General features: G+C 39.8%; 44 protein-coding genes (1 of these 44 running past the window's edge). 15 read left to right on the top strand and 29 right to left on the bottom strand.

Annotation, left to right across the window (positions count from 1 at the left end):
- Together QNI24_RS15485 and QNI24_RS12625 are read left to right on the top strand one after the other, a co-directional pair.
- The coding region (locus QNI24_RS15485; RefSeq protein WP_430539204.1) for an integrase core domain-containing protein at window positions 1-90 on the top strand (90 nt) is incomplete at its 5' end.
- A gap of 935 nt (window positions 91-1,025) precedes the next feature.
- Window positions 1,026-4,028: a Tn3 family transposase gene (locus QNI24_RS12625; RefSeq protein WP_267176686.1), complete on the top strand. Its 3,003-nt coding sequence runs from the start codon at window positions 1,026-1,028 to the stop codon at window positions 4,026-4,028.
- 2 nt (window positions 4,029-4,030) lie between these two features.
- Here the strand turns inward: QNI24_RS12625 and QNI24_RS12630 are convergent, their stop codons facing one another.
- The 3 genes from QNI24_RS12630 to QNI24_RS12640 form a co-directional block, all read right to left on the bottom strand.
- The gene (locus QNI24_RS12630) at window positions 4,031-5,233 is read right to left on the bottom strand and encodes a hypothetical protein (RefSeq protein WP_267176685.1); all 1,203 of its coding nucleotides are present in this window, start codon (window positions 5,231-5,233) and stop codon (window positions 4,031-4,033) included.
- Between the two features lies 1 nt (window position 5,234).
- Complete coding sequence (locus QNI24_RS12635) at window positions 5,235-5,813, bottom strand: recombinase family protein (RefSeq protein ID WP_267176684.1); 579 nt, start codon at window positions 5,811-5,813, stop codon at window positions 5,235-5,237.
- 171 nt (window positions 5,814-5,984) lie between these two features.
- Complete coding sequence (locus tag QNI24_RS12640; protein ID WP_267176683.1) at window positions 5,985-6,383, bottom strand: Cd(II)/Pb(II)-responsive transcriptional regulator; 399 nt, start codon at window positions 6,381-6,383, stop codon at window positions 5,985-5,987.
- A gap of 69 nt (window positions 6,384-6,452) precedes the next feature.
- On the opposite strand from QNI24_RS12640, the gene QNI24_RS12645 reads away from it, so the two are divergent.
- From QNI24_RS12645 to QNI24_RS12680, 8 genes are all read left to right on the top strand, one after another.
- The gene (locus QNI24_RS12645; protein ID WP_267176682.1) at window positions 6,453-7,340 is read left to right on the top strand and encodes a cation efflux transmembrane domain-containing protein; all 888 of its coding nucleotides are present in this window, start codon (window positions 6,453-6,455) and stop codon (window positions 7,338-7,340) included.
- Window positions 7,341-7,419: 79 nt separating this feature from the next.
- Complete coding sequence (locus QNI24_RS12650) at window positions 7,420-7,752, top strand: hypothetical protein (RefSeq protein ID WP_267176681.1); 333 nt, start codon at window positions 7,420-7,422, stop codon at window positions 7,750-7,752.
- Window positions 7,753-7,841: 89 nt separating this feature from the next.
- Window positions 7,842-9,149, top strand: a complete 1,308-nt coding sequence (locus QNI24_RS12655) for a TolC family protein (protein WP_267176680.1) — start codon at window positions 7,842-7,844, stop codon at window positions 9,147-9,149.
- Window positions 9,146-10,060: an efflux RND transporter periplasmic adaptor subunit gene (locus QNI24_RS12660; RefSeq protein ID WP_267176679.1), complete on the top strand. Its 915-nt coding sequence runs from the start codon at window positions 9,146-9,148 to the stop codon at window positions 10,058-10,060. The genes QNI24_RS12655 and QNI24_RS12660 overlap by 4 nt, the downstream gene beginning before the upstream one ends.
- Window positions 10,061-10,071: 11 nt before the next feature.
- Window positions 10,072-13,194, top strand: a complete 3,123-nt coding sequence (locus QNI24_RS12665) for an efflux RND transporter permease subunit (RefSeq protein WP_267176678.1) — start codon at window positions 10,072-10,074, stop codon at window positions 13,192-13,194.
- Window positions 13,191-15,098, top strand: a complete 1,908-nt coding sequence (locus tag QNI24_RS12670) for a heavy metal translocating P-type ATPase (RefSeq protein WP_267176677.1) — start codon at window positions 13,191-13,193, stop codon at window positions 15,096-15,098. Before QNI24_RS12665 ends, QNI24_RS12670 begins: the two co-directional genes overlap by 4 nt.
- A gap of 135 nt (window positions 15,099-15,233) precedes the next feature.
- On the top strand, window positions 15,234-15,986 hold the full coding sequence (locus QNI24_RS12675) for a transglutaminase-like domain-containing protein (RefSeq protein WP_267176676.1): 753 nt from the start codon (window positions 15,234-15,236) through the stop codon (window positions 15,984-15,986).
- A gap of 445 nt (window positions 15,987-16,431) precedes the next feature.
- Complete coding sequence (locus tag QNI24_RS12680; protein WP_267176675.1) at window positions 16,432-17,364, top strand: sodium:calcium antiporter; 933 nt, start codon at window positions 16,432-16,434, stop codon at window positions 17,362-17,364.
- A 368-nt stretch (window positions 17,365-17,732) separates the two neighbouring features.
- Here QNI24_RS12680 and QNI24_RS12685 read toward each other — a convergent pair whose 3' ends face one another.
- Genes QNI24_RS12685 through QNI24_RS12705 form a run of 5 tightly spaced genes read right to left on the bottom strand, consistent with a single transcriptional unit; the run spans window position 17,733 to window position 21,776 of the window.
- The gene (locus QNI24_RS12685) at window positions 17,733-18,383 is read right to left on the bottom strand and encodes a tetratricopeptide repeat protein (protein ID WP_267176674.1); all 651 of its coding nucleotides are present in this window, start codon (window positions 18,381-18,383) and stop codon (window positions 17,733-17,735) included.
- Window positions 18,380-19,192: an SDR family oxidoreductase gene (locus QNI24_RS12690; RefSeq protein WP_267176673.1), complete on the bottom strand. Its 813-nt coding sequence runs from the start codon at window positions 19,190-19,192 to the stop codon at window positions 18,380-18,382. The genes QNI24_RS12685 and QNI24_RS12690 overlap by 4 nt, the downstream gene beginning before the upstream one ends.
- Window positions 19,189-19,854 (bottom strand): iron-containing redox enzyme family protein, encoded by a 666-nt coding sequence (locus QNI24_RS12695; RefSeq protein ID WP_267176672.1) that lies wholly within the window; start codon window positions 19,852-19,854, stop codon window positions 19,189-19,191. Before QNI24_RS12695 ends, QNI24_RS12690 begins: the two co-directional genes overlap by 4 nt.
- Window positions 19,817-21,229: an AMP-binding protein gene (locus tag QNI24_RS12700; RefSeq protein WP_267176671.1), complete on the bottom strand. Its 1,413-nt coding sequence runs from the start codon at window positions 21,227-21,229 to the stop codon at window positions 19,817-19,819. The genes QNI24_RS12695 and QNI24_RS12700 overlap by 38 nt, the downstream gene beginning before the upstream one ends.
- A 10-nt stretch (window positions 21,230-21,239) precedes the next feature.
- A complete protein-coding gene (locus tag QNI24_RS12705; protein ID WP_267176670.1) occupies window positions 21,240-21,776 on the bottom strand; it encodes a thermostable hemolysin in 537 nt (178 codons plus the stop codon).
- Window positions 21,777-22,087: 311 nt separating this feature from the next.
- Here QNI24_RS12705 and QNI24_RS12710 point away from each other — a divergent pair, with 311 nt between their 5' ends.
- The 3 genes from QNI24_RS12710 to QNI24_RS12720 are packed head-to-tail and all read left to right on the top strand — an operon-like array spanning window position 22,088 to window position 26,206.
- Window positions 22,088-22,732, top strand: a complete 645-nt coding sequence (locus QNI24_RS12710) for an RNA polymerase sigma factor (RefSeq protein ID WP_283708733.1) — start codon at window positions 22,088-22,090, stop codon at window positions 22,730-22,732.
- Window positions 22,725-23,717: a FecR family protein gene (locus tag QNI24_RS12715; protein WP_267176668.1), complete on the top strand. Its 993-nt coding sequence runs from the start codon at window positions 22,725-22,727 to the stop codon at window positions 23,715-23,717. Before QNI24_RS12710 ends, QNI24_RS12715 begins: the two co-directional genes overlap by 8 nt.
- Before the next feature lie 35 nt (window positions 23,718-23,752).
- On the top strand, window positions 23,753-26,206 hold the full coding sequence (locus tag QNI24_RS12720) for a TonB-dependent receptor plug domain-containing protein (RefSeq protein ID WP_267176667.1): 2,454 nt from the start codon (window positions 23,753-23,755) through the stop codon (window positions 26,204-26,206).
- 371 nt (window positions 26,207-26,577) lie between these two features.
- Here the strand turns inward: QNI24_RS12720 and QNI24_RS12725 are convergent, their stop codons facing one another.
- The 10 genes from QNI24_RS12725 to QNI24_RS12770 are packed head-to-tail and all read right to left on the bottom strand — an operon-like array spanning window position 26,578 to window position 37,436.
- Window positions 26,578-26,880 carry a DUF3240 family protein gene (locus QNI24_RS12725; RefSeq protein WP_267176666.1) on the bottom strand — a complete coding sequence of 101 codons (303 nt, stop codon included), beginning with the start codon at window positions 26,878-26,880 and terminating at the stop codon, window positions 26,578-26,580.
- Entirely contained in the window at window positions 26,873-29,938 is a 3,066-nt protein-coding gene (locus tag QNI24_RS12730) for an efflux RND transporter permease subunit (RefSeq protein WP_267176665.1), read from the bottom strand. The genes QNI24_RS12725 and QNI24_RS12730 overlap by 8 nt, the downstream gene beginning before the upstream one ends.
- A complete protein-coding gene (locus QNI24_RS12735) occupies window positions 29,939-30,961 on the bottom strand; it encodes a hypothetical protein (RefSeq protein WP_267176664.1) in 1,023 nt (340 codons plus the stop codon).
- Entirely contained in the window at window positions 30,958-32,217 is a 1,260-nt protein-coding gene (locus tag QNI24_RS12740) for a TolC family protein (RefSeq protein ID WP_267176663.1), read from the bottom strand. Before QNI24_RS12740 ends, QNI24_RS12735 begins: the two co-directional genes overlap by 4 nt.
- A gap of 53 nt (window positions 32,218-32,270) precedes the next feature.
- Window positions 32,271-32,681: a DUF6691 family protein gene (locus QNI24_RS12745; RefSeq protein WP_283708734.1), complete on the bottom strand. Its 411-nt coding sequence runs from the start codon at window positions 32,679-32,681 to the stop codon at window positions 32,271-32,273.
- The gene (locus tag QNI24_RS12750; RefSeq protein WP_267176661.1) at window positions 32,678-33,100 is read right to left on the bottom strand and encodes a YeeE/YedE family protein; all 423 of its coding nucleotides are present in this window, start codon (window positions 33,098-33,100) and stop codon (window positions 32,678-32,680) included. Before QNI24_RS12750 ends, QNI24_RS12745 begins: the two co-directional genes overlap by 4 nt.
- A 1-nt stretch (window position 33,101) precedes the next feature.
- A complete protein-coding gene (locus QNI24_RS12755; protein WP_267176660.1) occupies window positions 33,102-34,085 on the bottom strand; it encodes a c-type heme family protein in 984 nt (327 codons plus the stop codon).
- Between the two features lie 9 nt (window positions 34,086-34,094).
- Window positions 34,095-35,780, bottom strand: coding sequence for a bifunctional protein tyrosine phosphatase family protein/NAD(P)/FAD-dependent oxidoreductase (locus QNI24_RS12760; protein WP_267176659.1), 1,686 nt, complete (start codon window positions 35,778-35,780; stop codon window positions 34,095-34,097).
- 4 nt (window positions 35,781-35,784) lie between these two features.
- Window positions 35,785-36,639, bottom strand: coding sequence for an MBL fold metallo-hydrolase (locus QNI24_RS12765; protein ID WP_267176658.1), 855 nt, complete (start codon window positions 36,637-36,639; stop codon window positions 35,785-35,787).
- Between the two features lie 11 nt (window positions 36,640-36,650).
- Window positions 36,651-37,436 carry a sulfite exporter TauE/SafE family protein gene (locus tag QNI24_RS12770; protein WP_267176657.1) on the bottom strand — a complete coding sequence of 262 codons (786 nt, stop codon included), beginning with the start codon at window positions 37,434-37,436 and terminating at the stop codon, window positions 36,651-36,653.
- A gap of 110 nt (window positions 37,437-37,546) precedes the next feature.
- On the opposite strand from QNI24_RS12770, the gene QNI24_RS12775 reads away from it, so the two are divergent.
- Window positions 37,547-37,930, top strand: coding sequence for an ArsR/SmtB family transcription factor (locus QNI24_RS12775; RefSeq protein ID WP_267176656.1), 384 nt, complete (start codon window positions 37,547-37,549; stop codon window positions 37,928-37,930).
- A gap of 389 nt (window positions 37,931-38,319) precedes the next feature.
- On the opposite strand, the gene QNI24_RS12780 is transcribed toward QNI24_RS12775, so the two are convergent.
- Window positions 38,320-38,970: a peroxiredoxin gene (locus QNI24_RS12780; protein ID WP_267176655.1), complete on the bottom strand. Its 651-nt coding sequence runs from the start codon at window positions 38,968-38,970 to the stop codon at window positions 38,320-38,322.
- A gap of 214 nt (window positions 38,971-39,184) precedes the next feature.
- Between QNI24_RS12780 and QNI24_RS12785 the strand changes: the two genes are divergently transcribed.
- The gene (locus QNI24_RS12785; RefSeq protein ID WP_267176654.1) at window positions 39,185-41,260 is read left to right on the top strand and encodes a TonB-dependent receptor; all 2,076 of its coding nucleotides are present in this window, start codon (window positions 39,185-39,187) and stop codon (window positions 41,258-41,260) included.
- A gap of 167 nt (window positions 41,261-41,427) precedes the next feature.
- Here the strand turns inward: QNI24_RS12785 and QNI24_RS12790 are convergent, their stop codons facing one another.
- The 10 genes from QNI24_RS12790 to rlmKL form a co-directional block, all read right to left on the bottom strand.
- The gene (locus QNI24_RS12790) at window positions 41,428-45,210 is read right to left on the bottom strand and encodes an FG-GAP repeat protein (RefSeq protein ID WP_267176653.1); all 3,783 of its coding nucleotides are present in this window, start codon (window positions 45,208-45,210) and stop codon (window positions 41,428-41,430) included.
- Between the two features lie 296 nt (window positions 45,211-45,506).
- Window positions 45,507-46,043 (bottom strand): cytochrome b, encoded by a 537-nt coding sequence (locus QNI24_RS12795; RefSeq protein ID WP_267176652.1) that lies wholly within the window; start codon window positions 46,041-46,043, stop codon window positions 45,507-45,509.
- Window positions 46,044-46,107: 64 nt separating this feature from the next.
- Window positions 46,108-47,289: a choice-of-anchor F family protein gene (locus tag QNI24_RS12800; protein WP_267176651.1), complete on the bottom strand. Its 1,182-nt coding sequence runs from the start codon at window positions 47,287-47,289 to the stop codon at window positions 46,108-46,110.
- A 107-nt stretch (window positions 47,290-47,396) separates the two neighbouring features.
- Window positions 47,397-48,245, bottom strand: a complete 849-nt coding sequence (locus tag QNI24_RS12805; RefSeq protein WP_267176650.1) for a DUF6920 family protein — start codon at window positions 48,243-48,245, stop codon at window positions 47,397-47,399.
- 113 nt (window positions 48,246-48,358) lie between these two features.
- Window positions 48,359-51,892 (bottom strand): translocation/assembly module TamB domain-containing protein, encoded by a 3,534-nt coding sequence (locus QNI24_RS12810; protein WP_267176649.1) that lies wholly within the window; start codon window positions 51,890-51,892, stop codon window positions 48,359-48,361.
- Window positions 51,889-53,616, bottom strand: a complete 1,728-nt coding sequence (locus tag QNI24_RS12815) for an autotransporter assembly complex protein TamA (RefSeq protein ID WP_283708735.1) — start codon at window positions 53,614-53,616, stop codon at window positions 51,889-51,891. The genes QNI24_RS12810 and QNI24_RS12815 overlap by 4 nt, the downstream gene beginning before the upstream one ends.
- Before the next feature lie 14 nt (window positions 53,617-53,630).
- Window positions 53,631-54,581 carry a CorA family divalent cation transporter gene (locus QNI24_RS12820; RefSeq protein WP_267176647.1) on the bottom strand — a complete coding sequence of 317 codons (951 nt, stop codon included), beginning with the start codon at window positions 54,579-54,581 and terminating at the stop codon, window positions 53,631-53,633.
- A 2-nt stretch (window positions 54,582-54,583) separates the two neighbouring features.
- Complete coding sequence (locus tag QNI24_RS12825; protein ID WP_267176646.1) at window positions 54,584-55,441, bottom strand: mechanosensitive ion channel family protein; 858 nt, start codon at window positions 55,439-55,441, stop codon at window positions 54,584-54,586.
- Between the two features lie 41 nt (window positions 55,442-55,482).
- The gene (locus QNI24_RS12830) at window positions 55,483-56,376 is read right to left on the bottom strand and encodes a DUF1684 domain-containing protein (protein WP_267176645.1); all 894 of its coding nucleotides are present in this window, start codon (window positions 56,374-56,376) and stop codon (window positions 55,483-55,485) included.
- 87 nt (window positions 56,377-56,463) lie between these two features.
- Window positions 56,464-57,671 carry the 3' portion of a bifunctional 23S rRNA (guanine(2069)-N(7))-methyltransferase RlmK/23S rRNA (guanine(2445)-N(2))-methyltransferase RlmL gene (rlmKL, locus tag QNI24_RS12835; protein WP_267176644.1) on the bottom strand. It continues 928 nt past the right edge of the window, so the window shows 1,208 of its 2,136 coding nt (coding positions 929-2,136); its start codon lies beyond the right edge, outside the window; its stop codon occupies window positions 56,464-56,466.

Below are 57,671 nucleotides of genomic sequence, written 5' to 3' on the forward strand. Positions count from 1 at the left end.
AACAAATGGAGAAAACACTACAACCACATTAGGCCACACAGTTCATTGAAATATATGACGCCAGTGGCATTTGCTAATCAGGCAGCATAAAATGAATTATCTCATCCAAGCCGCGGTACTAAGTTGGGGGAAAGGTCACACCAATTTTAAACATCTGTTTTCTCCAAAACTAACTTACCCTCATTAAGCATCAATTTATGTGGGCTGCTACTAAGATAGAACTAATCAAGGACAGACACCACTTTGAATGAATTCTTACAAACTCATCAGATAATTGCTACAGATTATTTCGCCTAAAATGTCCAAAATCATATTTTTAAATGGAATTAATCATGACTATTGCACGAAGCCAGTAGATTTGTGTTGAGGAAACCCCGTATTATCATGTGGTATCTAGATGCGTAAGAAGAGCCTTCCTTTGTGGGGAGGACAGGATATCAGGAAAATCATTCGAACACCGCCGCCAATGGCTCATTGACCGCATCAAACAAGTCACTTCAGTGTATGCTATTGATGTGTGCTCTTACGCTATTATGAACAACCACTTTCATATTGTTTTGAAGATCAATTCAACTAAAGAATGGAACGCCACTCAAGTACTGATGACCTGGTGTTCGTTGTATTCGTTACCTGTTCTTTGTGACCGTTATACAATCAATACAGCGTTTCAATCATCTATTTTGACCAATATCAATGCCAATGAGCTTTAATGGCTTTATGATTAACAGCTCTTATTCAGACTCAAATAACTTGTAGGGGTTTTGCGCACATTCCCTCGTTAATTCATATAATTCTTACTAAGCGCTTGATATTAAATACAAATAAATCAGTTAATTCACCTATTTATTCATTGTCACAACCTTTATTTGATCAATATCAGCTCTAAAAAATGTAGTTAACTCTGCTTTGAATTACAGAAACGGCTTCAATTCCACACATCCCCTCTAAAATTCATATATTTTTCTCTAAGTGATTGATTGTGAATGACATGTTTTGCAAAATGTCATTTTTTATACAAACATGTTATGGCAAAAAATGAGGTAAGGCGGCTTGTAGTCCTAAAAAAAGCCGAGATCGATGAAGTATATTCTCTCCCCTCTTTTAATCACTCAGATAGAGAAGAATTTTTCTCTATGGATGAATCAGTTAAAAAGTTCACCTACAGGTTAAATAAATTTGAAGCTAAAGTATATTTTTTATTGCTATTAGGCTATTTCAGAGCCAAACCATTAATCTATGACTTTTCTGCTTCTGAGGTAACAGAAGATCTTGAGTATGTACTGAACAAGTATTTCAACGGTAAGCAATTAAAACAATTCAAATTAACACAGCAATTTAGAATTCGTTTGATGAATCGGCTTCTGGAGCATCTTGGGTTCATACGATACAAACCAGGAAAACATAAAGCAGAATTATTAAAACGCTTAACTCATACTGCAAAAATTCAAATAGACCCGAGATATATTTTGGATGATTGTATTTCATATTTCAGTCAGAACAGAATTGTGTTGCCTGGGTATACCACTATTTTAGATTTAATAACCAATGTAATTACTTCAGAAAGGAAACGGATCAATAAAGTCTTTAATGCCAGCCTGCCTGGCGACACCAAATCTACTTTGCTTGAAATCCTGAATTCAAAGGATAAATTCACAGAACTTTCAAAACTAAAAAGATCCAGTAGTGATTTTTCAGTTAGTGAAATCAAAAGAGAAATCAAAACACATCAACGAATTCACCCCTTTTATCCGGATTTGAAAGCAGTAATCAAGAAGTTGAACTTGTCACCTGCCAACCTTGAATACTACGCATCTATGGTACGAGTAAAAAGTGTGTATGCGCTGAAGCGGCATGATGACAATCAGACAATTCTTTATTTAATTGCGTACCTATTTTTTCGTTATCAGGAAGCCAATGATAACCTGATCACTGCTTTGGTTTATTTGTCAAGAAAGCTTCATGAATCATCTAAGAAACATGCAAAGAAGAAAGTTCTTGAGGATGTGAATATCATCAGGAAAGAATTAAAAGCAGCGGGTGAATTACTACAAATCTATATCGATGCTGACATTGGAAATGAGATTTCATTTGGCAATATCAGAAAGAAAGCTTACAAAGTTCTATCGAAGAAAAAGATTGAGATTCTTAGTAACCATCTCAGAGATTCGAACTATGACACACATCATTATGAATGGGAATACATTGATAAGAACATCACACAAGTTTCCAGAAAAATACGGTCAATTTTTCTTGTATTGGACCTGGAATACAATCATATTTCAAAGGAGCTTGCAGTTGCTTTTAATCAAACTAAAAAAGAACTGCAGGAACATGGAAAAATCGAATCAATCAATCTTGAGCTCATTAACAAGAATGAGCAAAAGTTTTTTGAGTGCCATGAAAATTCATCAAATCGATTTGAATATTATTTATACAGAAGGATTTACCAACTGTACTCTAAAAACTCGATTACTGTTAAAAACAGTATCAAAAATAAGAGCTTGTCTTCAGATTTAATCAACAGGGGTAGTTGGGAATATGAAAAAGAAAGCATCATAAAAAACACCAACCAACCAGCCATTTCAACGCCCATATCTCAGACGCTTGAATCAAAACTTGATCAACTCGAAACTAAACTCAAATCTTTCAGCAATACCATTGCAATCGGAGGAAATAAATATGTTGAATACCTTCCAGGTAAGCAACAATTCAAATGGTCCATACCAAACAAAAGGTGGCAAGAGAGTGTTGACAACCCCATTTACAAACAAATTCAACATCTTGGAATCGTTGAGTTGATGTCATATGTGGCACAAAAAACTAACTACCTTGATGCTTTTGAACACGCAACAATGTCCAAAGAAAAAGATGATTTACTTTATAACGATTTAATCGCATGTATCCTGGGCAATGGAACCAACTATGGGCTCTATAAGATGGCAAACATATCTGATAGATCAATCGGTAGGTTACGACATGTAGAAGAGACTTTTTTGAGAGCCTCAACTTTGAAAGATGCTAATGACAATATCTCCAACGCCATTGCTGAGTTACCAATTTTCAGCTATTACAACATCAATGACAGAGATTTGTTTTCAAGTATTGACGGTCAAAATTTTGAATGCCGAATCAATACATACAAAGCCAGGTTTTCAGCCAAAGACTTTTTTAAAGGCAAAGCCCTTTCATCTTTATCTCTGGTTTCCAATTGGGTACCGGTCAATGCAATGATAAGTGGATCAAATGAATACGAAGGTCATTTCGGGTTCGATTTGTTATTTAATAATACCTCAGAAATTCAACCCAATGTTTTATCAACGGACACACATGGGACAAACAATGTTAATTTTGCCATTCTGGACTTTTTTGGATATCAATTTGCTCCCAGGTATGCCCGGGTCAAAAAGATATTTTTCGACCTGTTTGTGGTTTTTGAAGACGCGGATTCAAGCCCTTTCATCAAACTAAAAAATGAAGTTAACGAATCCTTGATAGCCAGTGAATGGGACAACATTCAACACATACTATGTTCACTAAGCGAAAAAACTGCTTCACAAAGTACCATTGTCAGAAAGTTGAGTACTGGTAAAAACAGAACCCTCTCAGCCCTACGTGAATATGACCGGCTGATAAAAGCATTGTATATTTTAGAGTTTGTAGATAGTGATGAGCTTAGGCACTATGTTCAGCAAGCACTTAATCGAGGTGAGGCCTATCATCAGCTTCGGAGGGCCATTGCTTCTGTCAATGGTAATAAATTTCGTGGAGGCAATGATTACCAGGTATCACTATGGAATGACTGTGCCAGGCTTGTATCTAACTGCATCATCTATTACAACTCAGCCTTGCTGTCTACATTTCTAAAAATGAGCCAGGATCAAAATAAACCTGAATTAGTTAAATACATTGCACAACTCTCTCCAGTGGCATGGCAGCATATTAACCTGAATGGTGAATACTCATTTCACCCAAATATAAGTGAACTTGATTTGGAATTTATGTTAAGTAGGATTGATACTTTCATATAGGGTTAATTTTTTTTAAGGTATTTGATTAAACCGGGATCTTCTAAAAACTTTTCAATTACAACCTTGATGTAAAGTATTAGGTCTTGGTTTACTTCTTCAATCACAAAGCATTTTTCATATTCGGGATTGTCTTTTAAACCTTCTCTATATTTTTTTTGGATATATTTTTCTAAAGCAGAAAAATTCCCATGAGCAATGCTTGACCGTTGTGAGTAAATTTCACCGAGACGTTTATGTGTTTCATCAAGAGAAATTAATGGGTCATAAAGATAGAGAACGAGAGATGTTTTTAGTTTGAACTGCTTACTGATGGAATCCTCAACGTTAAACCTGTTGTAATCAGGATTATGAGTCAGCATCATTTCCAAAATACTTGTTAAAGTGACAACCTGAAGTTTTTGGTCCACAAAAACATCAAGAAGTGATGCTAGAATTTCTGAGACTGATTCCAATATTTTTACATGGTTTTCTTCATCAATCGAATCTAGTTTTTGTGATTCAATAACAATCAAATCTTTAGCAAAATGAAAATTAGACCAATAGTCGGAATCATGGTTAACTTTATTTCTGTGAGCAAAATAAACAAACTCAAGAATTGAATTATTTACTTTTCTGTCAATTTTAAAGTCTTCTATCCGCTCAAAATCTTTTTGAATTATGAATGAGTTGATTTCAAGACCTTCTAAATCCTTTTGAATTAACAATGACAATAAAGTTGAAAAATTGATCATTTTTTTTGGAATAGACACTAATGGATGATCATCGTTTAAAATAGTAAAGAATCGCGCTTCTGGGTCTTCTCCTCTTAACTGATTAAAGCGGTCTTCAAGTTCTTTGCTACTGCCTTTATCATCAAAGCGAGCAATGACCCACATTTTGGAAATTAATTTAAAGACTGAGTCTTTTGAATTTTTACTGAAGAATGATTTGATATACCGATTTTTACCTCCATAATTTTCTTTGAACAATTGCAATGTATTAGTTAAGGTTACGTTGCCCTCTGGATATTCAGGAGTGTTTTCAACTGGCACCCTTGGTCCACCCATGTCATATTCATGATTAACATCATAAGACTTACTAATATAATTATAGATGGCATCAATTTCTTTTTCAGTTCTTGGATTATCTAGCGAAAAATTGTTTCTTTTTGATATAGCTATAGGCGCATCTATTGGATAAATATATTTTGTTAAGAGAAAGTTCATCTTATGTATTTTTTTCAATTGATAGGTATCTGTAGAAAGTAGCTCGTGATATTTCGAGTGAATCACAAATCTCATTTATACTTAGCGACTTATTTTTGTTCATTTCTTGAGCCATTCTTACTTTGGGATCTCTGGCTGATCTTTTTGGCCTGCCTCCAAGTTTTCCTCTGGCTCTGGCAGCTTCCAATCCAGCTTTAGTTCTTTCTTGAATTAATCGTCTTTCGAACTGAGCGAGGGCTGAGAATATATTAAACATCAACTCACCTGATGCAGTTGTAGTATCAATGGCCCCATCCTGGATTGATTTAAAGCCAATGTTCTTCTCTAACAGTGACTCAATCAGATTTACCAGGTGTGACATTGACCTTCCAAGCCGATCTAGTCTCCATACAATTAATGTGTCTCCAGATTCCAAATTCTCCAAGCAAGCATCTAAACCTGGTCTTGAGCTTTTGGCTCCTGAAATTTTGTCTGTATAAATTAATTTTTTATTACAGCCAGCTTTAAGCAATGAATCAATCTGCAGATTCAATTCCTGATCATCAGTAGAAACCCTAGCATATCCGATTTTCTTACCCAATTTCTCAATAAACCCAAAAAACAAAAGTATATGATACTTTAATTATTGAGACGTGTATATGAGACTTTGCAGTTCAAGCTCATGGTCATCAAATTTTGCTGAATGGTCATGTACCAGAAAACGAACGTTTTATGAAACATATAATAGTCACCGACTATTCCATTAGATAAACTAGCAATCACACTCTTGCAATGACTTAATAATTCCACAATCACCAACTTTTTGATTATTCGAGCAGGAGTCAGTAAGTGCTTCTAACTGTGTTTTTAGGTGTCTAAGTTCCTTCATTTTAATTTTAACCATCTTGACTTGATCATTGATGAGCTCGTTCACTTCTTCACATACGGCATTGGGGTTGTCACGGAGTTCATTAATCCGTTTGATGTCACTCAGCGAAAGGTCCAGGTGGCGACAGTGCTTAATGAATTCCAGCTGTTCAATGACTTTTGAATCATACACCCTGAAATTACCATCAGTTCTACCTGCTGATTTAATTAAATTTTGGGTTTCGTAGTAACGAATGGTTTGAACGGAAAGGTCGGTTTTTTTAGATACTTGTCCGATTTTCATATTTTACTCTTGACTCTATAGTGGCTATAGATATTAAACTGCACGCTTGATAAAAACAAGCACATTCAAATGTCAGATTCTTGCGGTAACAGTTGTAACAATACAGCGCAAAGTACAGATCAAGTCACAAAGGTTCCTGATCATGGGTTGGTCAGTACTTTTGAAGTGACCAAAATGGACTGTCCATCTGAGGAAAGTATGATCCGCATGGCGCTGGAGAATTGTCAGTCTTTAATAGCCATGGACTTTGATATTCCTGGAAGAAGGTTAAAGGTCTACCATGAAAATAGTATCGATGAAATTCAGCAAAAGTTAACAAATTTAAATTTGGGAGCCAGTCTACTTGAGACCCAACAAATTGATTCTGAAGCGTTAACGGATGCCATCAGTAATGCCAATTTAGAAGACAGTAAAGAATTTAAGGTTCTTCTCTGGTTGCTGATTATCAATGCAGTGATGTTTGTTATCGAATTTGTGGTTGGTGTTATTGCTCAATCAACTGGGTTGATTGCAGATTCTTTAGATATGTTTGCTGATGCTGCTGTTTATGCCACTGCAATTTATGCCGTTGGTAAAAGTGATCAGTTGAAACTCAAGGCTGCACACCTATCTGGTTGGTTGCAGGTGTTGTTAGGTTTAGGTGCGTTATTTGAAGTTATGAGGCGATTCATTTATGGCAGTGATCCAGTTTCAACTCTAATGATTGGAATGGGATTGATTGCTTTAGTGGCCAATGTGACATGCTTAATGTTAATTGCTAAGAAAAAAGATTCCGGTGCTCACATGAAAGCCAGCTGGATCTTTTCAGCTAATGATGTTATAGCCAATACAGGTGTAATTTTAGCTGGAGTGCTTGTTATGGTGACAGGATCTGCTTTACCGGATTTAATCATTGGTTTAGTCATCGTAGCTTTTGTATTAAATGGTGCCAGACGAATTTTGCAAATCAAGTCATGACATGCAAAGTGTATTTAACTTGAACAAACTGATAGAATATAGGTCTTAAACAAAAATGACACAAAGACACTTAAATTTAATGGGTTTTAAACTATTCATAATTCTGCTTGTAATGGCTGTATCTTTTCAGTCCATTGCTGCTGTGTCTGATGTTCACCAATCACACCAATCAGGTGCTGAGCATTTAGAGTTTGAACATGAACATGAAGGTGATACCAATTTAACGCCTCAAAAAGAATTAAATTCATTTGATTGTCATCACTGTTGTCATTGCCACGGTGGTCATGTCTCATCCATGCTACCACCATCTTTTAGCTTGGCATATTTAGAATTAAACCAAGCCATTTCTATTTCAGACCATTCTTTTACAAGTAACCTTGCATCCAGGCTTCTTCGGCCACCCCAAGCTTAAATCTTAATATAAACACAGTTTGAAATGCATCCACTACATGGGCGTGTATTTCAAATGCATTTTAATTTTTAAGATTTAGGAAACTTATCATGACTTACTTTAATAAGAACGTGCCACCTGGCGTGTTTAATTGGCGTGGAGCCAATAAATGGTTGTTGATGGTGTTATTAATATCATCAAACCAACTAACTGCTAAAGATATCAATTTGGCAACAGCCATCAATTTGATGCTGGAACAAAACCCGTCACTCAAGATATTTGAGTTGAGAAAGCGCTCACTTGAAGGAGCGCAATACACCGCTGGCTTGAACCCGGAAATCGAAATGGGTTTAGAAGCCGAAAACTTTTTAGGAAGCAAACCGTACACAGCTTTTGACCAAAGTGAATTGACCGTCTCTGTTTCATCAGTTATTGAGCTGGGAGGGAAGAAAGATGCCCGAAAAAACTTTGTCTCAACAAAGTATGGCCTCCTTGATGCGCAAAGGAAAATAAAATCATTGGATCTCATATCCAAGTTAACTGATTCCTTTATTGATGTATTGGCCACACAGGAGCGTGTAAAACTTGCCGAAGAATCAGTGCGACTAAGCGAGGACATTTATGTATCGGTCAAACGCAAAGCAAAAGCTGGAGCCATCAGTGATGTTGAGGTCAAACGATCATTTGCCTCGCTTAAACAAGCACAGTTAACCCTTAACGCTGAACAAAGCAAACTTGAACGACAAAGTGTCAACTTGAGTTTATATTGGTCAGAAAAACAACCTCAGTTCAGTCAATTATCCGGTGAGTTATTTGATTTTGGGGTGGTTAAAGAGATTGGCCAACTCCATCAAAACCTTGAGAAGTCAAATCTAATCCAAGCACTGACGATGAACCAGCGATTGGCAGAGTCTAAGTTGGCAGTTGTTCAGGCTGAATCCAAAGCAGATGTCAATTGGTCTTTGGGTGTTCGCAGGTTTGAAGAAAGCCATGATGCAGCGCTGACAGCTGGATTCAGTATCCCGCTGTTCAAAAGAAAAAGAAATAAGGGTAACTTGATGGAGGTTGAGGCCGATATTGATGCATCCCGTGCTGAACAAAAAATTGCTCTGCTTGAATTGTATGGACAGGTCAATGAATTTTATTCATTGAGACAAGCTGCCATCGAAAAATTCAATGTCCTTGAGAATGAAATCATTCCAGCATTAACTCATGCGCTTGAGTTAACCAAAGAGGCATACCTTGATGGTAGGTATGGCTATCTCGAATACTCAGCTGCCAGAGCTGATTTAATCCAATCTAAAAAATCATTGATTGATACTGCCCAAAGTATCTTGAATTACGGTGTGCAATTGGAGCGAATCACAGCAGAACCCATTTACAACGATATCCAACAAACCCACGGAGGTGACTCATGAAGTCAATTCTATTTAAATTACCCATCATTATTGTACTTTTATCCCTTTCTCTAATAACTCATGCATCTGGTGATCATGATGAGCATGATGGTGATCATGAAGAGCAGCAAATGGTCACAATTGATGATCATATCGCAGAAAAATCAATGATAGAAACTGCCATTGCCTCATCTGGCATCATTAATGAACAACTCAAAGTATATGGAAAAACAGTTAATGATCCAAGCCAAGTCAGCCACATCAGAGCCAGGTTCCCAGGTACAGTGGTCAATGTCAATGTTCAAATTGGTGATACAGTTAAAGTGGGTGACACTTTGGCTTTTGTTGAATCCAATGAGAGTTTGAAAAAATACCCTATCAAAGCACTTATGCCAGGTGTTGTGGTTGCCAGGCATGCCAACCCCGGAGAAATGGCGCTTGATCAAGTGCTATTTACTGTGGCCAACTTTGAAAAAATCTGGGTTGAACTGCAAGTATTCCCAGGTCAGCTGAATCAAATAAACAGTGATCAGCAGGTACTTATTTCAGGATCAGATAAGACTGTTACATCCAAGATTGAGCACATCATTCCTTCACAAGATGAAAGGCCATATTCGGTTGCCAGGGTATTGATTAGTAACCAATCTCGTGACTGGACTACTGGTTTGTTGGTATCAGGACAAGTGAGTATAAATACTACTGAAGCTGATTTGGTTGTTCCTTCCAAAGCCATACAAATCATTGAGAATGAATCTGTGGTGTTTGTTAAAACTGGCAATACATATACAGCTCTTGTGGTCGAGACTGGTCGAACCGATGGAAAGTTCACTGAAATCCTCTCAGGCCTTCATTTAGGTGATGTTTATGTCTCTGAAAATAGTTACTTGATTAAGGCTGATTTAGAAAAATCAGGCGCATCACACGATCACTGAAGGAGGATAAAATGATTGAATCTATTATTAAAGCCTCTATCAACAGGCGCTGGTTGGTCATGGCCGGAGTTTTGTTGTTGATTGGAGCTGGTGTTTGGAATTATCAAAAACTACCGATTGACGCAGTTCCTGATATCACCAATGTCCAAGTGCAAATCAATACCGAAGCACCCGGGTTTTCACCGCTTGAATCAGAACAGCGGATTACTTATCCAGTTGAAACCGCTTTGGCTGGTATTCCAAAACTTTCATACACAAGATCACTTTCACGTTATGGGCTTTCTCAAGTCACTGTGGTTTTTGAGGAAGGTACTGATCTGTACTTTGCCAGAAACCTGATTAATGAACGGTTGGGGGTTATCAAAGGGTTACTCCCAGAAGGACTGGAGCCTGAGATGGGTCCAGTGGCAACTGGTCTTGGTGAAATCTTTATGTACACCGTTGAGGCCGAAGATGGTTACCTTCAGGAGGATGGAACTTCCATTGACTCAACAGAGCTTCGGGAAATTCAAGACTGGATTATCAAACCACAGCTTTCGCTGGTGCCAGGAGTTACTGAAGTAAATAGCATAGGTGGATATAACAAACAATATCATGTGAACCCCAGTCCTGAAAAGATGTTGAGCTATGAGATTTCATTTGAGGATATCAGTGATGCACTTGAGTCAAACAATGCCAATGTCGGAGCAGGCTATATTGAAACCAATGGTCAGCAAATCCTGATCAGATCACCAGGTCAATTAAAAACCATTAGTGACATTGAGGATGTGGTAGTTAAGAACATTGACCATGCACCCATTAAAATCAAAGACATTGCTGAGGTTGGAATTGGTAAGGAACTACGCACCGGTGCTGCCACTCAAGGTGGTGAAGAGACAGTTTTAGGTACAGCCATGATGTTGGTTGGTGAAAACTCAAGAGCTGTAGCGCAAGCTGTCGCTCAGAAGATCGATGAGATTAAGAGTACTTTACCGGAAGGGGTTGTGATTGATTCGGTTTATGATCGAACTACCTTGGTTGATAAGGCCATTTGGACAGTACAAAAGAACCTGACTGAAGGGGCTTTGTTGGTCATTGTTATTTTGTTTTTGCTTCTGGGTAATTTCAGAGCAGCTTTGATCACAGCTGCTGTGATTCCACTTGCCATGTTGGCAACCATCAGTGGCATGGTTGAGGCTGGTGTTTCAGCCAATTTAATGAGCTTGGGCGCTTTGGATTTTGGTTTGATTGTTGATGGTGCGGTGATCATAATTGAGAATTCCATTAGAAGGCTCTCTGAGGCCCAGAAAGAGAAAGGGCTTTTACCTCTTAAAGAAAGGTTAGAAGTTGTTTTCAGTGCAACCAATGAGGTTATCAGGCCTAGTTTGTTTGGTGTGATCATCATTACGGTCGTTTATATTCCGCTGTTTTCCTTAACTGGTGTGGAAGGTAAGATGTTTCACCCGATGGCATCAACTGTGGTGATGGCGCTGCTATCTGCCTTGGTGCTTTCATTTACCTTTATCCCTGCAGCGATTGCCATATTTATGAATGGTAAGGTCAGTGAGAAAGAAAGCTTCATCATTCGTGGTGCCAAATCCATATATCAACCCTTGTTAAAAGCAGCCATTAAATTACGTTGGTTGGTTTTGGTTGGTGCCTTGGCGTTGGTCAGTTTTGCTGGGTGGTTAGCAACCACATTGGGCTCAGAGTTTATTCCTGAACTCAATGAGGGTGATATTGCCATGCATGCAATGAGGATACCAGGTACAGGTTTAGAGCAAGCCATCCAGATGCAAAAGGTGTTGGAGGAAAGGATTTTGGAATTTCCACAAGTTGCAAAAGTGTTTGCCAAAATTGGTACACCTGAAGTTGCAACCGATCCTATGCCACCAAATGTAGCTGATAATTTCATCATGCTCAATCCCAGGGACCAGTGGCCAGATCCAACCCTAACTCAAAGTGAATTGGTTGAGCAAATTGAAGCAGCGGTGCGTGAACTTCCAGGTAATAACTATGAATTCACTCAACCTATCCAGATGCGCTTTAATGAACTCATATCTGGCGTCAGAGCCGATTTGGGCATTAAGGTGTTTGGTGATGACTTGGATCAGCTGCTTGAATCAAGCAATGAGATACTTGAAGTCATTGAGCAGATCGATGGTGTGGCTGATGGCCGGGTAGAACAAGTGACTGGCCTACCCATGCTTTCGGTGATACCTGACCGAGTATCTTTATCACGCTATGGCATTAATGTGGCTGATGTTCAACATGTTGTTCAAACTGCCATTGGTGGCCAAGGGGCTGGAACCATATATGAAGGTGACAGACGATTTGAAATCATGGTTCGATTAGATGAGTCGTTGCGGCGTGATTTGAGTCGTTTATCTGAGCTTCCAGTGCCTTTAAATGATGGCAGCTACGTGCCTTTAAGTGAGGTTGCCGAGTTGATTCAGGCACCAGCACCCAATCAGATTAGTAGGGAAAATGGTAAACGTCGTGTGGTGGTTACTGCCAACGTCAGAGATCGGGACTTAGGTTCATTTGTGGATGAGGCGAAAATCAAAATTGCATCAGATGTCAAACTACCAGCTGGTTACTGGCTTGATTATGGCGGCACTTTCGAACAGTTGGAATCGGCCAGTCAAAGGCTCTCTATTGTTGTACCCATCACTTTGATCATTATTTTTGGCCTGCTGATCATGGCATTCAGCTCCTTTAAAGATGCATTGATTATATTCACTGGTGTTCCATTGGCGCTAACAGGTGGGGTGATATCACTTTGGTTAAGGGGCATGCCATTTTCAATATCAGCAGGAGTTGGCTTCATTGCCTTATCTGGCGTGGCTGTTCTCAATGGTTTAGTGATGCTCTCATTTATCAAGGATTTATGGGAAAAAACAGGTAATCTTTACCATTCGGTGATCAAAGGGGCAATGACACGCCTGCGTCCGGTTTTGATGACAGCACTGGTTGCAAGCTTGGGATTTGTGCCAATGGCACTGAACACCGGTACTGGTGCTGAAGTACAACGCCCACTTGCTACAGTTGTCATAGGCGGCATCATTTCATCAACATTATTAACATTATTTATCCTGCCCATTTTGTATGAATGGGTGTCAAAGGATAAAAAAGAAAATGGAGAAAAATCATGAGCTCACATGAACATACAGAAAACGACGGTCATGATCACAATCATGAAAACAGTGGTTATCTACCAGCAATCACATCATTTATATTATTACTCACTGGTTTAGCCATTGAGCATGTTTTTAAGTATGAGTTCTTTGACGGGTGGGTTTTAGTTACCTGGTACATTGCAGCTTATTTGCCAGTTGCCCTTCCGGTAATTAAAGAGACTATCGAGGCACTCAAGAATGGAGAGGTTTTCACAGAGTTTTTCTTGATGACTATTGCGACAGTTGGTGCCATGGCTATAGGAGAGTATCCAGAAGGTGTTGCAGTGATGTTGTTTTACGCCATTGGAGAGTTGTTTCAAAACGCTGCAGTTAATCGAGCCAAGAATAACATCACAGCTTTGCTCGATGTGAGGCCTAAAACTGCACATGTGCTTACTAACGGTAATTATCAGACAGTAGACCCAGAGTCTGTCAAGATTGGCGATACCATTCAAATTAAGGTGGGTGAGAAAGTACCGCTTGATGGGAAGTTAATTTCTGATAAGGCCAGCTTGAATGCAGCTGCAATAACAGGAGAGAGTAAGCCTCAAAGTTTAATTGAAGGTGAAAATGTTTTGGCAGGTTCAATTAATCTTGAGTCAGTAATTGAGGTTGAGGTTGAAAAGCTATATAACGATTCATCTGTGGCAAAAATACTTAACCTGGTTCAAAACGCAACAGCTAAAAAAGCCAAGACTGAATTACTTATCAGAAGGCTTGCCAAAATATACACCCCCATCGTGGTTTATTTGGCCATTGCAATTTGCATTCTTCCTTATTTTTTTGTTGAAACCTATCAGTTTCAGGATTGGCTATACAGGGCATTGATATTCTTAGTGATTTCCTGTCCCTGTGCATTAGTGATATCTATACCACTTGGGTACTTTGGTGGCCTGGGAGCAGCCTCAAAAAATGGCATCTTGTTTAAAGGAGCTACTTTCATGGATACCTTGATACAAGTAAACACTTTGGTCATGGACAAAACAGGAACGGTGACCAAGGGAACATTTAAGGTCAAAGAAATCAATATCTCAAATGATATGACTGAGGATGAATTCATGAGCTATGTTTTGTCACTGGAGAAGACATCAACCCACCCAATTGCCAAAGCCATCATGCAATATGAAAATTCCGCTGATATTTCTGATGCCAGTGATGTTGATGAAATAGCTGGGAAAGGTCTAAGAGGAATAGTGAAGAGCAAGAGTGTGCTAGCCGGCAATAAAAAGTTAATGGATCAATTTGAAATCAAAACACCTGATGAAATTGATTCAATAGTTGATAGCATTGTTTTGGTTGCAATTGATGGTGATTATGCTGGTTTTGTAACCATCTCGGATGAATTAAAAGATGATGCAAATCAAACCATTTTGGCAATCAGGAACTTAGGTATCAAAGAAATTGTCATGCTTTCAGGTGACAAGGATTCGATCACACAAATGGTTGCTGGAGAATTATCAATCAGCCAAGCCAGGGGTGGCTTACTTCCTGAGGATAAATTGAACCATGTAGAAAAGCTCAAGGAAGACCCAACTAAGGTCATTGCTTTCATGGGTGATGGGATCAACGATGCACCGGTGTTGGCAACCAGTCACTTAGGTATTGCTATGGGTGCCAATGGCAGCGATGTGGCTATTGAAACGGCTGATATGATTATTCAGACAGACCAACCCTCAAAATTTGTTACGGGCTTTAATATCAGTAAGTCCACTCAAGGAGTCATTTGGCAGAATATCATTCTGGCATTTGGTGTAAAGGTGCTTGTTTTAATCTTGGGTGCAGCTGGTATGGCTACCTTGTGGCAAGCGGTTTTTGCTGATGTTGGTGTGGCGTTATTGGCAATATTAAACGCTGTGAGATTACAAAAAATGAAGTGGTAATGTTCAACAACGGCAAGCTGCCAATCGGTAGCTTGCTATCACTTATAATCAGAAATACGTTTATTTAAATCGAGTCTTGACTCTATAGTTACTATAGATATTAAAATTGGAGATAACATGTAATTAAGAGTTATTATGCAAACCAAAAAAACAAATAAAATTGATGGTGGGACTGAAGCCATAAACAAAATTTACACATCCAGCACTGAAATTTTGGACTATGAAAACCTAAGTATTCAAAACTTAATCAAATCAAGAGCGTGGATGAAATTGAATGAGTACGAAAAAATTGGAGCTGCCTATCAATATGTACGTGATGAGGTGAAATTTGGCTACAACATAAGTGATGACATTCCAGCAAGCCAAGTGCTTTCAGATGGTTATGGTCAGTGCAACACCAAGGGCAATCTGCTTATGGCGTTACTTCGTGGTCTTGGCATATCTTGTAGGTTTCATGGATTTACCATAGACCAGAAACTTCAAAAAGGTGCGATACCAAGTTATATTTTTTGGCTGGCCCCTAAATACATCATTCACAGTTGGGTAGAAGTTTTTTATGAAGGGCGATGGATTAATCTTGAAGGGTTCATTCTAGATCAACCTTACCTAAGTGCTATTCAAGCGAAATTCCCAAGTGAAAAAGGCTCGTTCTGTGGATACGGTGTGGCAACAACTTGTTTGTCAAATCCTGAGATTGACTGGCAAGGGAAAGATACTTACATTCAAAAGGAAGGTATACATGATGATTATGGTGTATATGACTCGCCAGATGATTTTTATTCTGAGGTTGGGACAAACCTCTCCGGAATTAAAAAGTGGCTTTATGAACGACTAATGAGGCATTTGATTAACTGGAATGTTTCACGGTTAAGAAAGAAAATAATTTAGGTTGTGCTCATTCAAATTCATGAGGAAAGTTAGGCTTCAAAGTGATGCAATATTCATCAACCCGTAACTGTTTGCATGAATACACCTGTTGGTCCAATATACAACTTGGGCCTGACTTTACTTATCCTGGGGTATTTGATCCATCAGTACATTATGAAAATGATTAAACCATATTTCCTAAAAAAGCATTTAAATACAGACACCTATCAAAATATGTGTGAATTTTCGAGGGAATGGGTGAATTAAAAGAGGCTACAAATGCTAAAACCAGAATTCATTGACCGAATTTAGGCTCAATTCAATGATATTGTGGCCTAAAAGTTGACTAATCGGAAAATTACATGCCTTAAAAATGATTTAAATCAGCAACATAGATGGAAATATGTGAATTTTCGAGGGAATGTGCGCAAAACCCCTTGTACACATTCGGTTATAAAATTTATCAATGATTGATGCCCTTCTGCTGATAACTGCTGTCGGTATATTGGGTTGGTCAAGCCTCATAACCATTAATGCTTCGGTTAAATTGGCACAAATTTACCAACTTTCAGATTTATTTGTTGGCATGGTGATTTTGGCCATCGGCAGTGATTTACCTGAGCTGGTTGTTGCCATCTCTGCATCCTTGGACTCTTTGGCTGGTAAGGACATGTCTGGCATTATTTTTGGCACCAGTATTGGTAGTGCTTATACCCAAATTGGCTTTGTCCTTGGATTTATGGGTTTGGTTACTTATGTGCTGGCTACAAAGCGAGAAATATTTTTAGTCGGTTCTACTTTGCTGTTATCAGTCATATTGTTGTTATTGATGGGTTTAGACTTGATGATTGGTGCTTTGGATGGAGCGATTTTAATCGCGGTTTATGGTGCTTATTTAATGGTTCTTTTTTTTGACGGCAAGCACAACTCAACCAATGAAGCATTGGTTATACACCCTCGCTTAATGACTTGGTTGAAGCTGATTGCCGGATTGGTCATTATTACTTTCAGTGCTGAATTGACTGTTAACAGTGCTGCCAATTTAGCGGTACTATTCGAACTGCCACAATCTGTGGTGGCAGTGATGATCATTGGCCCTGGAACCAGTTTGCCTGAATTCGCTATTTCTTTGCGTGCAGTTTTAAGTAAACGCAACAGTTTGTCCATAGGTAATATACTGGGCAGTAATGTTTTTGACACATTGGTACCTATAGGTGCCGCGGCTTTAATCAGCCCAGTTTTGATTCAGTCATCTTATTTAGAATTTGATTTACCCGGTCTATTCGTACTAACTTCAGCATGCTTGTTCTTCTTGGTTTATAAAAGAGGCATTCAAAAGATCGAAGCCCTGATTATATTATCCCTCTATTTTTCATATTTAATTTTCAAGGTGTTCTGAAGCTCATTGTAAAAAAATCATTGAACAATTCATTCACCTGATCAAACCCGATAAGCAGATAGAGTCAGCTAATTTGGCAAACATATGGTATTTAAAAAATGACTTAAACAAACCTCTCAGAAAAAAATATCTTAAGGTATCAGACCACACGATTGAGCCATTTACTCACAACGATTCATCGAAGCAAATTTCAAGACAAAAAACCTCACGAGGCCTTGGGTTTTTCAAAAAAAGTTTGTAACTTCTTTGATGTGAGTTGAGTTAACATAATGTCAAAGCAGTGACTTAGATCATAATTCTGCAGTGACCAATAGCTTTTGATCACTGCAGTTTGATTTCAAGGTGTTGCTAAATACTTTGAGGGTGAATCAATCAGCTAATTCTTCATTAACTTTAACCAGAAGCTGCTCAATTTCTCTGTGTCTGCCTTCATCTGCTTTAGGCCGGTCAGTTCTTGGCTCCGCTGATTTTGCTTTTTGTAAATGATTTTTGGCAGTTAAGTAATCCTCTTCTTCGTATAAAAATTCGGCATAAAAATAATTTGAGTCAATGCCTTCTGGATTATATTTCAAGCCTTGTTTAAGCAGTTTCATGGCCTTTTTATCACTGCCAAATCCAATTGGCCAACCAGGCACTTTACTGTAAAGTATTCCTAAACTGGTATAGGCCGAACCATTGAGTGCTGAACCATCAATTTGAATGGCTTCTTCGTAAGCAGCTTTGGCTTTTTTAGCCAGACTCAAGGCACCTATACCACCTTTAGCCCCTGCATAGGAAGAATAGACAATACCCTCCCAAATCCAAGACTCTGCATCTTGAGGGTGGTTTAATCTGATTTGGGTGGCGACATTTGATAACTTTTCAAAAGCCTTTTCTTTGGCATCGCCATCGGGCATGTAATTTACTTCGGCCCACTGCTTTTGAATTTCTACGACTTCTTCCGACATGGCTGCCTGGGTCTGAATACTGAATGATAGTAATGTATAGATTGTTAAATAGATGCATGTATTTTGTTTCATGACTTAACCTCGTTGTTTAAATGATGTTGGATGGTTTTTTGGTCCTTGTTAATGCCCTTGGTTACCAGACTGGGCATCAACGCGTTGATTTTTACGAAAAACTTTTCTGGCCAGCCGTAGAACTTTTCTGAGTGTTTCTTTTCGATTGAATCAATGATTGATTGTGCAATTTTTGTTGGCTTATCTACGGCATTCCCCAATTGTGAATTCAATGCATTGACTTCATTAGAATTGATGTTGGTTGACATGGCTCTTGGGGATAAGTATTGAGCTGTTGTTGATGTGCCGTTAAGTTCTCTATTCAAAGCCTGGGTAAAACCACGCAGTCCAAATTTACTGGCACAATAGGTATTAAACCCAGGGAAACCAATGCCACCAAAGCTAGATCCGATGTTAATGATTTGAGCCCGATTACCAGCTTTCAGCCAAGCAAGTAGTTTTTTGCTTAATATCATGGGCGCTATGAGGTTCACATTGACCGTATCAATGATGGCTTGGTCATCACAATTTTCTAAATATGAAACATGACTGACTGCCGCATTATTTATTAACATGCGAATTGGCCTGTCAGAACCATTGGCTAATTGATTGATGGCATCTAAAGTAAATGGATCTGATACATCTCCTGACATGAAATGTGTTTGACTGGGCAGTTCTGATGCCAGTGACTTTAATTTCTCAAGGTTCCTGCCAACCAAAATGAGTTCAACACCTCTTTCAGACAGTGATGTGGCAAGTGCTCTGCCCAAGCCACCATAAGCACCGGTTAAAACCACTACAGTCTGGTCCCATTGGATGCTGTTAGTCATGACAAACTCTTAAAAATATTGGCATAAAGTTGATAGAACCTGATGGCAGAGTGAATCACGATATCTACTTGAGAATCAGTCATTCGGTTAATAAGGTCTTGAAAAAACTTTTGGTGGTCTTGATCTAAATCTCCATGAGAATATAAATAAGTAAATGCATTGTTGGGCAGCGACAGTGAATCCTTGATGGTGTTGGCCGCTTTGGTAGCCAAGGCAACACTGGTACCTTCCAGTACATGAACCATGCCTAGAAAGGTTAATGGGTCTTTTCTACTGATAGAATCATAGGCGTAGGCAACCATCATTTCTGTTGCAAAGGCAGGTTCTGACTGACTCACTTCTGTTGGGTTACCGCCAGCCGCTTTGATGTCATTAAGAATCCATTTTTCATGACCAATCTCCTCTTCTATATATTCCGCCATGGCAGATCGCAGCCACTCATCCTGATGTGAAATACGGCTACCGGTGTACATCAGCAAAGGCACTGTGTGTTTAACATGGTGGTATGCCTGGGTTAAAAAGGCGATGTAAGTATCTCGGGAAATATTGCCTTGCATTGCTTGATTGATAACAGGAACATCAAGTAATTCTTGTTGTTCTTTTTGCGTATCAATGCATAATTTTTCAAATTGCGTTGGCTTGTTTTTTAATGCTTGTTGCATATAAATTCTCCAATTGATCTTTATAATGATGAATGATTTGAAATGGTTTTGTTTTACCTGAATTGGTTAACATGTCATCAGCGACAGTGAACGGTTGAACTGTTAAATACTGCTCGATCCTTGCATAATCAGGTAATGTTTGGTTCAGTTGGGTTATCGCCCTATTCAACTGGTTTGGGTTCAGTTGGGTCACTATCAAAGCTGAAATAAAAGGCTTGCCTTCGCCATAAACGACAGCTTGAAATATGCCATTAATTGATAAAAGCGCCCCTTCAATCCAATCAGGCATGATATTTCTGCCAAATGAATTGATGATGATGTTCTTTTTTCTGCCAGTGATGATTAATTCATTTTGATCATTGAGATAACCCATATCACCGGTTTTATACCTGGTGGCATTTTCTTGGCTATCGACAGCCTCTTCCTCACCCAAATAACCTAAAAACATGGGTCCTGTGACTTCTATTTCTCCGTCTTCGGCCAGTGTTAAGTCACAATGCGCAAGGGCTTTCCCGACTGTGCCTGGAGCGATTGTGTTGGTATCCAACGTAATCACTGAACCACATTCGCTGATGCCATAACCTTGATAAACGGGTAGCCCCAAATGATGTGCTTGTTCAATGGTGCTTTTGGTGCAAACCGCGCCACCCACAGCGATGAATTTAATGAAGCTCAAGTCGGCTTTGACACTTATTTGGTAACTGATTAATTGTTTCAACATTTGCGGCATCATAATCATGCTGTCTGGCTGATGTAGGAGTAACGCATCCACTAATTTTTTTACATCGAACTGGCCAGAACCCGTTAATCCAACATCTGCCAAAGGGGGACTGATGATTTCAAGTTCGGCATAATCATTGGCATAGTGAGCCGCCATGTTTTCAAGTAACACACTGTAAGGTAATAAGCTGATATGCTTGGTTAAGTTAAATTCAGCTGTAGCCCCAGCCAACGATTGACCCACTCTGGAGAGGTGTTGTTTACTCAGACAAACGCCCTTAGGAGTCCCCGTTGAACCTGAAGTGAAAGTGATTTTATGGGTGCCATGATGCAAAGTTTTTGCTGAATACTTTTTTCTGCTCAAAAAACAGATTCCTTGGGAATAATCTTCACAAGCAGAGAAACCCAAACTTTCATAGAAAGGCTTGATTGACTCATGACAAACTACACAATTAACAGCGGCTTTATCAAGCATGTGGTTAATTTGTTGTTGTGTAAAAAAGTGCGGCACAGGAACCAGTACCCAGCCTAGTTCAGTGGCCACTCGATCAGTTTCCAGCCAGTGTTTGCCATTATCCAAATGAATCGCCAAGTGTGCAGGTTCATTTGGATGCAGATCATCATACTGATAAATTTGATTGATTAAATGATTCATAGTAATTCAATCAAATGAGGTTTCTGGTGATGTCCGAGTAATACACCGCAGGTTTGAAGTCGTAATACCTGCCCCAGTCAGTTTTCGAATCGAACAAAGCAGCTTGATGCGCATGTTGTAAATGAGTCAACTTGATCCCTAAACGGTTAAATGCCACTTTGATCGGTCTGGATAAAGTATAAATAGCCCATCTGACGTTGAGTGTTTTTAAAAATTGACCTACCAGTGGGATAACCGTATTTACATCTGAATTCCTACCTACCACAAAGTGTCCCAGTTCAATTATTTCGTCTCTGTCAATGGCATTTAATTCTTTTTGTTCTAGTTCAAATTCAATCGAATGACTTAAATAATTTTCAGAAAAAAGCTTGTAATCATCGGCATAACGCAACCCAACAGCCCCTAAATAACGATCATTTTCATCATCCTTAATAGCCAAGATGATGGGGAAAAAATCCATCAGCTTGGCAGAAAAATGTTTCTCATAGCCATCAGCTATAAACTCTTCAACCGCCGCCCTATTATCATCAGCTGGTGATATCAACATGAGCCGTAAGCCCATTGAGTGCGGTGTGCATTGGGTTAAAGCTTTATTATTATGAATTGATTGGTTCTTAATAAGTCTGTTTTTATTTTTATAAAAACGTTTATTTTCAATAGGTAAGTTTGCAATTTTATTAAACATTAATCAGCCTGTTATGTTGTTAGAGTTATTCACTTTCCAATTAGGTTAATACCCTCTTTCCTGCTTTGAGATGATGAGCTGATGAAATCAATCGCGCTATTTTTAATAAATTTAAAAAAAGTTAGATTGATTTATTTAAGATGTACTCTCTAAGCGTTAAACAATTGTTAAAAATGAAATGGATGAATAAGTACAGTCGTGACTTAAAACTAACAAAACTGCTCATAAGAGGTGATGAACATGCATTCAATGTGTTTTTTGATGAATACCACCCAAAATTATTCAGGTTTATCATGAGCCGGGTTAACCAAGACTATGATCTGGCAAATGATTTAGCTCAGGATACGCTGTGTAAAGCGTTGGACAAAATCAGCGATTACCGGGGTGAAGCGGCACTGTTTACTTGGATGTGTCAAATCAGCCGCAGCATGATTCATGCACATTTTATTAAAAACAACAGAAGAGCTAAGTTTGTACAGCCCATTGCAGATTCTGATGATATGAGACATATTTTAGAAAACATAGCCATGAGTGACCAAGACGAACCAGAGAAAATAACCATGAATCAACAGCTAAAACAAATCATTGAAGAAGTACTGGACCATTTGCCAGAAAATTATGGCAACATTCTGACTTGTAAATACATTGAACAATTAAGTGTGAATGAAATTGCTGAAAAATTTTCAATGACTCAAATCGCGGTCCAATCATCCCTTTCTAGGGCCAGAAAGTCATTTCAGCAAGTCATTTCAAAAATGCTTGATCACGATACCTTGAGAGATTTGTTATTGGAACAGAAGGCGCATAACCATGGATAAAAATCGCAATAAAGATCAATCGATAGACATTAAATCTTTACTGAAAAAAGTTGATTCGAGAACCACTCCCTCTGAAGAAATGTCTGTAGTTGCTAAAGAAAACGTCAGAAGGCATTGGCAACAAATGGTGGTTAAAAAGAAACAGCCCAACAAACAAAGGTATGTTTGGGCCATGGCTGCAAGTGTTGTATTTGCTGCGGTGCTAACTATATTCACTTTACAACAACAAGAGCCTATTCTGGTAGCTAAGCAAATTGCCAGCATCAGTGGTTTCAGTGGATCAGTTCAATTTAAAACTAAAGGTAAAGCCTGGCAGAGTTTAGCCATTGAAACTGAATTTAATGCAAACACAACAATAAAAACATCTGACTCGGGTTATTTGGCTTTGACACTGGCCGATCGCAGTGAACTCAGGGTAGACAACAACACCGAGTTAACCATCGATTCTGGCACAATTAATCTGATCAAAGGCAACATTTATCATGACACTGATGATGTGACTCAAACACTCCCCCTTCTTATCCAAACCAACCAGGGTATTGTTCAACATGTTGGGACAAGGTATGTTGTGAGCCAAAAAGCTGATCAACTTAATGTGGCAGTGCGAAATGGGAAAGTAAAATTCACTGCAACCAGTGATCAAAATAAGCAACACACCATTAACGCAAACCAATTATTGACATCTTCTGATGCCATGATTCAAGTTTCAGCAGTGAACCCATATGACAGCGTGTGGGGCTGGACCTTCAAGTCTCAAGCGAATTATCAATTAGATGGTAAATCATTGTATGAATTTGTTACGTGGTTTGCCCGCCAAACTGGGCTTGATGTTGACTGGAGTGGTCTACAATCCAATGCCAAAAGAATCAGATTGAGTGGCAATATAAAGAATATTTCGTCTGATCAGGCCATAAAAACAGTGTTTCTCTCTACTCAGTTGAACTACAACATCAACAATGGAGTATTGCAAATAACCACTGAATAATCATAAGATGTTTATTTTATATTTACCTTGATTTAATGACCAAAAAATTAAGCTGCTTGTGCTTATTGTTTCTGCTTGCTTCGTCCTATGAGGTAAAAGCAGAAATCAAGACCCTAAAGCAGTGGATTTTTGACTATAACCATGCGGGTTTTAACCTGTTTTACAGCAGTGACTATTTAAATCAGAGCACTTTAAATCAGCCACTGAGCATAGAAGAAGCAACGATACCTGCTTTTCGTAGCGCGATCAAAAACCTTAAGTTTGATTTACAAGCGGTTGACGGTACAACTGAAAATACATACGTCATTAAACCTCAAGCAGACAACAAAACTTCGGTATTCATCATCCATGCCTCAGATGCAGAATCTGACATGGCAATCAGTGGCTTTGAAGTCGTTGGTAATGAACAAAACCACACAAGCAGTAAAGGCAGCGTTTTCATTACAACCACTCGCCAAACTGATTTTTCGGTGAAAATAAAAGCCAAAGGTTATTACCCCACAGACATCCAGCTTTTAATCAACCCTAAAAAAACACAGATAATAAACACCCAGCTCACACGACTACCTTTGAGGCTCTCTGACATAAGGGTGTCTACCAGTTTGGTTAACTTTAATAACCAATCCAACAGCCAAACTTCCTTATCAAGACAAGACTTAGATAACAAATCGACTTTTAACCATGACCCGTTAAGGGCTGCTGAACGTTTGGCAGGCACCTCTTCCAATGGCATCAATGGCAAAGTACACACCCGCGGTGGTAATTTAAATGAGGCGCTGGTTTTACTTGATAACAGGGAATTGAGAAACCCCTACCACTTCAAAGACTTTTTTTCTTTATTTTCAACCATCAATGATACCGTGGTGGATTCAATTGATTTCTATAGTGGTGTGTTTCCGGCTGAATTCGGTGGGCGTCTGAGCAGTGTGGTTGACGTTCAAAGTAACCAATGGGCTGATTTACCCAATCATGAGGCTAACATGGGGTTTTTAAGCAGTTCATATACTTACAGGCATCATAATACTAACAAAGACAGGTATTACATGATGGCATTGAGAACCGGTGGTCAATTAATTGATAAGCATTTAATCAAAGATGTACCCATTAATCCAGAGTATGACGATGGCTACTTTAAAACATCTCAAATAATCAATGACCAATGGAGCATGTCGCAACATTTGCTGCTTTCGCGAGATGAAATAACAATTGACCAAGATGATGAAACTGCTCGGGCTGATTACCATGACCAGAATCTCTGGCTTCAGTGGCAGTATGATGACTTGCGGAATCATCTAATCAATTTTCAAGCCTATGCCAGTCGCCGACATGATCGTCGCTTAGGTAGCTTAAATGACACCAACACAGAAGCGTTCGTGGATGATGACATAGAGAGTACTTTTCAAGGTTTAAAATTCACCCACCAATGGCTTATCAGTCACAGCATCGTCTTTGATTACGGCGTTGATATAACAGCTGAGGAAACTCAAATTTCATCGTTCAGAAACATCAAACATGACAGTGATCTGGTCAACTTATTGGGCTTAAATGCTGAAGTCATTCAGTCGTTTCAATTTGAAGAACATGGTGTTGCCATCAAAAGTCATGCCAATGCCAGGTATCAAGCCAATGATAACTGGGTCATTGATTTGGGCGTGCATTATTTGAACCAAGAATGGGTCAGTGGTGGTGACTTGAGCCCTCGATTAAACATAGCTTATTTTCCTACCAGCCACACATCATGGCACGTTGGTCTGGGTCGTCACCAACAAGCACAACACATTGATGAACTGCTATTGGAAGACGCACAACCTCAGTATTTTCAACCAGCATCAGCCGACTTAGCAGTTTTTGAATTCAATCATCGATTCGCAAATCAGTGGCAATTCCTCAGTGAAATATATTATAAGAAATACAGCCAAACACACCCCTACTATGAAAATTTATTCAATGAACTTCATGTGTTACCAGATTTGTTTTATGACCGCATAAGACTCAACCCTGATGATGCCAAGGCTGCTGGGATTGAATTAACTTTGCAAGGAAAATACAGGCAATTAGAATGGTCATCGAGTTATGCCTACGGTGATGTGAAAGATCAATTTGAATCAAATCAAGTACCCAGAAGTTGGAATCAAAAAAATGCATTTAAATTCTATCTGGGTTTACCCATCAATCAATGGCGCCTGGATCTCAATGCAGATTATCATAATGGCTGGCCAACCACAATTGTCACTCAATCTGGTAACCAACTCATCATTGGCGAGCGCAACCAAGTCACTTTTGAAGACTTTTTTCAAATCAGTTTAAAACTCAACAAGACTTGGCAGTCAGATCTTGGCATGTGGAAATTTGAGTTACAACTTACCAATGCATTAAATACCAAAAACCCATGTTGTCGGGATTATTTTATTGAGACAGGTTCATTAACAGTTGAGGAAAAATATGGATTGCCAATTGTCCCTAACATGAGACTTGGACTTAGCTGGTGAATATTGTTACTTAAATATTCATCTTAATAAGCCATAACCTTTTAACTCAGAACACTTACGATATAAATAAATCACATTGGACTATTCAAATACGTTGGTTTAATCGTTCATGCCCAGATTTTAGCTTCAATCTATTCATTGGCAGCCTGTTGAAAAAACAACAAAATTTTGAAGGTAATGGCATTGAGTTTACTACTGAAGGTACATGGCTTGGAATACTGCCAGCGGTGCTCGTCTGCCAATAAAGCAGGCAGGCAAATCTGCTGGATGCCGCACTCATTCCAGCTGATTTTTTGTTCTTTCTTACAGGGGCTTTTTCCAAATTGGGATTTAAGTATACACGGATTAAAATATATGATTTTTAATAGCAGTCATATTTCACCAAAGTCTGAGATGGGTGAAACCCAATATTTAAGTTTGAACTGACTGTCCAGTTGTTTAAATGCCGTTAACAGCTCATCCAGCTCATGGGTCTTATGTATGATATCCAGGCGGTAAAAATTTTTATAACCCTCGACTTGTTCTCTGATGTCATATTTTGCGTGCTTTCGACTGTAACCGAACACTTGGCTCATTGTAAAACCAGTAATTATGTTTGAATTAAGAACGATATCAACAGCATCGTCTTTAATTGACTTATTAATGATTATGGAAAACAGTTGAAAATCACTCACGCGTTATCCCCTCGAGTTTGTAATAAAGAATAGGTAATAAATATAAGGTTGCCAGTGTTGAAGTGAATAGCCCACCGATAACTACAATAGCAAGCGGCTTTTGAATCTCAGCGCCAGGTCCTGATGCTGCCACCAAAGGCATTAAGCCAAACATGGCTGTGGTGGCTGTCATTAATATGGGACGTAACCTGTCCCCTGCTGCATTCGATATTAACCGAGTTAAATTCAGGCTTTTGTATTTAACAGATTCGAAATGAGAAAGCATAACCACACCATTGAGGACAGATACCCCAATCAATGCAATGAATCCAATGGATGCTGGAACTGATACATATTCTCCACTGAAAAATAAGCCAAAAACACCACCCATCAGCGCAAAAGGTATATTGACAATGATCAAACTGGATTTGGCCAAAGATTTAAAGGTGGTAAATAAAATTAAAACAATTAAAAACAAAACCAAAGGAATGACGGTCATCAAGTTTCTTGTGGCTCTGATTTGATTTTCAAACTCTCCACCGAATTCAATGTAGTAACCACTTGGAAGTGACACATCATTGGCTATGTTTTTCTGTAACTCCTCAACAAAACCCACCATGTCACGTCCAACCACATTGCTCGCAACCACAGCAAAACGTTCGGCATCTTCTCGCTCAATAACAGCCGGCCCCTGAGACAATGAAACCTCCGCAACATCAGATAATTTTAAAGTTGTGTTGTCGGGCATTTGTAATGGTATTTGTTTTAGACCTTCGATGGATGATATGCCACCGTTTTTTGCTATGCCCGAAAACATAAAGGGGGTTTTAACTTTGCCGTTAATGACTTCTGCCGCTTTAAAACCATTCACTTGAATATTTAAATAGTGAGATAGCTCTGAGACACTCAAGTTAAACTCACTGGCTAACTCAGGCTTTAATTTGACGTTAAGAAAATCACCACCTTCAATTAAAGTGGTTTGAACATCTTGGCTGCCTTGGGTGATTTTAACAACGTCAGCTATGTTTTGTGCTAACTCAGCCAGGAGGTTAACGTCTGACCCAAAAACTTTTGCGGTAACTGCTCCTGATGATCCTGTGAGCATTTCTGATACGCGCATTTGGATGGGTTGTGTGAAACCGAAATTAATTCCCGGGTATTGAATCAGTATTTCACGGATTTTATCTTCAATTTCTTGTTTTGAAGAAACTTGCCATTCAGCTTTTGGTCGCAGCTCCATAAACACATCAGTTTCATTTAAACTCATGGGATCTAACCCCAGTTCATCCGAGCCAACCCTTGCAACAATTTGTTTTATTTCGGACACATTGGATAACAAAGCTGTTTCAATTTGTTGGTCTAATTTCACCGATTCCTCAAGTGAAATTGTTGGTGATTTTTCCAGTTGTACAATGATATCGCCCTCATCAAGCACTGGCATAAATGTTTTACCTAAGAACATATAAACCAAACCACTTAGAACCAATAAAATGATAAAGATGATTATCGGAATCATTGGGGCTGCCAATGTATTTTCGAGCGTTTTTGCATAAGACGATTGCAAACGCAGTAAATATTTTGGTGTGTTAGCAACCCTATTCTTGATAATTAATGAAGCAAGCACCGGTATGACCGTCAGTGAAATAACCAATGCAGCGCACATAGCAAATACGATGGTTACTGCCACCGGTGAAAATAACTTCCCCTCCAGCCCAGTTAAACTCAATAAAGGTACGAAAACCATAATAACGATGATGGTTCCAGAAAAAACCGGTGCTGCAATCGACTTAGTGGCTCTGTACATCAGGTGTAATCGAGGTAAGTTGGCGTTTTTGCTCAATTGGGAAACGATGTTTTCTACTACCACCACAGAAGAGTCAACAATCATACCTATGGCTATAACCAAACCACCTAGGCTCATTAAATTTGCCGATAAACCAAATTGATACATCAGGAAAAAGGTAATAAGCACAGCAATAGGTATTGAAGTTGAGACCACCAATGCAGCACGCATGTTGCCTAGAAATATGGTCAGTAAAACTATCACCAAAATGATGGCTTGAAACAATGCATTGGTAATCGTGCCAACCGCAGTTTCAATCAGATTTTTCCGGTTGTAAAAAACATTTAATTGGGTCTGCTCGGGTAAGGTCATTTCTATTTGTCTGAGCTTTTCTTGAACAGCATCAATGACTGAAGATGTATTGGCGTTTTTCAGTGTTACCACGAGTGCTTGAGCGGTTTCTTCGCCATCCTTTGTCACTGCTCCATACCTGACTAAGCTGTTGTATGAGATTTCGCCCAAATCCTTAAGGCGGTATATGGCTCCTGAGTCATTCTTGATTACTGTAGCGGCAACATCTTCAATGGATTGGTAGCGTCCCTCAGTTCGTATGATTAATGACTCAACACCCACATCAATGCGACCAACACTGCCGTTTATATTGACACTTTTTATGACATTGTGAACTTCATCAATACCAATTTGAGCATGCGCCATGGCGATGTGATCAGGTTCAAATTGAATGGTTTTTGTTTCTCCACCTAAGATATTAACGTCTGCCACCCCTGCCACGGTTCTCAGTAAAGGACGTATTTGCCAATCCAAGATATGCTTTCTCTCTGTGAGTGAAAGCGAGGGGTTTTCGATGGTAAACATGAACATTTCGCTCAATGGTGAACTCATTGGTGCCAACCCACCTTCAATACCCAAAGGAAGTTGATCCCATATACTCAACAACCGTTCGTTTACTTGTTGTCGGGCCCAATAAATATCAGTTTTGTTAATGAAGTCTATGGTAATGGAGGTAATGGCATACTTGGTGGTTGAGCGCAAAATGTCCTTATTAGGGATGCCTAACAGTTCAGTTTCAATAACACTGGTGATTTGAGACTCAATTTCCTCTGCTGTCATGCCTGGCGCTTTGATAATGACATTAACTTGTGTGGTAGAGATATCAGGAAAAGCATCAATAGGTATTTGTTTCCAAGCATAAAAGCCCAGAACAAGAAAAACCCCAAGAATGACTGAAAGAAAAAGTCGTTGTGTCAGTGAAAATTGAATGACTTTATCTAACATCTATTCACCTCCAAGGCCCATCAAAACACCTTGAACAGCTGCCACAGAAGTAAAAAGCACTCGACTGTTATCAAGAGTACTGGTCGACGTAACGATGTAATAATTTGCTTCAGCACCTTTTATTGTAATGGGTGTAACTATCAGCTCCTCTGCTTTTTTCACCAGGATATAAGTGGCTCTTTTGATTGAAAGTACACTGGATTTTGGAACTTGATAGGCTGCAACAGTTTGGTACGGGGTCACTCTGAGAATTTGACCATATTTAAGTTCACAATCATCAGCCAAAGGTTTGCTCCAAACCTCTTGAAAGTATCCCATGGATGTTTGGCTGACAACATCAATTTCGATATGACAACCACCAGCCTCAAAGTAGATTAATTGTTCAGCTTCAGCTGAACCAATATAAGCCCGCAAACGAACAGATGCTTTGGGCAGAATTTGCCCCAAGTCTGATTCATCAGCAAGTTTATTGACTGGTTCAGAATTGAGATAGTAACCATCAATTGGGGCCTTAATAAGAATGACGTCAACGTCAGGTGATGAATGGATAAGCTCACTGAAATGCTGATAATGGCCAAATTCATCTCTGCTTCTGAAATAATTCTCTGATATGACTGCCCATTTATCATTGCTGATACTTTTTTCATTGAACAGTTTTAAATTTGAATCGTAGCGTTTCTTGGCTAGGCTGAATAGTGATTTGGCTGAATCATATTTTTCTAAAAAGTGATGAACTTCACTGCCAGACAATTTCAGAATTGCTGTCCCAGCATCAACAAACTCACCATTATTAACTAATACCTCATGGCTTTGTGGTTTGAATGGCGCAATAAGTTGAAACGCTTCACCACTTTTATGAGAAATTTTGGCTTTAACCAAAGGTAAATTTAAGCTACTGACTGTAGAAATTTCTGCATATTCTAATGCCAATTGGCCTAAGTCTTCTGTTTTGATGACTGTATCAGCACTCACTGATAGACATAAAAAGGTCAGCGCCAATAACATCATAGTGTTCTTATTCATAAAGGGACTCCAGCCAATTGGTTTTGTCTTGATATGTTTTGTTTGAGGTATATTTCATTTAATTCAACTTGTTGTGTTAAGCCAATCAGTTCAGCCATACGCAGGTAATAGAGATCTTGGTTCATTTCATTGGTATTTTTTAGGCGTTCTAGCATGGAGAATATCTGCTCGGTTTTTTCTGACTGTTGCTGCAAAAGACTATGCTTACTCATCAGGAATGACTGCTCATTCTTCAACTTTATCAATTCAAGTGAAAAAATGCGTTTAAAGTTCATCAGCTGGACTGATAACTCATTTTGCTCTTGTAACCATGAGGCTCGTTCGGCTTGCGATTTATGCTTGCCAGAACCCAAAGGTAACTCAAAAGCCACGCCATATTGTCTGTCGTTGAAATCATTGGTTTTTATATCAATGGCACTTAACGAGACGTTAATCGGCTGATTGGCTTTACCGGTCAGTTCGTATAACAATGAAGATTGCTCAAGAGCCAACTGTAATTGCAAGACAGATGGATGTTCGTTCAGGTTTGAATCGTTAGTGGTGGTGAAAATCTCTTCATGAAACCCATCAGGAATAACTTTTACGCCGGTAATTTGCTGGAATTGCTTGAGCCTCAAGTCAACCTCTTGGTCTAAATCAATGATCATCAGTTTTACTTGAATCACCTGACTCTCAACACTCAATAAACTTAAATGCGCCCCTCCGGAACTTAATAATTTGCTCAACAATGCCTTTTGTTTATTCAGCCACGTCAGTTTCTGGTGTTCAATCGCTCTTTTTTTATGAGCTATTTGATATTGCCATACGATCTCGCGAATCAAACCTGAGACAAATAATCGCTTTTGTAGATGATTGGCGGACTCATAAAGTTTTTGAACATTAATTAACTGCTCATCCAATTTTTTTCGTGTTGGTGACTTAAATGGCAAATTAATACTCAACTCATACTCATCTGAACCCAGATTTTCTGTGCTGCTTAACACAGAAAATTGTGTTGTTGGTAATCCAACTAACCAGTCTGAGACCACATTCAAATCTGTTTCGCTGTTGAATCTGTTGTCGTCCAAACGCGCTAAGCTTTGAGTGATTAATTTTTCAGTAGCTGTTTTATTTGACTGTTTATCACTGCTTAATTCGCTTGTGCTTATGGTCGTTTTTTGGGTGTTGTTATTTTTAACAATTTTGTCTTCACCAGCCAATATGCCAGAAGGTGATAACATTACAGTTACTGTGATTATGATGATTTTTATTTTCATGTTTATTCTCATTGATGGTTTACCTTTATTGAAGTGAAACGGAGTTCAATGAATTATTCAGTTGAAAATAATTTAGCTATTTGAAATCCGCCAATCATGAATAGAATAAAAACAGCTGCATCAATGGAGTTATAACTCAGGTTGGCTAAAGCTGGTCCTGGGCAATAGCCGCTGCTGCCCCACCCCAGCCCAAATATCGCTGAACCTACCAGTAACCTTCTGTTAATCAGTGAGTTACTGGGAATTTGGAACTTACTATCGAGAATTGGCTGCTCATTTTTTAATATCAGCGGGTAACCAATACCAACGGTAATCACAGCACCCACCATAACGTACAATAAAGTGGGATCCCATTCACCAAACCAGTCCAGAAAACCGATCACTTTTTCAGGATTAGTCATCCCTGAAATGATCAAACCTAGTCCAAAAATTAAACCTGTTATGAATGAAACCAATAATTTCATAAGCTTGCAACCTGATTAACAATGAATACAGCCAAAGCACCAAAGGTGATGAATGTCACAGTGGCAGCAATCGACCTGACTGACAGTCTTGCTGTGCCACACACGCCATGGCCGCTGGTACAACCATTAGAAAGGTAAGTGCCGATACCAACCAATAAGCCAGATACAGCCAAAATCACCAATGAAAAACCTTCTCGAGCAATCAGTTGAGAAGGAAAAATCAGCTTGATAAACAATGAACTGACTATGATGCCAAGAATGAACATCATGCGCCAATACCGCTCATAACCTTGCTCCCAGATTAAACCTTTGAACATGCCGCTGATACCAGCTATCCTGCCTTTGAATAACATCAACAGCAGTGCTGATAAGCCGATGGTGACCCCACCCAATAATGGGATAATGATTTCATGCAACATACTACTGCTCTGCTTGGTTGTTTTTAATCGGCATATCTACAACCCAAATGCCTCTTAATTCATTGGACTGATAACCTGTCGCTAAGTCATTGGGGTATAGTTTTTTCAATTGGCCTAAGGTGTCGGCCTTGATGTCTTGCGTTGGCTTACCATGGCATTGCAAACACATTTGATTGGTGGTGATTGGGTAGTAGCCTGTCACTGTGTTGTCAGATTGTGTGATTTGCGGTTGCAGCGGCTTTCCAGCCTGCAACAATGCTTTTGACATGTTGATGTAATCCAGTTCATCCGCATTGGCAATATTATTGGGGTTTCTGTTTTGGTCAGAGACGCGTTTGATGCTGACTCCAGCATCCTTGAGGGTGTTGTTGGTCAGGGTAATGGCTTGTTCGTTACAAAATTCAACAGCGCCTGCTGTGCCTTTGTTATTGATGGCGGTCAGTAAATTTTTTCCCAGCTCACCCTTTACTTGGCTTACATACTTTTTACCCAAATCCAGATAACTGATTGATTGTTTTTGTGTATACTTTTTGTATTTTTTAGCTTCATTTTTGTGATGCTCATCAAACCAACGCGGTTTTTCTAATGGTGTATGGTAAATGTACGTGCCTACAGCCAAAACCTGTTGTTCAGTTAAATTGAGGTTGGGCATCAAACCAAACTTCTCAATCGCCCCAGGCATCTTCGCGTGTTTTTCATCGGGCGCCAATAAGAAGCCTTTTAAATCTGCAATAAACTGATCAGCCGATAAACCGGGCCTGATGTAGTGTTTTTTAACCGCAAACATAGGTGGTGCAATGCGCTGTGTTTGACTGCCTCTGGGTGAATGACAGTTAAGGCAGTTGGTTTGTAATATTTCTAAGCCTTCAGCCATCAACTCATTTTTAGCCAATAAGTCATCTTGACTTGAATTTTCAGATGAAACTGAGTTATGAAAAAGACTCAAACAAGTTATTAAAACCAATACGTATGTGTTTTTAATCATGACAGTTCCTCACTTTTGATCAAATTTAGTTTTCACAGTTTTACTCATTTGTGGTTGTGCTAACCACTCTCTGCCCTTCAACATGGCTTTCCAATAAATAGGAGGTAATAGTTTTTCTTTAAGAAACCAGGAAATTCTGCTGGGCTTTGTGCCATCAACAATAAACTTTGGAAAGCTGGGTAAAAGCTTGCCCCCATAGCCAAACTCTGCCAAAACAATTTTGCCTTTCTCTACTGTCAATGGGCATGAACCATAACCATCATAGATAGCTCTTCTGTTATTCAATCCCATGTCACTCAATAAATTATTAGCAACCACGGGAGCTTGCTTTCTTGCAGCTGCAGCCGTCTTTGCATTGGGTGCGTTCATGACATCTCCCAAACTATAGATGTTGTGGTATTTTTTATGCCTGAGGGTACTCTGGTCTACATCTATCCAACCATTTTCATCAACCAGCGGACTGGATTTGATAAAGTCGGGCGCAGTCTGTGGTGGACAAACATGCAGCATATCAAATTGCTTTTCAACCACCTCGCCTTGAGGGTTTGTGAACCATGCTGTTTGAGCCTCACCATCGACTTTAACCAAGTTATGAGAAAAATTTAAGGCAGCTTGGTACCTGTCTACATATTTCATCAGTGCAGGTACATAAGAATCGACACCAAACAAAACTGGACCGGCATTATAAAATTCAACATCGATGTCATTGATTAAGTGATTGCGATACCAATAATCACTGGACAAGTACATGGCTTTTTGCGGCGCTCCAGCACATTTAATTGGCATAGGAGGTTGGGTAAATATGGCCTTACCTGACTTGAGACTTTTTACCAAGTCCCATGTATAAGGCGCCAAATCAAAACGATAATTTGAAGTGACGCCGTTCTTACCTAAAGTGTTTGTTAAACCTTCAATGCTTTCCCAGTCTAGTTTTAAACCAGGACAGACAATCAAATGTTCATACTTGACAACTTTACAACCAGACAGAATCAGGCTGTTATTTTCAGGTTCAAAAGCAGCAACAGCCTCCTTCAACCATTTGATTCCTGGAGGAATCAATGAAGCCATGGTCTTTACGGTTTGTTCCTGACTAAAAATACCGCCACCAACCATGGTCCAACCTGGCTGATAGTAGTGTATGTCCGCTGGGTCTATGATAATAATATCCAGCTCAGTGTGTCGTTTAGCCAGACTGGAAGCAACAGCAATTCCAGCTGCACCTGCACCGACGATAGCAACCTGACAAACGAGGTCAGGGGTATCCAACGGTATTTCACCGCCATTCGCAATCCGGCGAACCACACCAGACATGTCATAACCAGCGGCCTTTGTCAGTTCGATGATCTCTGGGATACTTTTGTGTTTGGCTTGGCTCAGTGACCACAAAGTGGTTGAACGCGTGCCAGTACGGCAATAAGCCAAAACTGGTCCGGGTAAAGAATTTGTATAATGTTCAAATTGTTCAATGTCTTCAGTGGTTATGGATCCAGTGTTATTTATTGGCTGGTATATAAAATCAATGCCCAAGGCTTTGGCAGCTGCTGAAATTTCAGAGTGATTGGGTTGGTCACTGTCTTCACCATCGGGCCTGTTGCAAATGATTGATTTAAAACCTGCCGCTTGAATGGCAGTTATATCACTTGAGGAAATTTGTGGGGAAGCCGATACTTGCTCTGTTATGTGGTTTAATTTCATGGTCTTATAGCACGTTCACTGGAATGGTTAGGTATTGAATACCATTGGCAGATTTAGGTCCAAAACTACCTAATCTCATGTTGGTTTGTAATGATGGTAATATAAGTTTAGGCACTGCAAGGGTTTTGTCGCGCGCCTCTCTCATAGCAACAAACTCCTCAAGGGTGGTGTTTTCTTTGAGCATTTTATTATTGGCTTTCTGCTCACCAACCGTGGTCATTGATATAGGCTGTTGATCATCACCTGGGTAGTCATGACAAAGGTAAACTTTGGTCTCATCTGGAAGTTGATACATCTTTTGTATTGATTCATATAAATCACGGGCACTGCCACCAGGAAAATCAACCCGTGCAGTTCCCATTCTGGGTGCGAACAAGGTATCTCCAACGAAAATAGCATCTTCAATATGATATGTTGAGCAGGCTGGTGTATGGCCTGGGGTGTGAAAAATTTCAGCCCTCAAATTACCAATTTTGAAACTTTCATTGTCATCAAATAATTGATCAAATTGTTCACCGGTGATTGGGGTTTCGTCCGATTGATTGAACAGCGGCACCCACATTTTCAGTACATCTTTGATACCAGTGCCTATGGCAGTTTTACCACCCACATGCTCTTTCAAGTAAAAAGCAGCAGTGATGTGATCGGCGTGAATATGGGTTTCAAGTATCCATTGGTTGGTCAATTGATGCGTTTTGATATACTCAATCACTGCATCAGCACTGTCTGTGGTAAATTTAGCTGCATCTTGATCATAATCAAGTACAGAGTCGATGATGGCACAATGTTTGGTGTCTTCATCAATAACGATGTGAGTAAAAGTCGCTGTTTGTTTATCATAAAAAGTTTTAACTTTCATATAACGCTCCATTAAATGAGTTCTTTGAATAAGATCACTGCTGCTATTATCAGCGTGAAGTAGGCAAATATTTTTTGTAGCTTGTCACCATCTATGTCTTTGGCGATAACCGTGGCTATCCACATACCAGCTATGGTTGCAGCGAAGAAATACATCAGCATGGGTAACTGAAAGGCTATTCCAGATTGGATATCACCAATAAAACCAATCAATGATTTCAAAGCAATGATAAGTAAAGAAGCGCCCACTGCGCGCTTCATTGGCATCCCCATCAAGAGTACCAAAGCAGGGATAATCAAAAATCCGCCGCCAGCTCCCAGTATCCCAGTTGCTATCCCAACAATGGCACCCTCAATAATCACCAAAAAGTAATGATGCTCACCATTTTTAGGTTTTAAATCAGTTGAATTTCTGAGCATCATCACGGCTGCCAGTACCATAAGCACAGCGAAAAACACCATAATGGCCAAATCTTTACTGACTACAAATGGTTCAGAGATAATGGGATCAGGAATGGCTGGCATGATGAAGGCTCTGGTAATATAAACAGCCACAATGGATGGCACAGCAAATAACAAAGCTGGTTTGACGTCAATTAAGCCTTGCTTGAAGTATCTGAATGCACCAAAAAGCGCCACAGAACCGACTATTAGTAATGAGTAACCGGTGGCAACCACTGGACTGACACCCATCATATAAACCAGAATAGGCACTGTCAGTATTGATCCCCCACCGCCGATGCTTCCCAATGTCAGGCCCATCACAAAGGCTGCTATGTATCCAAAAATTTCTATCATAATTATTAGCTTTTACCTTAAAATCCTTGTATTAACATTTATTCATATAATAAAATGCTCATATTAGGTATTTATTATATTAGATATATCTTAATTGTAAAGAGGTAATTATGAATGACATCGAATTTATGCAACACAGGGCTGAGGAAGTGGCCTCATTAATGAAATGTTTTGCAAATCCATCCAGAATTATGATTTTTTGCCAACTGTCACAGGGTGAAAAGAATGTCACAAGCTTGATTGAATCAACTGGGCTCTCACAAACCGCAGTTTCACAACACTTAAAAAAACTAAAAGAAGAAGGAGTGATTGATTTCAGACGCGAACACAGAGAACTGTTTTATTCAATCACCAGTGCAGATGTCCTAAAAATTATGGATTCACTGTATGATATTTATTGTTTTGAATTTGATCAATGCAATGGACTATCCATACTCAAGAATAACAATAAAACCACCAACCCAATTAAATTTGATCCCGGAAAAAAAGATTGACTTCAGAAATGAATCAGGTTTTGTTTGTAACAATATAGTTTGTCTGTGTTTTTACATTGAAGCGCTGCCCTGTTCTTTATCTTGATATTGTCAGACACTAACTTCTACTTTTAATGCATCTGAAGCCAAAAGTTTTCAAAAGAGAATGAATTGATATGAATCACTAAAACAGCGCAATGATTGTATTTATAGCTATTACAGATACAGAGAGCCTTTCCATGCTTTCGCTAATGATTAACATGATTAAAAAAATACAGAAAAATTAAAGGTTACCTAATGATTCTCACTCTATTCATTCGATACATTGAAAAAGGTTAAATCGATTTATTTTTAACACATAAAAAAGCCCAATCTAAAAATTGGGCTTTTTATGTATTAACTGATTTGCTTTATATTTGTTTTTTACAAAAATACCAATCTACAGCCTCTTTTTCATTGATAAGTCGCTCTTCTACTGCTTGCATATCTTTAGGTGGCGGAATAATAACATCATCACCAGGCTGCCAACCTTCAGGCGTTGCCACACTGTTTGTATCTGAAGTTTTTAACGCTCTTAATACCCTCAGGAACTCTGGAATAGATCGACCATTAGTCATTGGATAATAAACCATGGCTCTTAAGATGCCTTCAGGGTCTATGATGAATGTGGCCCTGACTGCTGATGTATCTGCTGCTCCAGGATGAATCATTCCATATGCTTTTGCTACATTCATAGATAAGTCTTCAATGATTGGGAATTGTATTTCAACACCAAATTTTTCTTTGATATTTCTTACCCATGCAACATGACTGTAGTAACTGTCTATCGATAACCCCAATAATTCAGCACCTTCTTTTTTAAACTTATCAAAATGCTTTGCAAAGGCGATAAATTCCGTAGTGCATACTGGAGTAAAGTCTGCAGGGTGCGAAAATAAGATTAACCATTTTCCCTTGTAATCTCCAAGTTCCACTTGACCATGAGTCGTTCTGGCTTTGAAGTTTGGAGCTGGCTTATTCAGTTGCGGGAATTGAATTAGTTCTTGGTTTGTATGTTCCATAAGTATTCTCGTTATTAAGTAATGCTATTATATTAGTTTATTCTTATATTATGCTTTCATAATATATGATGCAACGATATAAAAAGTAGATGACAGAATTTGGCTGCTGTTTTGATAAATGTCTGAAACTGAATCTTCACAGCGACAATATGTCGCAGGTGTATGATTGGATAAATCCCTAAAATACTGGTTTTAATTTTTTTGAAATCTAGACGTGAAACATTCAATTCTTACCTACATTATTTTAAGCTCATCATGGCTTAGCCACGCTGAAACCCCAATCAATTCAGATACAACTGAGACACTGGATGAAATACAAGTTGAGGGAGAAACTTTAGAACACCTGACAACTAAATTGTTGCCAGAGTCGTCCTCTATTATGAAAGACACCTCGGAAGTGTTAAGAAAAATGCCTGGTGCCAACGTCAACCAGAATGGTCCTTTGAGTGGTATTGCTCAATACCGTGGTTTGTTTGGAAGTCGGGTCAACGTTCAATCAGGTGATGTACAAGTGGTTGAGTCCTGCAGTAATTCAATGGATGCGGCTATGAGCCATGTGCCTGCCAGTATGGTTGATGCCGTGGTATTACAACGTGGTATCTCATCAGTCACTGCCGGAGTTGAAACCATTGGTGGCGTGATCAATGTCGTTCCAAAGAAATTCGATACAGGATCAGATGGCTTTTCGGGACAGTTGAGCTTGGGACATGCCACCGGCAATGATGGTACGATTGCAGCCACAAATTTACAGTATGGAAGAAATGCACACGCTGTGGCATTGGGCTTAGACTTTGAAGATGGGAATAATTATGCCATCCCAACAGGTAAAAACAACTTCACTGGATTGAACAGGAAATACTATACATTTTCATACCTATATGATGAAGGTTCCAATACTCTCGGCTTTAACAGCAATTACAACGATACCGGTGAGACTGGTACACCGGCCCTGCCCATGGACATCATTTATGCCAAAGGCGGCATCAACGACATCAATTTCAATAGGATACTGAATGAAAAGTGGCAATTAAACACCACCGCATCGGTGCAAAGTACCGATCATTTGATGAATAATTTCAGTTTCAGAGACCAAACCCTTGCAGCACAAAGGGCCTCATACACCGAGGTAAACCGACAAGCCTTTTCTCTGGAAATTGCCAGAAAACATAATGGTACTGATTTGATTATAGGCATTGATTATGATGATCAAGACAACCAGGCTGATATTTTTAACCCCAATAATGCCAACTTCAGAATCACCAATTTCGACACCAACAAAACCAGAATAAGTCTTTACAGTGAATACAGCAGAAAGTTGAATGACAAGAATCGAATCATTTTCGGTTTGCGCCATACAAACAACGAGGCAGATGCCAATCAAGTATCAAGTTCAGTGGCCATGATGGATAATCAGATGGGCCAATTACACCGCACATTACAAGATCGATTCAACTCAGCTGAGCGAAATAAAACCGACAACAACACCGACTTTACTTTCACATGGTTACAGTCAATTCATGCCGACATGCAACTGGAATATGGATTTGGTATCAAGAATCGAGCACCTACTCATCAAGAAAGGTACCTCTGGCTGCCGCTTGAGGCCACTGCTGGATTGGCCGATGGCCGACAATATTTGGGGAACCTGGATTTAGATTCTGAACGGGCGTATCAATTTGAATTGGGTTTAAATTATCAAACTGAGAGCATCACTGTCGCACCACATATTTTTTATCACAGAATCAATGACTACATCCAAGGAACACCCAACACCATTATGCCAGCACCTCCTGGTGTGCTGCGTTTCTCAAATGTAGATGCAGAATTGTATGGTTTTGATATTGAATGGACTTGGCAAATTGGGGAAAACCTGTCATTTCGCAACGTGATAAATTACGTGCGCGGGAAACGCACTGACATTGATGATAACTTATACCGAATCGCGCCGATTAACACTTGGGCCAACCTCAGTTATCAACGCAATCGTTGGCAATGGGATATAGATATATTGGCGGCATTAGAACAAGATAAAGTGGCTGTCACCAACAGCGAAAGATCAACGCCTGGTTTTGGTATCATGCATACGTCATTTACCTATAGTGTGGATACAGCAAGTCAAATCAAACTGTCTATCAATAACTTATTTGACAAGTTGTACTACCACCACACCAATGGTTTTAACCGCAATAACACCAATATTGATGTTGGCTTCGACCCCAATAATTTGCAAGCTTTCAGGTTACCCGGTGAAGGCAGGAACGTACAATTAAGCTACCAAATCAATTGGTGAATATACTGAATCAAAACAGGCAACTACTTCAGTGGGACGTTGCCTGTCATCAAATGATACCTTTAATTCTAATTAAAATTGTCTTTAAAAATGACACTGATAAATGAAGCTCGCAAGGTAAATTGGACTGAGCCATCATTGTTGTCATAAGTAAGTAGTTGGCGACGCTACTTCTGACCCTGCCAATATAATTGACTTATGCCTAAAAGTGTATCAAATCCGTGTCGATAAATTAAATCATCACCAAAGTCACAGTTGATAATCACATTCTCAACATCATTACCGTTTAAGGTTCCAGAGTTATTGATTATTTCACAAGATTGAATCGGGTCATCTGGTTGGTATTGTATCGAAACCTCAAAGTCACTTTCGTCATCAATGGGGGTTGCAAAAACAAAAGCACCCTCCTCTGTAATGATTAAATTATCTTCTAAATTATTTTGCAAAACCATAAAGTTAGCAGGAATTAAATCTAAGACATAGCCGCCGATAAAATATTGATTTATTTCGCAATTGATTAAGACATCTGAAACATCTGAACCTGAAATGGTTCCACTTCCATTTGATATCGTACATGTTTGGTTGGGTGATGTTGGCATGTTAAGCACTGTAACGTTGTAGGTTGTACCATCTTGCAAAGGCTCTATAAACTCAAAGAGATTGTTGCTTTGAACCACCAAATTTTCACCTGTATCATCCATTGAAAGTGTCAGTGTGTTGCCATTGGCCAGTCCGCTTACAGTTCCACCTACAGTATGAACATCAGTTGCACATACGACCTCAATATCATCTACATTGGCACCATTGATTTGCCCAGTAGCTTGGCTAACCTGACAAAACTGATTGGGTGTGGTCGGTTGGGTCAAAACGGCAACGGAATAATTCGCCCCATCGTCTATGGCTGTATTAAAAGTATTTGATCCATTAGAAGAGATAATTAAATCATCTGCTCCGTTGTTTTGAAGAACCACTGAATTTCCTGGGTCTAAACCTGAAACATTGACTGCTACAGAGTATTGTAGAGTGACGCAATCAACAGTAACAATAACATCATTACCTGCCAAGGTGCCGGAACTGAAATTGGTGAAGCTACAGGTCTGATTGAGTGATTCTGGTTGATCAGTAATTTCCAAGTCAAATACAGAGCCATCATCTAGGGTAGATATAGTTTGTGTACCGTTGGAGTTAAAGGTTAATGTATCAACACCATTACTAAAACTGACGCCATCACCTATTAGGTTAGAGACCTCGACATTAACATCATATTGATTAGTGACGCAGGTGACTGAAATATCTGTGACATCAGCACCTGCAAGCGTGCCGGAGCCATCGTTGTTGCTGCCACCAGTAACTGTACAAGTTTGGTTGGGCGTAGTTGGTTGGGTTAAAACTGTCACACTGTAATCAGACAAATCATCTAAACCCATTGAAAAAGTAAAACTGCTGTCAGTATTGATAACCAAATCATCGGTTAGATTGTTTTGTAAAACAACACCATTACCATCAGCCAATCCAGTGATACTGCCACCAATGGTAAAATTATTTAAATCAAAAATATACGCTGAACCAGAATCAGTTCCATGGGCATCATCATTAAATGCACCTATCAATACCCTGTCAGCAGAAAAGCTAACTGCAGAGCCAAATCTATCACCTTCTGTCGTGTCCCCAGGAATTAGTTTGGAGAACTCATTCCAATTATTACCATCGAACTTGAAAAAATAAGCTGAGCCTGAATCAAATCCTTGATTATTGTCATTTAACGCACCCACCAGGGCACTATCACCTGAGAGGCTTACTGAGTTACCAAAGTTGTCATTGTTTTCAACATCACTGGCTATCAACTTAGTTGACTCTATCCAGTTATTATTGACAAAATCAAATACATAAGCAGAGTTTGCCATAGAGCCCACCAATGCCCTATTGTTGGATAAACTTACTGATTTACCAAATTGTTCATTGGAAGCACCATCACCTGGTATCAACTTTGTTGTTTCATTCCAACTAATTCCATCATAATTATATATATAAACCGAACCAGAATTAGTACCAAGATCATCATCCCATTCGGCACCAACTAAAGCACGATTATCCAATAGGCTAACTGCCGATCCGAAATGATCATTGGCCACTCCGTCAGCAGCCGTTAATTTCATTGTTTCAGTCCAATTGATGCCGTCGTAATCAAACACATAAGCTGAGCCCACACTGCTATTTTCCCAGAATGCACCAATCAAAGCCCGGTCTCCTGATAAACTCACAGCATTGCCAAAACTGGCATTAAATGATGGGTCGCTGGCTTTCAGTTTGGCAGTTTCAACCCAGTTGTTACCATCAAACTCAAAAACATATGCAGAACCAGAGCCTGCCGATTGATCATCTTCTTTAAAAGCACCAATCAGAGCTCGATTACCGGATAAGCTCACGGAATTACCAAAATTATCACCTGCTGATCCATCACTGGCCGTTAGGATGGCAATTTCATTCCAGTTAGTACCATCAAACTCATAAATGTATGCTGACCCAGTTAGATTAAAATTAATATCGTCTCCAGGGGCCCCCACTAAAGCTAGATTACCGGAAAGGCTGACAGATGCTCCATAAGAATCAAAAGCAGCGCCATTGTCAACGCCACCATCAACAGTAGTTAAATTCGTTGTTTCTTGCCAATTAATACCATCAAAATCGAAAACATAAGAGGACCCTGAATCAACCCCTTCATTGTTGTCGCTCCATGCTCCAATCAGTGCACGATTGCCAGACAAGCTGACTGAATAACCAAAAAAATCAGACACAAATCCATCGGTGGCTGTCAACTTAGCAGTTTGAATCCAATTACTTTCATCAAAGTCAAATACATAGGCCGAGCCAGAATCACTGTAAATACCATCATTTGCATAGGCACCTACCAAAGATCTATTTCCTGAGATGCTAACGGACAGACCAAAAAAATCATTGGCAACAGCATCATCAGCTGTCAATTTAATTGTTTCATCCCAACTTCCAGCATCATAAGAAAAAATATAGACCGAACCTGATTGATCACCTTGACCATCATCAAAAGGTGCACCAATTATTAACCGATCACCTGACTGATCAACGGCATAACCAAATTGATCACCCGGGGCCGCGTCAGAGGCAACTAACTTATTGGTCTCATTCCAGTTGTTACCGTTATAATTAAAGACATACACTGAGCCAGAAGAAGTACCTCCATCGTCATCACGCACAGCGCCAATGACTACGCGGTCACCCGAAACGCTTACAGATGTCCCAAATTGGTCATTAGAAGCACCGTCATTAGCTATCAGCTTTGCTGTTTCATTCCAATTAACCCCATCAAAATCATACACATAAGCTGAGCCTGAACCAGGGATTTGGCCATCTTCCCTTGTGGCACCCACCAAAGCTCGGTCACCTGAAAGACTCACGGAAATACCCAAATAAGCATGTGATGAACCATCGTTGGCTGTCAGTTTGGTGGTTTCAATCCAGCTACTGCCATTAAAATCATAAACATAAGCTGAACCTGAATTTCTACCATTGTCATCGTCCCATTGCGCACCTATCAACGCTCGGTTACCTGATAGGCTTACCGCTGAACCAAACTGATCATTGGAAGCTCCATCTGATGGGGTTAAAAACCCAGATACACTCCAGCTCAAGCCATCGTAGTCAAAAACAAACACAGCACCTGAACCAGCCATAACAGGTGCCCCAATTAATGCTCGGTTACCGTCTACTGAAACACTCCTGCCAAATTCACTGCCTTGACCACCTAAATCTGCTGGTGATGGTAATAACTTGGTTTCTTGAACCACTGATTTAAGTGCAGACCATTTGACATCACTTATACCATCTGGCCGTTGTTGATCCATATCTGCCTGAACAGCAAATGTTTTAAGTAAAAGAATAGAGAATAAAATAAATTGAATTTTGTGTTTAAACATGTTCCCTCAAATTTAAAAAAAGTAGTGAAAGTATTAAAAGCTGTCCTTAGTATTTCAGTATGTGCGGTAATTTTTTTATCACATGTTTCGAACGCTTCATTTCAATTGAAACTTAACATGTGGACGCCCTAAAAATGAGTTTAAAGATCATATAGGAATGAATGAATAAGTACAATGAATAGCTTTCGACCGCAGTATATTTATTTAGTTTATTTTTTTAATCAAATGGGTGAGATTAATACTATATCCACGTCTTAATTATGATGGTATACATATTTTGACAGGAAAAGAATTTTTTATGGCAACATCCTTTTCAAAGTATTGTCTTTGATAATGTAATGATGAAACAAGCTGGCTGTGGCGTGTAATCCTATCAACCAATAGCCAGCTATGCCCAACCATTCATGCAGTTCTTCTGTGATTTCAGCAAATGACTCATTAGGCAGCAATACGTTGGGTAAATGAACACCCAGTAAATTGATGGTTTTGCCTTCAAAACCAATCGTTAACCAACCCAAAACAGGCATTAAAAATAAAAAGCCGTAAAGTATCAGGTGTACCATTTGACTGGCTACACGTTGCCACTTGGGTGGTTGAGGATGAATGGGTGGCGCTTGGTATTTTAGCCGCAGCCAAATTCTCACTAAAAGTAAAAACCAGACACCCATTCCCAGGACAAAGTGCCAATTTTTAATGGCATCCCGAGCATCACTGCCCTTAGGGTACAAAACCCTTAACTCGATACACAAATAAACCGCTATCAGTAAAACCAACATCAACCAGTGTATTGCCATTGAGCCGCTGTTGTATTTTAATTGATGGTTGTTTTTCATATCAGTCAATCCTATCCTTGCTGGCAGTTATGATCATTAATTACCCAACTAAAACGCATATTCTTCAATCAAAACCGTCTTTAAAGATGACACTGATGGATGAAACCCGCAAGGTAAACTGGGCTGAGTCATCATTGCTGTCATAGCTAGGCCAACTTGTGAAATCCCCCACAGTGATGTGGTAATTGAAGTTCAAATTAGCCAAATCTTCAATGAAATCGATGTTGTAGTCGTCTGGATTTGAGGCCCAGCCATTCAATGTGTTATCAGTTAAAGTATTGTCACCTGGGTTGACTTCTGGAATCGGCAAGTTGTAATCAAGCCACCATTGATCAGGCCTCAAGGTGAACCAACCTTCATTGGTCTCGTGAGCAATTAATAATGGATCGGTGGAGTCATCATCATCACTGTCCCAAAAAAAGCCCCTGATTGATTGTGACTTTGATAAAAAATCACCGAAAACACTTTTGTAATTGTCTGAAATACCTGTGGTTTTAATAGATGTTTCCGTAGCCAGCAAATCAAATCTCGCACGGTTGGTACTGTCAAAATATCCATCAACATCATGGTTTGGGTCGGTATCAGCATCGCCAAACAAACCAAAAGGAAACAAAGCATCTAAGTTAATTGAAGTGGTTTCACCGTTACTCACTGCCCCAACCCATAAGTTACCCTCGCTGTCTGAGAATCCCAGTCCTTGAGCGGGTCGCACTGCTGTGAAGTTGTTGCCTGTTCCAAACCCCAGCTGTATGGTGATATCAGATATCTGCTTCCCAGTGACATTCAGGTATTTTTGGAAAACCCGATGTGCAGCCGCGTTTCCAGCAGAATCCGTGACATCGTATACCAAATCAACGGCGGTTCCAGTTTGGGTGGTCGCCAGTTTGAATCGTTTACTTGATTGAAAGGGGTCTGAACACTGTTTGGTGGTTAAATCAAAAGGATTCACCCCAGCTGTCATCAGACAATTTGAGCCATTCACATCATCATCAAACACCACCGACATTCCTGGAGAGACCACATCACTCTCGACCCAAATCACAGCCCCATAACTGGTTGTGAGGTTACTGTCAGTATAGATTGAACTGGCATAAGTCTCCTCGGCTATAAAGGGGCCTGTGTCAACCAAAATATTAGCACCATTCCACTGTTCAATATGTCCACTCAATACATTCATTGAAAGACTGAGTCCCAACAATGCCAAACCACAATTACTCGCTTTATTTTTTACATTTTTATCTCTCATGCTCACACCCTTCATTTACACATAAGTATTATCTGATATAAAGAACTGAACTAACTTGATGGATATCAAAAGATTGTTGATACGTTTTATTTGTGGCTTCTAAAAAATCAGTGATTGAATTTAAAATCTCTGATTTTCATTTCATAAAAAGGGTAATAATTTTCACTACCGTAGTGATTCCCAGCAATGATTCTGGTAGCAATCATAAAGCCCTCGTGATTGATGAATTCTGACAACTCAGCACCAAAACTTTGGAACTTGAATTGTTTTTCTGGATTGGCATTGCTCCAACGAGAAAACACCACGGTCTCAGGCTGCCCAGTATCGGTGATAAAAATATCAACGGATTGTCTCATTATGCTGCCATGCACAGTAACGCGTATTTGGTTGTGATTTATTTCTGACCACTCTAACCCGGGCTGTGGCAACAATGAAGCGATGCCCCATATGGTGGATTCAGCCACCATTCTTCCATAGGCCGATTGAGTGATATTGATGTCATTGCTTTTTTCTGCCATTGGAATCAAGCCATAAAACCACATTCTAGACTGGCTGTTGGTATTGATAAGATAATCATTGCCTGAGAATTTGATTAAACCTGATTGTTGTGATTGTACTGACCAGACAAAACCTTTAGCTGGAGCCAGAATTTGCTGACATGAAACTTTTATTTTTTTTAGATTACCCGGTCTACCCATTGAAAAGTGACCGTCCATTGTAAATTCAGTACAAGGCGCAAGTAATGAACCTGGCTCGATCATAAAACTAAAATAGCGTTGAACTGCCGCTGGCATGGTGGCCACTTGTGACTTTTCAAACCGCTTGCCGATGCTGGGATGTTGAGATGATAACTGTTGCCAAACCTGTCTGCATCTTTTGTTATCGAAGTATTTATATGCCCTCATAAACACCACTAAAACAACTAACACCATCAACACAATCATGCCTGCGGTCATCAACATACCTCACTCAGGTTTAAGTTATATGGATTTTAACCTTTTGGCATCAAAAAGACGATTATTGCATCAGTAATAAAGCTGCAAATCAAACATGTCAATGACATAAACACTCAGTCCTCACGGCTTGATGACTGTGCTTTCTTCTTTGGCAGTTCAGCTTTTCTGGTATAAACCAGTTCCATGGCTTGATTTTCTCCTTGTGTAGACTGCAGGTTAAGGTACTCATTGATCTTGTATTTAAGAATCCAGAAACCCAAGCGACTGAAAAGACCTTGGTTATAGGAAACATAGAGCCGGTCATTAATTTTCTTACCCGCCTCGACCACTGTGTCTTTGGCAAAGCTGGATTCCCTCACTGTCAATACATCAATCCCGAACTGCGTTTGTATTTGATTAAACAAAGGACTGCTTTGATTCAAGCCCATAATAATGGCGGTTTGTTTGAGCTGTTCACCGTTGATATTACCGGCATTTTCGACACCCCTACCTGTCATGATATAGGACAGTTTTTCAATATCAGGCAGTTCAGGTACAGAGAATAAATTAGATTGTAGGTTATCTACAGTGCCACCCAATTCAACCCCAGCAGTGACATCACCATCTAAGGATTGGCGGCTGGCTTTGACATTGAGCCTCGGGTTCTCTAAGGGTCCATTAAACATCAAATTGCCTGTCTCAATGGTCAGCTTTTGCCCATAAATTTCATAACTGCCATCAACCAACGTCAACGCACCAAAACCGCGCAGTGACTGAGTGGCACTTTGTGTAAGCTGAATTGAACCATCCAGAAAAGCATCCAAACCAATCACATCCAATTCTATCGGATTATTGATGTTGGCTTTGATGTCCAATATCACCGGATAATCACTGATGGTTTCTTGCTCAGCTTCAACAATAACTAAATCACCAGAATTACTGATGCTGCTGGCCGGTAGTTGTTTGACAATGACATGCCCATAGTCAACATCAACTTGGCCTTTAATTGACATGTTTTGTTCATCAGCAATGATTGCCAACTCCGGAGAAACATTAAACTTCAGCTCGGGCAAATTGATGATCATGAAGTCATCACCACTGATTTGACCTTGGTAATCCCAACCGCCCTCAGTGACTTGTAAGCGGCCTTCAGTACTGATATTACCTTGTTTGATTTCGGCTAAATTTTGAGCTGATAAATTAATTTGATAAATGGGTTGTTTGATACCCTGTGTATTGATTTGGAGCATCAGATTTTCTACCACCGTGCCCAATCGATTGAGTTTGATATACCCATCGGGTTGTGACACATTGATATTGATGATGGGTTCGAACATGTCTCCATTGACTTGACCTTTGATAATAAGCCTGCCATTAATCTCACTGATTTCATCACTCAGTTCTTGAATCAATCTAGTCGATGTAAATAAACCATCAACATCCGCAGTCATTAGCCAGGTTTGATTCGCAGCATGTTCAAGCCCTGCATTCACTGTGATGAAACTTTCATCTGCCAGCTGACTAACCAGTGAAAGTTGAGTCTCCCGTTGTGAAGTTGATGCTTTGATATTAAATTGAGTGATATCAGTCCGATAAACTTCCTTCTCACCTTCATTGACAGCTATTGAACCATCAGCCAGCCTCAAATCTGAACTCAGCTGTAGCGCACCATCATGGTAATCATAGTCAACTATTCCAGCAAGAAATCCTGTGAGGTTAATCCCCTTGGGTAACAAGGCATTGATCGGCTGCAGATCAAAATCTTCAATGGCGATTTGCCCTTTTATGAGGTCAACTGTCGTTTGGGCACTGGCTCGTTCAGACTGAACCGATAAACACAATGAGCCAGAAGCCTTGTCTTGCCAACAAGCGGGCGCTATAACCAGCTCATCAGTTATTTTTATGGCTACAGCTTGCTGTAAAGTCAGTTGGTGTTGATCTTTGAAGGTGATTTCGTGTTGCTGCAGTTCACCTAGCCAGTGCCACGGACCGGTACTGGTGAATCCACCATTAATCGACAGTTTGTTTCGCAACCAGTCTTCTGTTAATTCAACAGCGATTTGGTGGTCATCAAGCCAACCGGTTTGGTTGATATTTATTGATGTGATCGATTGACCATTCATATCAATGTTCCGAGCATTTACCTTGCTACTTATTGACTGCCCCCACAAACCTTGTGACTGAGCATTTAATTGTCCCAACTCATATCCTTTAAAACGTAAAACATTGGCATCAGCAGTGAATTTAAAATCGGGACTTAAGGGATTACCTTTGATTGATACATCGCTTTTGACTGCACCACCAAGACGCGCATCAATGGCCGCCAGATCATTCAATTCAATGGTGCCACTCAAATCAGCCATTTGCTTATTTAAAAGACCATTGAGCGTTACCTTATTGTTGCCGTACATCATTAAAAAATCTTCGGCACTGACATTTTCACTGTCTAGTTGAAGGTTGCCAGTAACAGCAAATGGCAGGTCTTTGAGCTGACCTTTCAGGCGGTTATTGGTAATGTTTACAGCGGTCTTTTCACCTGCCAAATGAGCACTTATATCAACGCTGCCATTGATTAAACCTGACCACCCGGAGATTAACTGCTCTGGATTAAAGTCAATCACTTCAAGCTGATTATTTAATCTCACTTCATCTTGCCAGTTGAGTTGGGACTGTAATTTAATCTGCCCATCTGGCGTGATTATATTGGCTGACTCGGTGCGTACACCATCAAGATTCCCATTGGCTAATAAAGCCACTTGTGTAGGCGGTAATTGCTCATGTGATAAAGCAGCATTGAGTTCAACTTGATAAGCAGACAATGGCCCTTTCACAGATGCAGCCAATTGATTAATAATGAGTGTACCCCTGCCCTGTTTTACAGTGGTTTGCGGTGCTTGCAGATCAAGCTCAAAAATTGGTTCGTTGTTTAGGTTTTTGATGTCACCGCCTAGTTGTAATTCTGTTTGCACAACACCATCATCGACTTGCATTTGTTGTGCCACAGTTACAGTGTTTAAATCGCCACTGACAGCACCACTGCCTGAAATAACTGGTGTCTTTGGCTGTAACTGCCAAAGCGCTTCAACAGCATAGGTTAAATTTTGAAAATAGCTTATATCACCATCGATTGTAAAATTGGCCAGATCAGATTCAACTGAGAGGCTCTGAATAGTTGCGTTTTGACGCCCTAGTTCCGCAATCAGGTTAATTCGCTCAATGATTTGTGTTTGAGCAGGCAAGTTGAGCTGTAACTGATTAACATCGAGTGTCCTGATTGATATGGATAAAGGCAGTTCAATCCCGCTAAATGGTTCACCATCAGTATTCGCTTGCTCAACTTGTTTTGTTGTGATGCTTAATTGTTCTATGCTGAATTGATCCAGTATCAGATGCCGCTTAAAGAATTGCCAATCAGAAGTGTATTCTAATTTATTTGCAATTATTTCAATGCCTTGAGAGCTATATTTAAAGTCATTAATAACTAAGCCAGAAGCAAGTGTGCCCTCAATTTCAGCAAAGCTGACGTCTTGTTCAGAATACTTTATACCTTGATTGATGGCAAAACGACTGCCACTTTTGGTGTGCCACACAACAAAAAAAGTCAACATCAAAAGCACCACCAGCAACAGCAAGAAAAGCATGGCATATTTAAGTATTCGTTTGATCATAAGTCAGGACCTATGGTGATGTGCAAACGAAAATCATCCTGATCCTGGTTCAAAGGTACTCCCACATCAACGCGAATGGGCCCTATCGGTGAAAACCACCTGATTCCACTGCCCACACTGTATTTAAAATCAAAACTATCAGAGAACGAATCACCAAAGTCAGAGAATGCGGCCCATGCCCATTGCTCAGCAAATTGGTGTTCAAATTCAATGCTGCCAACAGCCAAGTGTTTACCACCAGCTGTATCACCGGCATCATTCAATGGTGATATACTTTCAAAATCATAACCTCGAATACTGGTATCACCACCGGCAAAGAACCGATAAGTGGTAGGCAATTCATCGAAATCACTGCTGGCAGTCGCGCCCAGACGCGCTCGGTACAACATCCTGTTGCGCTCACCCAATGTGTGTATGTATTTACCAAATAAGGTTAACTGAACAAATGAAGCATCCGAAAACACATCTTCTGAAGCGCCTTTGAATTCTGTTTGAATCTTGTAGCCCCGGTTGGGTCTTGTTAGGTTATCGGCATCAGTCAACGACAAACTCACCCCGGGTACCAAAAGCAAACTTTCACCCTGATCTACACCGGTGTCAAATGTTTCATGCAGCACATCAATGAAGTTGATGTTTTGCCACCGATTGTTCATGATAATGGTTTGGCTCAAGCCAAGTTTAGAGGTTTGACTCTCGACGTTATCGGTGCGTTGATCCCTGTATCCTAATTTAAAGTTAAACCACTCATTGGCCGGCTGCTGTTTGTCTGGAATTTTATAATCACTGATAAATTCATTATTAACTTGGGATAGGTTCAATTGGGCACTGAACTGATGTCCTTTAGAATTGACTCGGTAGTTATTGTATTTGAATGATGCCTGGCCGCCCCGGTCGGTCGAGGCACCCAAACCGACAGAATAATCATACTTAGCTGCGGGAGAAAAAGTAATTTCCAAAGGCACCTTTCCATCGATTATTTTGTCTTCGTCGACCTCGAAAAGCACTTGTTGGAAATAGCCGTACGAGTTTAGCTTTTGTTTGGCTTTGTATAGCTGTGATTGGGTCACATAACTGTTTTGTTCTATAGCTACCAAGCGGTTCACCAAAGCAACATCCAAAAAGCTTTGTGAGGTATTAATCTTTACCTCACTGATGCGATAACGTGGTCCTGTATCAAATATCAACTTAATTTCAGCCGCATTCTCTTCAGCAAAAACATTGAGTTTTTTTTCAACAAACCTGGCATCCAAATAAAACTTTTCCATGGCCAGTTCTAACAATCGACTTTTAAGCTGTTCATACTGTTGTTGAACAAGGCGCTGCCCTATCTTCATTGGGTGTTTTTTCAAAACCTGATCGAATGCTTCATCTCCAGGGCTTAAAACCCTCACATCAACCACTCTAAGGGTGGTCTCAGGCCCCAAGTCGATATCGATTATTAATGGCTCACACTGGTTTGATTCATTGCTTTTAAGGGTCAAGCTGGAATTGAAATATCCAAATGGCTGGATGGCCAGTTTGACCTGGTCTTTGAGTGCTTTGTGCTGTCGTGTAATGGTTGATTGTAAGGCATCACACTGGTAACTCTTGCCACCAATAAAGCTCAATACATTCGCTTCAATTTGTTTATCGACACCAACAACCTTAAAATTGACGGCCAATAACGATAAAGGTGTTAAGCACAACAACATAAACAAAAATACTTGCTGAATTTTTAGTCGCAAATTAATCACTGAGGTTAAAACCAGCGGCTTTTCTTAAACCACACCAGCAAAGCCATGGTTAATGCCAAACTGAAGGCGATGACATACCAAAAAGCCGCAGCATCCTCAATTCCAGGCATGCCCCCTACATTCATACCAAATAAGCCTGACAGGAATGTCAGTGGCAGAAAAATCGCAGAAATGATAGCCAAAAGATATAACCTGCTGTTTTGTTGGTGGCTGATGTTGGCCATGAAGTGTTCTTGTAGCATCAAGGCGCGTTCACGCATCATATCGAGGTTTTCTATCAATTGAATGAACTTATCACTGTATAAATAGACTTGATCGTAAAAGGACTCACTGAGTAACTTGGATTTTTGCCGGTACAATTTATCAATGGCCTCTTTTTGTGGCAGTAAATACCTTCTGATATTGGCAATTTGCCTGCGCATTTGACTCATTTGCGGGCTGAACTCATTGAGTTTACTGTGTTCAATACTGTCTTCCATCAAGTCTATTTTTTCATCCATTTTGTCGACAAAATCATCAGTTAAACCCGCTAATTTTTCAATCATATTTAAAATAAAGTGTTCTGGGCTTTTGGGGCCGAGCTTATTGGATAAATCGCTTTTGATACTTTTGATTGATTGACTGCCCTCATTTGATGAGGTGACGATGTGCTTGTCATTAAACCACAGTCTGATTGAGATCATGTCTTCCGGCTGGGCTTCTTGGTTGAAGTTGATACCGCGCAGACACAAAGATATTTCTTCATCAGACACATGGGCTCTGGGTCTGTTCTCGTTATTGATTAACATCACTTTGGCATGCTCTGACATGTCAGATTGTTTTTTTATCCAGTTTCGGGATGTTTTGTCATTGAGTCTTATGTGGTGCCAAATGACCACTGATTGACTGGGTTCAACTACATTACTGACCCCGCCTAAACCATCTAAAAACAATTCTGATATGTTGCTGTTTTTCATGCTCAACTTTCTTCCTTAGGTATTGGATTGGTGAAATTGACATGGACATCACGCTGTGGGAAAGCCACTACAATGCCTGCCTCTCGAAAGGCTTTTTCAAGCATGAAACGGATTTCACTTCTGATAATTCGTAATTCTTTACCAGATTGAACCGAGACCCAAAAGAAAGCATCAAAAACCAAAGCATTGTCAGCAAAATCCTCAAAAACCACTACAAATTGTGGAAAATCCTGCACCAACTCGTGGCTGTCCAATACCGCTTCCATTCGTGCTCTTACCAGCTCAACATCAGTACCATAAGCAACGCCTACCCTCACCGATGTTCTGATAAAAGGGTCATGTAAAGTCCAATTAACCAGCCTTGACTCTAATACTTGACTGTTAGGCACTATGATATGTGCGCCATCATTGCGCCGAATTTGTGTAGAACGGTTGCCAATACCCATTACCACTCCCAGAAAACCGTCAAGCTCAATGATATCACCCATCCTGATGGGTCGCTCTGACATCAAAATCCACCCACTGAGAAAGTTTTCAATGATGTTCTTGGCACCAAAACCAAAGCCAATAGCCACTGCACCAGAAATAAAGGCGAAAGTCGCTAAAGGTATGCCTAAATAGGTCAAAACCGATAACAACACCAATACCAACATGGTAAAAAATAAGATTTTTTGAATGATTGCTTTGCTGTCTTCGCTGATGCGGGTTTTTGTCAGTAATTTGCGCACCAATATAAAAGCCAATAAGCGACTAAAAAACCAAGCAAAAACCACAAACATCAATGAATAAATGATCTGTAACCAAGTTACCATTACGCCACTGCTTAGGGTGAATGCGGTGTTGTTCAGGGCTTCATACATAATGGCTAGACTGATTGCTGATGAATGTCTTTGATTTTAGACTAATACGTGCTGTTAGCGTATTTTTTCTCACCGGCCTCAATGGCAACTGGCAGGCGATTTTGTAAGGGTGGTAAAGTACAGGTTGAATAGGCAGTAAAAGAGCAAGGTGGATTATAGGCTTTATTAAAATCAATACGGACTTTCCCCGCTTCGTCTACTTTACCGTCGGTATAAAGAAATCTTCCTGGTCCGTAAGTTGTTTTACCATTGGTCTTATCGCCAAAAATCATATAATAGGAATCATCAGAATCCAGTGCATCCAGGCTGTAATCAACACCATCAATGGTGAACTCCAGACGTCCTGGTGATTCTTGGTTGGTCAAGATACCTAGCACATTGACTGTCGGTATGAGTTTGGCTGGCTCATAAGCAATGAAATCTGCATCAATTCTGAATTGGGTGTCCTCTGGAAAATACTCCAATCCCAAGAAACCAGTTCTGGTAATGGCTTCAGAATCTTTGATGCGAACCCCCATCTTATCCCTTTCAACCACAAAAAACTCATAAGTATCAACGGTAAAAACAGTTGCTCCCTGCTCATCTGAGTCAGCAAATACTTCCATCGGCCCTGTAACCAATTCATCATTGGCTTTTATTCCTGAGGTCAACTCTGGGATGAATCGTAAGCTGTTATCACGCTGCAAAACAATCTGACCAAGGTAGTCAGGACCATGACTGAGTTGAATCATGTTATCTGCTGCTGAACCAATACTGTTGGCACCGACATGCAACCATTCTAGTCCTACCAACGACAACCAACCATGTGGCTCCATCAAGCGCTCAAGTCGGCCCTCTTTCCATTCCTCATAGGCAGATTTGCTATTTCCTTGCTCTGCTGCATTAGCTTGAAGTGAAAAAATCAGGCACATCATCCAAGTTGAAATATATTTCATGGTTAATCTCTTCAATAAAACCACCATGTTAAATCCTTTGCGGTTATTTTCAAGTCAATTCAAAGTTCAGATTTGTTAAATCCTCCTTTATCGATGAGTCATTTGATAACAATGATGGATTTTAGATCCTATAAAATCAGGGTCAAAGCTGGTTTCAGTGATATTTTTAATATTATATTCTTGTTTTAAATCAACACCTAATGAAAACTTTCTGAAGTTATTTGAGAAAAATAAAACACCATCTTTATTCAACAATTTCATGGCTGCTCGAATCATTTTCGCGTGGTCTTTTTGCACACTCCAGTCTTCATCACGAGAATGTGAATTTGAAAAGGTAGGTGGATCAGTCACAATCACATCAAACTGCTCGCTGCATCTGGCCAAGAAGTCCATCACATCGGAGCGCACAAAACGGTGTTGTTGCTGACGCAATCCGTTCAAAGCAAAATTTTCCTCAGCCCATTTGAGGTAAGTCTTCGATGTATCAACACTGACCACAGAATGTGCCCCACCGTGTGCGGCAGCCACTGATATCGCACCGGTGTAACTAAACAGGTTCAATACTTTGTTATTTTTGCTGATTTTTTGCACGTGGTTTCTGAGCCAGCGGTGATCCAGAAATAAGCCTGTATCCAAGTATTGTTCTAAATCTATCAGGTACTTCCTGCCCTGCTCGTTGACCACAAACCGGTCTTCCTGTTCGTTGAGCTTGTTGTATTGTTGTTTGTCTTTTTGCTTTTGACGGGTTTTTAAGTGAATCTTTTCAATCTTGGGTTGCAGCACTGATTGTACTGCCAGCATCACATGATTGAGGTGTAAAGCCGCTTTTTTCTCATCAATGGTTTTTGGCGCTTGATATTCTTGGATATGTATGTGATTTTGGTAACAGTCTATCGCCACCGCATACTCTGGAATATCAGCATCATACAAACGGTAGGCTTCAATGGCATTTTTATCCAGCCAATTTTGTAACTGGTTTTTGTTCTTTTTCAAACGGTTGGCCAACATTTGCGCTGCTGCGGGTAAGGCAAATAACTGACCCTCTGGCAAAGTCAGCTTGTTGTCATTGCTGACCTCAAATAGCCTCAGCTGAATAGGTATGGCACCATTGAGTAAAGCATAAGATTGAGTGGCTCGGTAACCCAATAACCAGCCTTTGGCCTCATCTGGGGTGAGGACAGCGGCTTTGGCATCGTTGACTTTGGCCGACAGCCAATCACGTAATTGCACCCAGCTGGATAAATAATTTTTCTGCAATCGCACGCCATAAGGTGGGTTACAGACGATCAGGTTAT

Source organism: Marinicella marina (genome assembly GCF_030065545.1).
In the GTDB taxonomy this organism is placed as follows: Bacteria; Pseudomonadota; Gammaproteobacteria; order Xanthomonadales; family Marinicellaceae; genus Marinicella; species Marinicella marina.

What these genes read in the sequence shown, in the direction of transcription:
- QNI24_RS12825 (WP_267176646.1), bottom strand. Translation starts at nt 55,441, where the DNA reads ATGTATGAAGCCCTGAACAACACCGCATTCACCCTAAGCAGTGGCGTA.
- QNI24_RS12705 (WP_267176670.1), bottom strand. Translation starts at nt 21,776, where the DNA reads ATGTTGATATCACCAGCTGATGATAATAGGGCGGCGGTTGAAGAGTTT.
- QNI24_RS12765 (WP_267176658.1), bottom strand. Translation starts at nt 36,639, where the DNA reads ATGAAAGTTAAAACTTTTTATGATAAACAAACAGCGACTTTTACTCAC.
- QNI24_RS12660 (WP_267176679.1), top strand. Translation starts at nt 9,146, where the DNA reads ATGAAGTCAATTCTATTTAAATTACCCATCATTATTGTACTTTTATCC.
- QNI24_RS12720 (WP_267176667.1), top strand. Translation starts at nt 23,753, where the DNA reads ATGACCAAAAAATTAAGCTGCTTGTGCTTATTGTTTCTGCTTGCTTCG.
- QNI24_RS12640 (WP_267176683.1), bottom strand. Translation starts at nt 6,383, where the DNA reads ATGAAAATCGGACAAGTATCTAAAAAAACCGACCTTTCCGTTCAAACC.
- QNI24_RS12780 (WP_267176655.1), bottom strand. Translation starts at nt 38,970, where the DNA reads ATGGAACATACAAACCAAGAACTAATTCAATTCCCGCAACTGAATAAG.
- QNI24_RS12745 (WP_283708734.1), bottom strand. Translation starts at nt 32,681, where the DNA reads ATGAAATTATTGGTTTCATTCATAACAGGTTTAATTTTTGGACTAGGT.
- QNI24_RS12675 (WP_267176676.1), top strand. Translation starts at nt 15,234, where the DNA reads ATGCAAACCAAAAAAACAAATAAAATTGATGGTGGGACTGAAGCCATA.
- QNI24_RS12740 (WP_267176663.1), bottom strand. Translation starts at nt 32,217, where the DNA reads ATGAAAATAAAAATCATCATAATCACAGTAACTGTAATGTTATCACCT.
- QNI24_RS12790 (WP_267176653.1), bottom strand. Translation starts at nt 45,210, where the DNA reads ATGTTTAAACACAAAATTCAATTTATTTTATTCTCTATTCTTTTACTT.
- QNI24_RS12645 (WP_267176682.1), top strand. Translation starts at nt 6,453, where the DNA reads ATGTCAGATTCTTGCGGTAACAGTTGTAACAATACAGCGCAAAGTACA.
- QNI24_RS12795 (WP_267176652.1), bottom strand. Translation starts at nt 46,043, where the DNA reads ATGAAAAACAACCATCAATTAAAATACAACAGCGGCTCAATGGCAATA.
- QNI24_RS12680 (WP_267176675.1), top strand. Translation starts at nt 16,432, where the DNA reads ATGATTGATGCCCTTCTGCTGATAACTGCTGTCGGTATATTGGGTTGG.
- QNI24_RS12770 (WP_267176657.1), bottom strand. Translation starts at nt 37,436, where the DNA reads ATGATAGAAATTTTTGGATACATAGCAGCCTTTGTGATGGGCCTGACA.
- QNI24_RS12685 (WP_267176674.1), bottom strand. Translation starts at nt 18,383, where the DNA reads ATGAAACAAAATACATGCATCTATTTAACAATCTATACATTACTATCA.
- QNI24_RS12775 (WP_267176656.1), top strand. Translation starts at nt 37,547, where the DNA reads ATGAATGACATCGAATTTATGCAACACAGGGCTGAGGAAGTGGCCTCA.
- QNI24_RS12750 (WP_267176661.1), bottom strand. Translation starts at nt 33,100, where the DNA reads ATGTTGCATGAAATCATTATCCCATTATTGGGTGGGGTCACCATCGGC.
- QNI24_RS12625 (WP_267176686.1), top strand. Translation starts at nt 1,026, where the DNA reads ATGGCAAAAAATGAGGTAAGGCGGCTTGTAGTCCTAAAAAAAGCCGAG.
- QNI24_RS12665 (WP_267176678.1), top strand. Translation starts at nt 10,072, where the DNA reads ATGATTGAATCTATTATTAAAGCCTCTATCAACAGGCGCTGGTTGGTC.
- QNI24_RS12695 (WP_267176672.1), bottom strand. Translation starts at nt 19,854, where the DNA reads ATGCAACAAGCATTAAAAAACAAGCCAACGCAATTTGAAAAATTATGC.
- QNI24_RS12805 (WP_267176650.1), bottom strand. Translation starts at nt 48,245, where the DNA reads ATGACCGCAGGCATGATTGTGTTGATGGTGTTAGTTGTTTTAGTGGTG.
- QNI24_RS12830 (WP_267176645.1), bottom strand. Translation starts at nt 56,376, where the DNA reads ATGAAATATATTTCAACTTGGATGATGTGCCTGATTTTTTCACTTCAA.
- QNI24_RS12760 (WP_267176659.1), bottom strand. Translation starts at nt 35,780, where the DNA reads ATGAAATTAAACCACATAACAGAGCAAGTATCGGCTTCCCCACAAATT.
- QNI24_RS12730 (WP_267176665.1), bottom strand. Translation starts at nt 29,938, where the DNA reads ATGTTAGATAAAGTCATTCAATTTTCACTGACACAACGACTTTTTCTT.
- QNI24_RS12700 (WP_267176671.1), bottom strand. Translation starts at nt 21,229, where the DNA reads ATGAATCATTTAATCAATCAAATTTATCAGTATGATGATCTGCATCCA.
- QNI24_RS12650 (WP_267176681.1), top strand. Translation starts at nt 7,420, where the DNA reads ATGGGTTTTAAACTATTCATAATTCTGCTTGTAATGGCTGTATCTTTT.
- QNI24_RS12755 (WP_267176660.1), bottom strand. Translation starts at nt 34,085, where the DNA reads ATGATTAAAAACACATACGTATTGGTTTTAATAACTTGTTTGAGTCTT.
- QNI24_RS12735 (WP_267176664.1), bottom strand. Translation starts at nt 30,961, where the DNA reads ATGAATAAGAACACTATGATGTTATTGGCGCTGACCTTTTTATGTCTA.
- QNI24_RS12810 (WP_267176649.1), bottom strand. Translation starts at nt 51,892, where the DNA reads ATGATCAAACGAATACTTAAATATGCCATGCTTTTCTTGCTGTTGCTG.
- QNI24_RS12715 (WP_267176668.1), top strand. Translation starts at nt 22,725, where the DNA reads ATGGATAAAAATCGCAATAAAGATCAATCGATAGACATTAAATCTTTA.
- QNI24_RS12670 (WP_267176677.1), top strand. Translation starts at nt 13,191, where the DNA reads ATGAGCTCACATGAACATACAGAAAACGACGGTCATGATCACAATCAT.
- QNI24_RS12655 (WP_267176680.1), top strand. Translation starts at nt 7,842, where the DNA reads ATGACTTACTTTAATAAGAACGTGCCACCTGGCGTGTTTAATTGGCGT.
- QNI24_RS12800 (WP_267176651.1), bottom strand. Translation starts at nt 47,289, where the DNA reads ATGAGAGATAAAAATGTAAAAAATAAAGCGAGTAATTGTGGTTTGGCA.
- QNI24_RS12820 (WP_267176647.1), bottom strand. Translation starts at nt 54,581, where the DNA reads ATGAAAAACAGCAACATATCAGAATTGTTTTTAGATGGTTTAGGCGGG.
- QNI24_RS12710 (WP_283708733.1), top strand. Translation starts at nt 22,088, where the DNA reads ATGAAATGGATGAATAAGTACAGTCGTGACTTAAAACTAACAAAACTG.
- QNI24_RS12690 (WP_267176673.1), bottom strand. Translation starts at nt 19,192, where the DNA reads ATGACTAACAGCATCCAATGGGACCAGACTGTAGTGGTTTTAACCGGT.
- QNI24_RS12630 (WP_267176685.1), bottom strand. Translation starts at nt 5,233, where the DNA reads ATGAACTTTCTCTTAACAAAATATATTTATCCAATAGATGCGCCTATA.